The sequence below is a fragment of the Catenulispora sp. MAP12-49 genome (assembly GCF_041262705.1).
In the GTDB taxonomy this organism is placed as follows: domain Bacteria; phylum Actinomycetota; class Actinomycetes; order Streptomycetales; family Catenulisporaceae; genus Catenulispora.
On sequence record NZ_JBGCCP010000048.1, the window covers coordinates 1 to 57,285 of the forward strand.

Genomic DNA, 57,285 nt, shown 5'->3' on the forward strand with positions numbered 1-57,285 from the left:
TGACCAGAACGACAAGAGCCGTGTAACGGGAGACTGTTACGCACGGTTCTGTGGGAGCCCCGGGCTGAGACGCCCGGGGCGACCCGACTCGCGCAGGGTTGGCGGGATCCGTTGGTGGCGCGGGTCGGGGGTGGCGCTGGTTTCGCGGGGCGGTGGTGGTGTGGGCAGGTGGTCGGCTCTACTGCGACAGTCAAGATCAACTGCGACGGTCAGAGGCGACAGTCAAGGGCGCCTCCGGCGGCGCCTGCGCGGCGAGCGGCCTCGCTCCGGGGAGTGGGGGGCCGCGCTGGCTGCCGCCGGTCGATGCTTGTGGTCGCCTCTGTCCCGGATTCCCCGTCGCATCGTCGCCTAACGGAAGCAGACCGGTCCGGTGGTATCAAGCCGGATCGCCGCCGCCGTGGTTTAGCATCAGCGGCTTGACACCACCGGCCCGGCCTGCTTGGCTACGCCCGCCGACGCGACGGGGAATCCGGGACAAAACCGGTCTGTGGGAAGAGTTCCCGCGCCTTGTGCACGCACCGCTCGGCCGCCGCTGTGCCTCACCGAGTGGACCCCGTCCACACCACAGGCGGGGGTTGTCCCGGATTCCCCGTCGCTTCGGCGGTGCTTGCACAACCATCCCGGACTGGGCGGTGTCAAGCCGCTGATACTAGGCCACAGCAGCGTGTGATCCGGCTTGACACCGCCCAGGCCGGGATGGTTCCCTCCGGGCGACGAAGCGACGGGGAATCCGGGACAAAGGCGACCACAAGCAACGACCGCCGCCCGACAACGCGGCCCCCACTCCCCGGAGCGAGGCCGCTCGCCGCGCAGGCGCCGCCGGAGGCGCTCTTCAGCTCTTGACTGTGGCCTTTGACCGTCGCAGTAGAACCGACCACCTACCCACACCACCACCGCCCCGCGAAACCAACGCCACCCTCGACCCGCGCCACCAACGGATCCCGCCAACCATGCGCGAAGCCGTCAAGAAACGCCTGTGACTATCAACCCACAAACAAACCGCAACCAGCCACACCCACCCACACAAGTCAGGCGCGCCGCTTTTCGATGCCCCCCGGCCAGGCCCTACCGCATCCCGCCGGTCACCACCCGCAGCCGCCGCCGCACCGCATCCCGCGGATCCGGCTGCCGCGCCAGCAACGCCTCGGCGATCCGCTTGGCCCGCATCGCCGGCTCCGGGTCGCCCTCGCGCACCGCCGTCACGATCGCGCCGTCGACCAGCAGCATCAGCTCCGGCGCCAGTTCCTCGTGGTCCGCGCGGCCGGCGTCGGCCAGGAGCCCGTCCAAATACTCGGTGACCGCGCTCTTGTGCGCGGCGGCGACCTGGTGCGCCGCGCTGTCGCGGTCGGCGGCCTCGACCATGGTGTTGATGAAGGCGCAGCCGCGGAAGTCGTCGGCCGCGAAGCGTTCGGCCAGGGCGTCGAAGACCGCCGGCGGCCGGTCGGCCGGGGGCAGGCCGTAGGCCTCGACCGCCGTGCGCAGCCAGTCGCGCCAGCGCTCGTCCCTGCCGGACAGCACCGCGACCACGAGCTCGTCCTTGCCGGCGAAGTGCCGGTAGAAGGAGGCCCGGCCCACGCCGGAGTCCGACAGGATGCGCTCCACGCCCACCGCGCGGATGCCCTCCGCGTAGAAGAGCTCTTCCGCCGTGGCCAGCAGACGTTCCCGGGCTTTCACTGCCATGCCCCAGATGGTACCGGTCAGTGCCATCCCCACACCAGCCCTGAGCCGGGCGACGGGACCGACCGGTACCGGATCCCGGGGATCGCCTTGGACAAAAACGGTACCGGTCGGTACCGTCTTAGTCATGCCAAGGATCGCCATGGTCACGCCCGAGACGGCGGACACCGAACAGCGGGACCTGCTGGACGCCACCAGGCGCCAGCTCGGACGGGTCCCCAACCTCTACGCCACGCTGGTGCACAGCCCCGCCGCCCTGCGCGGCTACCTGGCCCTGCGCGACAGCCTGTCCGACGGCGTGCTCACCCCCCGCCAGCGCGAGCAGCTGGCCCTGCTCACCGCGCAGGAGAACGACTGCGACTACTGCGTCGCGGCCCACACCATGCGGGGCGAGCGCCTACTGAAGATGACCCCTGAGGAACTGCGCGAGACCCGCCTGGGCCGCGACGCCGACCCGCACACCGCCGCGATCCTGCGCGTCGCCGCCGAGCTCGTCGAGCAGCGCGGCCGGGTCGACGACGCCGTGCTGACTCAGGCCCGGGCCGCCGGCGTCACCGACGCCGAGCTCGCCGAGACCGTCGCGCACGTCGCCCTCAACACCCTGTCGAACCACTTCAACCACCTGGCGCGCCCGGACCTGGACTTCCCGGCCGCCCCCGCCCTGGACGGAGCCCACTGACATGGACCTCACCTGGCAGAACGCCGACCTGCTCGAACTGTGCGAGGGCTACACCGCCGACGACGCGGACGGCGTGCCGACCGCCACGCTCAAGGACATCCGGATCGCGGTCCAGGGCGGCTACCTGCACGTCGCCCACGCCGACGATCCCCGGATCCAGATCGTCTCGGCGCCGGGCGTGCGCCGCATCGTCTACACCCGGTCCTAGCCGCGCGCACAACAACAACGACAGACCCCGGCTCCCCACAAGGGGAGCCGGGGTCTGTCGTTGTCAGCAATACCGTCCTAGCCGATGGCCTTCTTCAGCGCCTCGGCCCGGTCGGTCCGCTCCCACGTGAAGTCCGGCAGGTCCCGCCCGAAGTGCCCGTACGCGGCGGTCTGCTGGTAGATCGGCCGCAGCAGGTCCAGGTCACGGATGATCGCGGCCGGGCGCAGGTCGAAGACGCTCAGCAGGGCCTGCTGGATCTTCACGTCCTCCACCACGCCGGTCCCGAAGGTCTCCACGAACAGCCCCACCGGCTCGGCCTTGCCGATCGCGTACGCGACCTGCACCTCGCAGCGCTCGGCCAAGCCCGCGGCCACCACGTTCTTGGCCACCCAGCGCATCGCGTACGCCGCCGAGCGGTCCACCTTCGACGGGTCCTTGCCGGAGAAAGCGCCGCCGCCGTGCCGGGCCATGCCGCCGTAGGTGTCGACGATGATCTTGCGGCCGGTCAGGCCGGCGTCGCCCATCGGGCCGCCGATCTCGAAGCGGCCGGTGGGGTTCACCAGCAGCCGGTAGTCGGAGGTGTCCAGCTCCAGCGCGGCGATCTCCGGGGCCACGACCTGCTCGCGGATGTCCGGGGTGAGCAGGTTGTCCAGGTCGATGTCCGAGGCGTGCTGGGTCGACAGGACCACGGTGTCCAGGCGGACCGCCTTGTGGCCGTCGTACTCGATGGTCACCTGGGTCTTGCCGTCGGGGCGCAGGTAGGGGACGGTGCCGTCCTTGCGGACCGTGGCCAGCCGGTGCGAGAGCCGGTGCGCCAGCGCGATCGGCAGCGGCATCAGCTCGGGGGTGTCGGTGCAGGCGTAGCCGAACATCAGGCCCTGGTCGCCGGCGCCCTGGCGGTCGAGTTCGTCGTTGTCGCCCTCGACGCGGGACTCGTAAGCCGTGTCCACGCCCTGGGCGATGTCCGGCGACTGCGAGCCGATGGACACCGACACGCCGCAGGAGGCGCCGTCGAAGCCCTTCTTGGACGAGTCGTACCCGATGGCCAGGATCGTGTCGCGGACCAGGCGCGCGATGTCGGCATACGCGGTGGTGGTCACCTCGCCGGCGATGTGCACCTGGCCGGTCGTGAGCAGGGTCTCCACGGCGACCCGGGACTTCGGGTCGTCCTTGAGCAGGGAATCGAGGATCGCGTCGCTGATCTGGTCGGCGATCTTGTCGGGGTGCCCCTCGGTCACCGATTCGGAGGTGAACAGGCGGCGGACGGTACCTGACATGGGTACTCCTAGGTTCGCAGCGGCTGCTGACTACAGGTCGACGCGACGCCCCGGTCCCCGAACGGCAGGCACGCGCCTGCCTGGCAGGCGCGTGCGGGGCACGAAGATCGAAACGACCGCACCCCCAGCTTAGTCGTTGGGGCTGTGCACCTTAAGTACCCGGTCCCAGATCACATCCGCGAGCCGCTCCTTCGGACCGTCCGCGACCGGCTCCTCGGAGCCGTCCGCGCCGATCACGACGGCCGCGCTGTGGTCGGCACCGAAGGTCAGGTCCATCCCGACCTCGTTGACGACCAGCAGGTCGACGCCGTACTTGGCGAGTTTGGCCCGGCCGTGCTCCAGCCAGGTCCCGTGCGCATCACCGGTCTCGGCGGCGAACCCCACCACCGTCTGCCCCGGGCGCAACCGGGAGTGACCGAGCTCACGCAGCACGTGCGGGTTCTGGACCAGCGCGATCTCAGGGGCTGAGCTGTCGTCGGCCTTCTTGATCTTCGCCGCGGCGGTCTCGGCGGGCCGGAAGTCGGCCACGGCCGCGGCCATCACCACGACATCGGCGTCGGCGGCCGCCGCGCGCACCGCATTGCGCAATTCCGAAGTCGTCGACACCCGCACCACATCGACCCCGGCGGGGTCCGGCAGCCAGGTGTTGGCGGCGACCAGCGTCACCCGGGCACCGCGCGCGGCCGCCGTACTCGCCAGCGCGTACCCCTGCTTGCCCGAGGAGCGGTTGCCGATGAAGCGCACCGGGTCGATCGGCTCGCGGGTGCCGCCGGCGGAGACCACGACGTGCAGCCCGGCCAGATCCGCCGCGGCGGTGCCCCGGGCCAGCAGCGACCGGCAGTACTCGAAGATCGCCGAGGGGTCCGGCAGCCGGCCCTTGCCGGTGTCGGCGCCGGTCAGCCGGCCGACCGCGGGCTCGATGACGTGCAGGCCCCGGCGGCGCAGGGTGGCCACGTTCTCGGCGGTGGCGGCGTTCTCCCACATCTCGGTGTGCATGGCCGGCGCGAACACCACCGGACAGGTGGCGGTGAGCAGGGTGTTGGTGAGCAGGTCGTCGGCCATGCCGTGCGCGGCCTTGGCCAGCAGGTCGGCGGTGGCCGGGGCGACGACGACCAGGTCGGCGTGCCGGCCCAGGCGCACGTGCGGAACCTCGTGCACGCGCTCCCACACCTCGGCGGCGACCGGCCGCCCCGACAGCGCGGCCCAGGTCGGCTCGCCGACGAAGTGCAGCGCGGCGGCGGTGGGGACCACGGTGACCCCGTGCCCGGACTCGGTGAACAGCCGCAGCAGCTCGCAGGCCTTGTACGCGGCGATGCCGCCGCCCACGCCGAGAACGACGTTGGGCGACGGCATCGAAGATTCTTCAGTCACGGTTCGACCCTAATGGGACCGCCGCACAGCGGCCGACCGGGGTCGGCGCCGGAATGAAGCGAACTACTGGATGACCGAACCGGGGGCGCCGGGCTCGATCTTCTCGGCGGTCAGCAGGCCGGCGTTGATCTCGCGGAGCGCGATCGACAGCGGCTTCTCGTGGACGTGGGTGTCGACGAGCGGGCCGACGTACTCCAGCAGGCCCTCGGAGAGCTGGGAGTAGTAGGCGTTGATCTGCCGAGCGCGCTTGGCCGCGTAGATCACCAGGCTGTACTTGGAGCCGGCGGCGTCGAGCAGCTCGTCGATCGGCGGGTTGATGATGCCTTCGGGCTCAGTGGCGGACACGCGTGGGAACTCCTGTCGCAGCAAGATCATTTCTGGGTCTGCACTGGGTCTGCACGACCCGGACGTACAAGGATAACAGTTCTGGCGCCCCCGACCTGCCGGTCCGGTGATTGGACCCGGCGATCAGGCCCGCGATCAGGCCGGCGATCAGGCCCGGTGGCTGGGTGATGTCCGACCAGATGGCGCCCTCGGTGAGGGTCCCGCACTTCTGGCTGATGCCCGACGGGGTGAGAACGGTCGCGGCCTTCCGGATCGCACCGCTGGATCCTGCCCGGCGTCCCAACCCTCAGTCCTGCACAGCCCCGGTCACCAGCGCCACCAGTTCGTCGGCGGCGGCTTCCACCGTCGTGTTCACGATGGTGACGTCGAACTCGCTCTCGGCGGCCAGCTCGACCCGGCCTGCCTCCAACCGCGCCTCGATCACGTCCTCCGGCTCGGTGCCGCGGCCGCGCAGGCGCTGCTCCAGGACCTCCCACGACGGCGGGGCCAGGAAGACCAGGCGGGCGGCGGGCATCGCGGCGCGGATCTGGCGGGCGCCCTGCAGCTCGATCTCCAGCAGGACCGGCTGGCCGGCGTCCAGGCGCTGGTCGACAGCGTGGCGCGGGGTGCCGTACAGGTTGCCGGCGTACTCGGCGTGCTCCAGGAACTCGCCCTTGGCGATCAGGTCCTCGAAAGCGGGCCGGTCGTAGAAGAAGTAGTGCACCCCGTCGACCTCGCCGGGCCGGGGTGAGCGGGTGGTGGCCGAGACCGACAGCCACACCTCGGGATGGACCTCGCGCACGTGCTTGGCAAGGGTTGTCTTGCCGACGCCCGACGGGCCCGAGAGCACTGTGAGCAGTGCGGGGGCAGTGTCCGATCCAGAAGCAGGGGTGTCGGAACCGTGGCCGTCCGTTCCGGCGCGATCGCTCATGGGAGAAGATCGTACCGGGCCGCAAGGCCGCGATTCCGACGGTGGTACCGCGTCGTCCTACCTCGGCGTCTCAACGAGGCGCCGGGGTATGGAAGACGTCACGCGCCGAATTCGCGCTCCAGGGAGGCGATCTGGTTGGCGCCGAGGCCGCGGATACGGCGCGTCTCGGAAATGTCGAGACGCTCCATGATCTGCTTGGCCCGGACCTTGCCGATGCCGGGCATCGATTCCAGAAGAGCCGAGACCTTCATCTTGCCGATGATCTCGTTCTTCTGGCCTTCGCGCACAACGTCGGACAGCGTCACGCCACCCGCCTTGAGACGGAGCTTCAAAGCGGCGCGCTCACGCCGCGCTTCGGCTGCCTTCTGAAGTGCGGCCGCACGCTGTTCTGGAGTGAGGGGCGGAAGAGCCACGCCTGTTCACCTCTGGACTTCGAGTACTGTCGGTGGACTTGTCCGGGTTCGACCGAGGCCTATGGCACACCTCGAACTCCCCCAAGACATACGGGAACTCACCTGGCGGACGAGTCCCGCGGATACAACTGGTGGAACGAATCCGCAGCGTACACCCGTAGTCGGGGGCAAGGAGAGGGGATCTGCGCTTCTCGTGAGCTGGACCGGTGTACATACTCTGTTAAAGAGGGGCGAACCGGGCATAATTCGAGGCGGATTGCAGGGCTCGAATCGCACCGTCATCCCCCTGATATAGCGTCAGATCCGTTTGCCCGAACCGGCATTAAGGCGCGCCGGGGTATCGGTCGCGAGCACTCGCGACCCATGACGCATCCATGCTTTGAGTAATACCGGGACAACGGTGGAACATCGCACGGAGGTTCACACGGCGCCGGAGAAAGTATCGCAGGACTGGAAGTTTCCCGTTTGGTAACCGGTGAGGAACCACTTCTGACGCTGCGCCGCCGAGCCGTGAGTCCAGGTCTCCGGCGTGACCCGTCCTTGGTACTGCGCCTGGATCCGGTCGTCGCCCACCGCGGCGGCGGCGTCCAGTCCGTCGGAGATGTCCTGTTTGGTAAGATCCTTGATCAGGGCTCTGCCGTTGGCGTCCTTCGTGGTCGTAGCGTAGTGGGCCCACAGCCCGGCGTAACAATCCGCCTGGAGTTCGACCCGCACCGCGCCGCTGTTCGCCCCCTGTTGCGAGGACTGGCTGTTGCGCAGCGCGCCGGTGAGGTTCTGGACGTGGTGCCCGTACTCGTGGGCCAGCACATAGGCCTGCGCGAAGGGTCCGCCGCGCGCGCCGAACTTGGTCCGCAGCTCCTGCCAGAAGCCCAGGTCCAGGTAGACGGTGCGGTCCGAGGGGCAGTAGAAGGGCCCGACGGCCGAGGTCGCGGTGCCGCAGCCGGTCCGGGTGGCGCCGCTGAAGATGACGGTCTGGGCCGGCGGGTACTTCTGGTTGCTGCCGGCGAAGAACCCGGTCCAGTAGTTCTGCACGGAGTTCACCACGGCCACGACCCGGCAGTCGTCGTTGATGTTGGCGTCGGCGCCGGTACGGCACTTGGCGGCCAGCGCGCCGGTGCTCACCGTGCCGGTGGCGTCCCCGTTCCCGGAGGAGGACAGGGAGTTCGACGAGGACCCGGAGCCGTCGGTGAGCGCCAGCGGCACCCCGACCACCGCGGCGATCAGCGCCAGGATCAGCCCCACCAGCCCGCCGCGACCGCCGGGCAGGCCGAAGCCGCCGGGCAGGCCGCCACGGGAGGGCCCGGAGCCGCGCTCGTCGCGGACCTGGCCGGAGTCCAGCTGGGCGTCGTCGTCGAACTGCATAGCGCAATCTTCCTGGACGAATCACCCCGACCTGGGGCGACACGCGGGAGCGCGGGGCGGCCGAGACCTCACCGACCTCTTCAAATCCGGGCCCTGACCCACTAGCCTGCGCCCGTTCCGCGAGTGTCACAGGTCACATCGAGTGTCGCAGGTCGCACGGAAGGAACCTCCATGGCACACGGGCACCTTCATCGCTCCCCCGCACCGCGCGGCGCCCGCATGTCGGTGCCGATCACACTGGCCGTGGTGCTCGTGCTGGGCGCCTCCGGCGGTGGGGCGGCGTGGTACGCCGCTGGTCACCGGCATTCCTCCGGAGACGGCGCCACGGCTCCGGTGACCTGCCCGGCGGGGCCGACGACGATCTCGGCGGCGGTCACACCGGAGCTGGCGGGCGTCCTGGCCCCGGTGCTGGCCTCGCAGCCGGTGCCGTGTGTGCGGGTGCTGATGACTTCGGCCGACTCCGGGGACATGGCGCGGTTCCTGGCCGGGAGCGCCGCGGCGCCGGCCGGGGTGCACGGGAAGCCCGACGTGTGGATCCCGGACGCCTCGCTGTGGCTGGAGCTGGCGCGGGACACCGGTGCCGGGCAGGCGCTGCTGCCGCAGAGCGGGAGTTCGGTGGCTGATTCGCCGACGGTGGTGGCGGCGCCGAAGGCGGTTGCCGGGTTGCTGAGCGGGCAGGGGACGCAGAGTTCTCCGGCGCCACAGGGGTCGTTCAGCTGGGAGCAGCTGGTGAAGATGGCGCTGGCCCAATCGCAGAGTTCTGTTTCCACCGCCGCCGCCGGCGGGCCCGTCGTGGCCATCGCCGATCCGACCCATGACGGCGCGGGGTTGTCGGCACTGATCCAGCTGAACGGGATGCTGACGCAAGCGGTGGACGATCCGCAGCTGAAGGTCGGGATCACCGGATTCGTGAAGAGCATGGCGAACAACGTCGCGGCCTCGACGGCGCAGCTGACGGGCAAGGTGTTCCCGGCCTCGGAGCAGCAGGTGTTCCAGGACAACCGCGGCAAGCCAGCGGCGCCGCTGGCCGCGCTGTACCCCTCGGACGGCGCGGCGTCGCTGGACTACCCGCTGGTGGTGCTCAACGGGCAGGACAACGCGCATGCGATCGCCTCGAACCGGTTGCTGGCGTATCTGCAGACCGCCGCGCAGGACGCGTTGCGCCAGCAGGGTTTCCGCTCGCCGGACGGCAGTCCGTCGCAGGTGCTGGCCGCGGACCCGGAGCTGCACGGCGACCGGCTGGCGGCGTCGGCATCCACACGCGCCGGTTTCGGGGCGGCGGGGCAGGCGCTGGCGCTGTGGGCGACGCTGACGCGGCAGCTGCGGATGCTGGCGGTGGTGGACGTGTCGGGGTCGATGGCGCAGCCGGTGGCCGGGACCGGGCAGACGCGGCTGCAGCTGACGGCGGCGGCGTGCGAGAAGGCGATGGCGCTGTTCGGGAGCCACGCGGCGATGGGGCTGTGGACGTTCACCACCACGCACGACGCCATCGGCTCCACGGTCATCGACCCGGTGCTGCCGATCGCCGAGCTGGGCTCGGCCGAGCCCGGCGGCGGGACGCACGGGCAGCGGATGATCGCGGCGTACGGGGCGCTGGCGGACAAGGCGGGGTCGCGCAACGGGCTGTACGACGCGCTGCTGGCGGCGTATCAGCAGGTCCAGAAGGGCTGGGACGCGACGCGGGTGAACACGGTGGTGGTGTTCACCGACGGCAAGGACGACGACCTGAACAGCATGAGTTCGGACCAGCTGATCGCGAAACTCCAGGCCGCGGTCGACCCGAACCGCCCGGTGCGGGTGTTCGTGGTCGCCCTCGGGACGAACGCGGACCTGACCCTGCTGAACAAGATCACCGCGGTCACCGGCGGCGCGGCGGTGCACTTCCAGGACATGGGCCAGATGACCGCGGCGATAGTGGGGAGCACTGACACCCGGTAGGCGGACCGCGGTGTGGGAAATCCGTGCGGGAAATCCGTGTGAGCGAATCGTGTGAGCGAATCGTGTCAACGATCTGGCGCGAACCACATGACAGACCCGAGCCGGAATCGGGAAACTGCCTCCATGGCATTTCACTGCGGAGCGCCGACCCGCGACGGAAGCGCGTGCCAACGCCACGTCCGCGAACTCGGCACCCGCTGCTCCCAGCACCGCAACCTGGGCGGCCCCGCTCTGCGCCCGCCCCGCCACGCCATGCGCATCATCGAGCTCGCCGACCCGGCCCTCATCACCGCGCAGAGCGTCTGGCCCGCCACCCGCCCCGCCGAACCGCGCGATCGGGTGACGCCGCCCCCGAGCCAGGAGTCACAGCCCGCCGAAACGGGAACCCTGGCTGACGAGGAGCCGATGTTCTACGACGCGGAACCGGAGGACACGGCCGACGACGACATGGCCGACGACATAGCCGCCGACCCGGCCGACGCCGACGCGGTGCCGACTACGCCGACGACGCCGACGACGCCGGTGTGGCTGCAGTGGGCCGCCGAGGGGCGTGAGCGGGCTGTGATGGATGCCGAGCGGGATGACGGGCCGGTGGGGCGTGCGCCGGGGCACGGGGCGATGAGCGAGCCGGCCGGCGAGGAACTGCCGGTGGCCGCCGACGATCCGGTCGCCGAGACCGAGCCGAATCATGACGCTGAGGCTGAGGCTGAGCCGGGACATCCCCGGGTCAACGGTCATGCGGTGAAGGCTGAAGAAGATCCCGAGCCGCACATCGACCAGCGCCCGATGTTGCGCAAGGAGCGCGCGCTGGATCCGGACTGGATCGGCGGCCGCCCCCTGTTCCGCGACGAGGCCCCGACCCGGCCGATGCCCCGCATCGAGTTCGAGCCCTCCGACGCCGCGCTGCCGCGCAGGACGCCGGTCAGGCCGCCGCGTATCGCGGCGGCCATGCGAAGCGTCGTGCTGAATCCACAGCCGGCGAAGCCCGCCGAGCCGGCCGCCGAGCCCGATCCTCCGACGCTGATCGACCGCATGCCGCCGATCGACCCCGACGACCTCGCCGTCCCCGACTTCCTGCGCCCCGACTTCGTCCCGACCGAGCCGGACCAGAGGCCGGAACCCCCGCCGCCGGCCAACCGCACGCCCACCAGCGGCCGCACGCCGATCACCGACTTCCTCCGGGCCCCCGGCCGCTCGCGAGGGCACAAGCCGCAGCCCGCGCCACTGACCGAAACTCCGACGGCAGGTCGATCGCTGCCCACCGATCACCGGCAGCCCACCGACAGCTCGCTGACCGCCGACCGCCCGCCGCTGCCGATCCGCCGGCGCAGTCCCAATCCGGCCGCTGCTCCGGCTCCGGCGCCCAGATCAGCCGCCGCACCCTCGCCAGTCCCAGCCCCGAAGCCGGCGCCCGAACCCGACCCGCCGACCCTCGTCGACCTGAGCCCCGTCCCGCCGCCCGAGGACATCTCCGTCCCCGACTTCATGGTCCCCGGCTTCGCCAGGCCGGCGCCGGAGCCGCCGCTGCGTACCGTCCTGTCCACCGTGCTGGGCCCCGACCTGTGGCAGCGCTGTTACACCGAGTGGGGTCCGGCGCACTGCACGGCGCTGGCGCGCATCGCGCGGGCCGTGGACGGGCTCGCGCCGTCGGCGAGTGCCGCGATGCGCTCGACGGCCGGAGCCGGGATGCGGTGGCTGGGGGTGGCGCGGGAGCGGGAGATGCTGGCCGATCTGGTGGCCGAGGCGATCTCGCATCCGGCGGGGGCGACCGCTGCCAATCAGGCCCGGACCGTGCGGTTGTACGGCGCGGCGATCTGCGTGGCGTTGAACGTGCCGTTGCGGCGCTGTGCGTGTCACCGCGATCTGGAGCGGGACGTCTCCGGGGAGCTCATCCGGCTCGGATTGGAGGAGCTGGCCGGCGAGGTGCCCTGATCCGACGCCGGTCCGACGCCGGTCCGACAGTAATCTGACGCCCCATCAGATTTCCGCTACGATGCCGCCATGCGAGGAATCCTGGGGTGGGGCGCCCACCTGCCGTACCGGCGCCTGGACCGCACCGGCATCGCGGCCGTGGCCGGCACCGGCGGCGGGACCGGCACCCGCGCCGTGGCCTGCTACGACGAGGACACGACGACCATGGGCGTGGCCGCCGCCCGCGCCGCCGTCCCGCCGACGGCCGCGGAGAGCATCAGGACCCTGTGGTTCACCACCACCGCCCCCGCCTACGAGGACCGCACCAACGCCACCGCCGTGCACGCCGCCCTGCGCCTGCCCCGCACCACTGCCGCCTACGACGCCACCGGAGCCGTCCGCTGCACCGTCGCCGCCCTCGACGCGGCGCTGACCGGCGCCGGAACCCACCTCGTCGTCGCCTCCGACCTGCGCACCGGCCGCCCCGGCAGCGCCGACGAAGCCGCCGGGGGCGACGCCGCCGCGGCCCTGCTCGTCGGCGAGGGCGACGAGGCCGCGGCACGCCCCGTGCTGGCCGAACTCCTCGCCCACACCAGCGCCAGCGAGGAGTTCCTCGACCGCTGGCGCACTCCCGGCGAACAGACCTCGAAGACCTGGGAAGACCGCTTCGGCGAGACGCACTACGTGAACCTCGCCACCGAAGCCTGGAACGCCCTACTGGCCGCCGCCGGCACCGCCGCCGCGGACATCGACATCCTCCTGATAGCCGGCACCCACGAGCGCGCCGCGAAGTCCGCCGCCAAGAAGACCGGCGTCCCCGCCGACCGCCACCACGACCCCTTCGCCAAGACCGTCGGCAACTCCGGCGCGGCCCACCCCGCCCTCCTGCTCGCCTCGGCCCTGGAGAACGCGCGGTCCGGCCAGAGGATCGCTCTGCTCGTACTGGCGGACGGCGCCGACGCCTTCCTGTGGCGCGCCACCGAAGCCCTGTCCGGCTACCGCCCCGCCCGCCCCGTCGCCGAGCAGATCGCGCGCGCCGGCAGCGTCCCCTACGGCCGCTATCTCGCCTGGCGCGGCTTCCTGCCGGTCGAGCCGCCCCGCCGCCCGGAGCCCGCGCGCACCTCCGCCTCGGCCGCCGCGCGCGCCGCCGACTGGAAGTTCGCCCTCGTCGGCTCGGCGGCCGAGGACGGCACCACGCACCTGCCGCCCTCGCCCTTCGACTCCACCCCGCACCCGGCCGCCGGGGCCGAGGGCACCATCGTCACCTTCACCGTCGACCGCCTCGCCTACTCCCCCAGCCCGCCGGTCGTCTTCGCGGTCGTCGACTTCGACGGCGGCGGGCGGCTGCCGATCGAGCTGACCGACGTGGACGCCGGCGAGGTCGCGATCGGGCTGCGCGTGGAGGCCACGTTCCGCCGCCTGAGCAGCGCCGACGGGATCCACAACTACTTCTGGAAGGCCCGCCCCGTCCGCCGCTTGGAAGAGTTGGAAGAGCCCGAACGCCTGGAAGCGCCGGAACAGGAGGGCCGCTGATGGCCTCGCACGGCATCAAGGACCGCGTCGCGATCGTCGGTATGGGCTGCACCCGCTTCGCAGAGCACTGGGACAGCGGCACCGACGAGCTCCTGCTGTCCGCGACCGGCGAGGCGTTCGCCGGCGCCGGGCTGGCCAAGGAGGAGATCGACGCCTACTGGCTGGGCACCGCGCAGTCCGGCATGAGCGGCATCACCCTGGCCCGGCCGCTGGAGCTGGACGGCAAGCCGGTGACCCGCGTCGAGAACTACTGCGCGACCGGCTCCGAGGCGCTGCGCCAGGCCGCCTATGCGGTCGCCTCCGGCGCCTACGACGTGGCGATGGCTGTCGGAGTGGAAAAGGTCAAAGACTCGGGCTACCAAGGCCTGAACGCCTTCCCGATCCCCGGCGACGGCACCGCGCGCACCGTCACCGCCGCCGCGATGTTCTCGATGGTGGTCCCCGCCTACGGCGCCAAGTACGGCGTCGCCCCACAGGAGATGCGCGAGGTCCTGGCCCGCATCGCGGCCAAGAACCACGCCAACGGCGCGCGCAACCCCAAGGCCCAGTTCCGCAAGGAATGGCAGGTCGAGCAGCTGCTGGCGATGCCGCGGGTGGCCGGCGAGCTGTCGGTCTTCGACTGCGCCGGGGTGGCCGACGGCGCGGCGGCGGCGATCGTGGTGCGCGCCGAGGACGCCCCGCGCTACACCGACAAGCCGCTCTACATCAAAGCCCTGTCACTGGTCGCGGGCAACGGCCTGCCGCTGGGCGACCCCGGCTACGACTACACGACCTTCCCCGAGATCGTCGCCGCCGCCCAGGACGCCTATCGCCAGGCCGGTGTCACGGACCCCCGCAGCGAACTGGCGATGGCCGAGGTCCACGACTGCTTCACCCCGACCGAGCTGGTCCTGATGGAGGACCTGGGCTTCTGCGAACGCGGCAAGGCCTGGCAGGACGTCCTGGCCGGGGCCTTCGACCTGGACGGCGACCTGCCGGTCAACCCCGACGGCGGCCTGAAGTCCTTCGGGCACCCGGTCGGCGCCTCCGGCCTGCGGATGATGTACGAGGCCTGGCTCCAGCTGCGCGGCGAGGCGCCGGACGATCGGCGCATCGGGACCTTCGGGCAGCGGGAGTTGGCCTTGACGCACAATCTGGGCGGATATCCCGGCGAAATGGTCGGTTTCGTGTCCATATTGGGCGCCCGAAGAGGCTGAATCAGGCGGTGCCGGCGCAGGTTCCCTGGACCGTGTCCATCCAGCCGCTGCCCGACGGGAGCGACGAGATGATGACGATGTTCGTGCATCCCGTGTACTTCGCGTTGAGAGCGGCCTTGGCGTTGATGTAGGCGAACAGCGAGTCTGTCCCCCAGGCCGTGGCCGTGGCGGTGAACGTGGCAGGTGCCGCTGCCGACGCGGTACCACTGGCCAAGCCGACCGACAGAACACCAGCAACCGCCAGAATCAGTGGGCGCATTCGCATGCCGTCTCTCCTATCGTGGACATACCGGGCAGCCTTGCGTCCGCACCCTACTCGTGCACGCACTCCACCGGTTCGTCCCTCAAATGCGACCGGTAGTACGCGATCTTCTCCCGCACCTTGCGCCGCAGCTCGATCAGCCGCGCCATCTCCGCCTCGACGTTGGCATCGTGCTCCTCCAGCAGCTCAAGGCGGTCGGCGACCGTGCCGTCGCCGTCGCGCACCAGCTCGGCGAAGGTCTGCATCTGCGCGATCGGCATCCCGGTGCCGCGCAGGCAGCGCAGCATGTCCAGCCAGCCGAGGTCGTCGTCGCTGTAACGGCGGTGGCCGCCGGCGGCACGGCGGACGGGCTCGATCAGGCCGATGCGCTCGTAGTAACGCAGCGTGTCGAGCGAGAAACCGGACATTTCGACAGTCTGCGCCGGGGAGTAGTCCATCGTGGTCATGGCGCTCATCGTAAGAGGGCTTGACCTTGAGCGCGCTCCAGATTCCACGATGGTCGGCATGGAAACCACGATCTTCGGCGGCCAGGGTGGGCCGCGAGTGAGCACGCTGGCACTGGGCACCATGATGTTCGGCACCACCATCGACGAGCCGACCTCCTTCGCGATCCTGGACCGCTTCCGCGAGGCCGGCGGGACCTTCCTGGACACCGCCGACTGCTACGCGTTCTGGGTCGAGGGCGCCACCGGCCACGAGAGCGAGCAGGTGGTGGGCCGCTGGCTGGCGGCGCGCGGCTGCCGCGACGAGATGGTGATCTCCACCAAGCTCGGCGCCCAGCCGGACCCGGCGCTGGGATCGGCGCCCTGGCCGCGCAACGCCGAGGGCCTGTCGGCCCCCGCGATCGGCAAGGCCATCGAGGGCAGCCTTGAGCGCCTGGGCACCGACCACGTCGAGGTGCTGTTCGCGCACATCGAGGACCTGTCGGTCACCTTCACCGAGACCGCCGGCGCCTTCGGGGAGCTGATCGCCCAGGGCAAGGTCGCCGTCGCCGGGGTCTCGAACCACCCGACGACCCGGGTCAAGCGGGCCCGCGCCGCCGCCGAGGGACTGGGCGTCCCCGGCTACACGGCCGTCCAGCAGCGCCACGGCTTCCTGCGCGCACTGCCCGGCGCGAGCTTCACCTCGCCGCAGGAGCCGGCCGACGACGAGCTGCTGGCCATGGTGCGCGCCGGCGACCTGTCGATGATGGCCTACTCCTCGCTCCTGGAGGGCTCCCTGGTCCGCGAAGACCGCCCGCTGCCGCCGCAGTATCAGAGCCCGGAGAACCAGCGGCGGGTCGAAGCCCTGTGGCGCGCCGCCGACGAGGCCGGGGTGAGCCGGACGCAGCTGGCGCTGGCGTGGCTGATGAAGGGCGACCCGGCGATCGTGCCGGTGTTCGGGGTGAGCTCGGTGGCGCAGTTGGAAGACGGGCTTGGGGCGGTGGAGGTGCCACGGGAGGCGGTTACGGCGCTGGCCGAGACGCTGGCCGAGGCCGCGACCGTCTGAACCCGCGGCGGCACCGGACGCTGCGGCACTATTCCCGCAACCAACTACCCCCGCGGCGGCACCGGATGCCGCGGCATCCACGGCGGCCACTGCTCGGCCGGCCGCGCGGGCGGCTCGGTCCCGGACTCCGACTCGTGCTCGGGCTCCGGTTCGCCGGCCGCGCCGAGCAGCCCGCCGCTCCCGGCATCGAGCCCGAGCAGCTTGCGCAGCTCGGCCGTCACCGGCGAGGACGTCCCGTCGAAGACCGAATACGCGTCCTGCCAAGCAGCGCGCGCGCCGGCCGTGTCCCCGAGCCGCTCGCGGATGCGGCCGACCAGTGCCAGGGCCAGGCCCCGGCCGGGGCGGTCGCCGAGTTCGGTGAGGGTCTCGGCGGCCTGGCCGGCGGCTTCCAGGGCCTCGTCGTCGACGCCCTGGTCGGCCAGGGCCTCGGCGAGCCGCAGCTGCGACCAGCCCAGGCGGCGGTGCTGGCCGATGCCGCGGTGGATGTCGGCGGCTTCGCGGTGGCAGGCCGCGGCGCGGTCGGGGCAGCCGGCCTCGCGCAGCACCATGCCGGTGGCGTGCAGGCCGTCGGCCAGGCCGCGGGCGTCGCCGTGGGCGCGGCGCAGGGCCAGGCCGCGCTCGGCGAGCTCCCGGGCCTCCTGCGGCCGCTGGACGCGGCACAGGCTCTGGGACAGGTTGAGCTGCGCCTCGGACAGCTGCTCCCAGCCGGCTCCGGTGTCCTCCAGCAGGCGCAGGGCCTCGGCGGCGGCCCGCATGGATTCCTCGTCGTGCCCGGCCCGCCAGTGGTTCGCCGACAGGACCGACAGCGCCTCGAGCAGGTAGCCGGGTTCGGACAGGCCCCGGGCCACGGCGACGGCGGCTGCGGCCTGGACGTCCGCCTCGGCCAGGTACCAGGACTGCGACAGCGAATACGCGAGCTGCGAGCGGGCGATGACCTCGGCGCGGCGGTTGCCGTCCCGGTCGGCCTCGTCGATCACGACCGCCGCCAGCCGGGCCAGGTCCTGGTCGCCGGGGCCGGACTGGCACAGGATGCCCAGCCAGTACAGGAGGTCGGCGACGGTGTCGACAGTCTCGGCCGCGACGGTACCGGTGCGAGCGCCGGTACCGGTGCCGGTGCCATTGCGAGCGCCGACGCCGGTGCCGGTGCCAGTGCCGGAATCAGGGCCCGAATGCCTGCTCAGCAGCGCCTGTGCGGCCGCCGCGCACACCGCCTCGCGCTCCCGCTCGCCCCAGGCCATGCACTCCCCGGGATCGGCCGGGGCGTCGACACCGCCCGGCGCCGATATCAGCCCCACGAGGTTGGCCGCGCAGCTGTTCACGGTGCTCGCCGCGGCGGCGGAGACGCCCAGGTAGTGCCGGATTAAGCGGTCCAGCGCCGCGCGCGGCGCGGCCGGGCCGTCGATGTCGGCCGCCAGCCGGCGCGCGAACATGCGCAGCAGCGCGTGCAGCCGGTAGCGCCCCGGGCTCGGCGACTCCACCAGGCACAGGTCGACCAGCCCCTCGGCGAGGTCCTCGGCCTCCTGCTCCGGGCAGCACAGCAGGGCCGCGACCGCCTCGACGCCGATGTCCGGGCCGTCGGGCACGGCCAGCAGCCGGAAGGCGTGCGCCTGCTCACGTCCCAGGTGCTCGTACCCGAGCCGGAACGTGGCCTCCACGGCCAGGTCGCCGGCCCGCAGCTCGTCCAGCCGCCGGGCCTCGTCGCACAGCCGGCCGGCCAGCGTCTCGGCGGTCCAGTGCGGCCGGGCCGCCAGGCGCGAGGCCAGGATCCGCACCGCCAGCGGCAGGTGGCCGCACACCGCGACCGCGCGCCGCACCGCCGCCTCCTGGCCCGCAACCCGGTCGGGACCGGCGACGGCGCTGAACAGCGCCAGCGCCTCATCGGGGTGGAAGGCTCCGAGCTCCAGCAGGCGCGCGCCGGGGACGCCGGTGAGCCGGGAACGGCTGGTCGCCAGCACCGCGCAGCCGGGGGTGCCCGGCAGCAGCGGCCGGATCTGCGCGGCGTCGCGGACGTCGTCGAGCACGATCAGCACCCGCCGCCCGGCCAGCGTGCCACGGAACAGCTCGAAGCGCTCCTGCACGGTGTCCGGCACGGCGCCCGGATCGGTCCCCAGCGCCCGCAGGAACCCGCCGAGCACGCCGCCGGGATCGGCCGGCTCGCGGTCGGTCCCGCGCAGCGCGGCGAACAGCTGGCCGTCGGGGAACCGCGCGGCGGCCAGGTGCGCGGTGTGGACCGCGAGCGTGGACTTGCCCGCGCCGCCGATGCCCGAGAGCACGGCCAGCGGCATGGCGTCGCCGGGCTGCATCAGCTCCAACAGCTGACGCGACCACAGGGCGCGGCCGGTGAAGTCGGCGACATCGGCGGGGAGCTGCGCCGGGGCGGCCGGCCCCGTCGGGCTCGGGGCGGCCAGAGCGGTGGCCGGCCCTCCGGGCATCGGCGAACCCTGCTGAACCGGCAGTCCCGCCGACCCGGCGAAGCCCGGCGAGGGCGGATCGGGGGCCACCGGACCGCCGACCGGCCGGGCATCACGACCGGCAGCCCACTCAACACCGTGCCCAGCACCACGCCCGACACCACGCCCGGCGCCGTTCACCACGTCGGCCTCAGCCGATCCGCCCGCCACCCGCCGATACAGCGCCCGCAGATCAGGCCCCGGATCGACCCCCAATTCCTCGGCGAGCGTCCGCCGCGTCTGCTCGTAGACCGCCAGCGCCTCTGCCTTGCGGCCACTGCGCGACAGCGCGACCATCTGCAGCTCGCGAAAACGCTCCCGCAGCGGGAACTCCGCCGCCAGCGCCGCCAACTCGGCCGTCACCGCGCCGTAGCGCCCGACCTCCAGGTCCAGCGCGATCCTGACCTCCAGCGCGCCCAGGCGGCGCTCGGTCCACTGCGCGCGCTGCGCCAGCGCGAACGGGCCGGTCAGTCCGGCCAGCGGCTCGCCCTGCCACAGCCGCAGCGCCTCGTGCAGCCGGCGGGCCGCGCCGATCAGGTCGCCGTCGGCCCGCAGGCCCGCCGCCGCGGCCTGGCCGGCCTCGAAGGCCAGCGCGTCCACCGCGGCCGGGGCGACGGTGAGCGCGTAGCCGCCGGCCACCGAGCTGATCGGGCCGACCGGGTGCTCCGGGTCGGACAGCGCCCGGCGCAGGCGCGAGGCGTAGGTGCGGATGGTGCTCAGCGCGCCCTTCGGGGCGTCGCCGCCCCACAGCGCGTCGATGAGCTCCTCGGCCATGGCCGCGCGGCCGGGGCGCAGCACCAGCAGGGCCAGCAGTTCGCGCTGCTGGGGCGAGCCGAGGTCCAGTTCGCCGTTCGGACCCCAGCCGCGCACCGGGCCGAGGACGCTGAACCGCCACGCGCTGTCTGCCACCCGGGCAGGATACGCGGGCCGGTGGCGAGTATTGATCTGACACGCCGTCAGATATATGTTCACCGCACTATGGACTTCGACTTCACGCCCGAGCAGCGGGCCTTCGCCGCCGACGTCGAAACCTTCCTCGACACCGAACAGACCCCCGGGGACACCAGCGTCTTCGACGTCACCCGGGAGAACATGGCCCAGATCGTCGACACCCCGCCGCGCCGCGCGTTCATGAAGAAGATGGGCGAGCGCGGCTGGCTGGGCATCACCTGGCCCAAGGAGTGGGGCGGGTCCGAGGGCGACGGGGTCTACGAGTACCTGCTGAACGAGGCGCTGGCCCGGCGCGGCGCCCCGCAGATCGGCAAGGGCGTGGGCATCATCGGCAAGACCATCCTGGCCCACGGCTCGCCGTACCTGAAGCAGGAGTTCCTGCCCAGGATCCTGCGCAACGAGGTCGAGTTCGCGGTCGGATACAGCGAGCCGGACTCCGGCTCGGACGCCGCCTCGATGAAGCTCAAGGCCGAGCGCACCACCCGCGACGGCGTCCAGGGCTGGGTCCTGAACGGCCAGAAGACCTGGACCACCTCGGCGCACTTCGCCGAGTGGTACTGGGTCGGCGCGCGCACCGATCCCGAGGCGCCCAAACACTTCGGCATCACGCTGTTCCTGGTCCCGCTGGACCACCCGGGCATCACCGTCCAGGGCATCTGGACGATGGGCGACGAGCGCACCAACTCGGTGTTCTTCGACGACGTCTTCGTCCCCGACGACCACCGCGTCGGCGAGCTGAACAAGGGCTTCCAGTACATCTCCGAGGCCCTGGACCTGGAACGCTTCACGATGTTCACCTACTCCCCCATCGCGGCGCGCTTCGAGCTGCTGGTCGACTGGCTGCGCGGCGCCGAGGTCGACGACGAGCCGGTCCGCCAGGACCCGGTCACCCGCCGCCGCGTGGCGCGCCTGGCCACCGAGGCCGAGGTGGCCCGGCTGCTGGGCCTGCGGGTCGTGGCGGCCTCGATGAAGGCCGGGGCACCGCCGACCACCGAGGCCAGCGAGTACAAGCTCTACGCGACCGAGCTGTCCCAGCGCGTCGCCGACGCCGCCATGGACCTGGCCGCCCCGGGCTCGCAGCTGCGCGTGGGCACCGAGGAGGCTCCGATGGCCGGACGCGCGGAGTCGACGTACCGGTACACGGTCCTGGACACCATCGGCGGCGGGACGTCGGAGGTGCAGAAGAACATCATCGCGCGGCGGCGCCTGGGCCTGCCGAAGAACTTCTGAGATGGCTGGACCATTGCTCGGGGGTATCAAGGTCCTGAATCTGGCCAGCGTCGGCCCGGCGGCGCGCGCCGGACGCTGGCTGGCCGACTACGGCGCCGAGATCGTGAACGTCGGCGCGGTCCCGGCTCGCGGCGCGGTGCAGATCACTCCTGTCTTCCACGCCTACAGCGGGCATCGCGGCATGCGCCGGATCCTGCTGGATCTCAAATCCGACCACGGCCGCGAGACCTTTCTGCGGATGGCCGAGCGCGCCGACGTCGTCATCGAGTCGTTCCGGCCGGGTGTGACCGACCGTCTCGGCATCGGCTACGAGGCCGTGCACGCCCACAACCCGAAGATCGTGTACTGCTCCACCACCGGCTTCGGCCAGTCCGGGCCGTCCTCCCAATGGGCCGGCCACGATCTGGACTACCTCGCCGTCGGCGGCTACCTGGCCGTGGGCGAACCCGGCGCGCGCGGCAATCCGGCACTGCCGGGCGCCACCCTGGCCGACAGCGCCGGCGGCGGAATGCACGCCGTCATCGCGATCCTCGCGGCCTTGGTCAAAGGCGACGGTGCGCATCTGGATGTCTCCGTCGCCGACGGCGTGCTCTCCCTGATGTCGCTTGCTGTCGACGAGTACCTGGCCACCGGCAGCGAACCCGGTTATCAGCACTCGATGACCACCGGCCGCTACGCCTGCTACGGCACCTATCCGGCCGGCGACGGCCGCTGGCTCGCGGTCGCGGCGATCGAGCCGAAGTTCTGGGCGAACCTGTGCCGGCTGCTGGGGCTGGACAAGTGGATCGCGCACCAGACCGACGACGCCGTGCAGGACGAGATCCGTGCCGACATCACCACCGCGCTGGCGTCCAACGACCGCGACACCTGGATCGCGGTGCTGTCCGGATCAGACACCTGCGTCGCCCCGGTCCTCACCGTCGCCGAACTGGCCGAGGATCCCCAGTACCGGGCCCGGAACGCGTTCGTCGAAGCGGTGCATCCCGAGCATGGCACGCTCCGCCAGACCGCGCCGCTGCTCGCCGGAATGCTCCGTCCCGAACTCCCCTACCACCTCCCGGCCGGAACCCACAGCCCCGAACTGCTGCTGGAGGCCGGGTTCACCGAGGCCGAGATCAAGGAACTGCTGGAGGAAGGCACCGTGGCATGACCGACGACCTCCCCGACCACTCCGACGACCTCCCCGACACGCTCCCCGACGACGTCACAGCCCTCATCGACCAGAAGGTCCACGAGCAGGCCGCCGACTTCCCCGTGGAGCGCGGCTACATCTGGACCTCCTGCGCCTCGGTCGAGAACGGCAACCCGCTCTACTGGGACGAGACCGCCGCCGCCGAGATCACCGGGGGCCCGATCGCGCCGCCGTCGATGCTGTCGACCTGGTTCCGGCCGCACCACTGGGCCCCCGGCCACGACGAGCCGCAGCTCCCGCTCCAGGTGCACTTCGACCTCAAGAAGCGGCTGGACCTGCCCGAGGCGATCATCGCGGAGTTCACCACGGTCTTCCACGAACCGGTGCGCCCCGGGGACGTCCTGACCACCTGCCAGCGCCTGCGCTCGGTGAGCGGTGTGAAGACCACGAAGCTGGGCCGGGGCCGGTTCTGGACCATCGACGTGGAGTACCGCAACGTCCGCGGCGAGCTGTGCGGCGTCGAGTCGTACACCGGCTTCGGCTACCGGCGCCAGGAGGCGAAGACCGCATGAAACCGCAGCTGACGCTGGACCAGGTGGCCGTCGGGGACGCGCTGCCGGTGCTGGCCTACCAGGTGTCCGCCACGACCGTGGTCCTGGGCGCGCTGGCGACCCGCGACTGGCGTCCGATGCACCACGACCACGCCTTCGCCGTCGGGCGCAACGGCGTCCGGGACATCTTCCTGAACACCCCGAACCAGGCCGCCTGGTTCGAGCGCTACCTCACCGACTGGACCGGCCCGCACGGCCGCCCCGGGCGCATGCGCTTCCGCATGAAGGACTCGGTGTTCCCCGGCGACACGATGACGATCAGCGGCACGGTCACCGGCGTGTCCACCGACGAGGCCGGCTGCGGCTGGATCGAGGTCGACCTGGACCTGGCGGTCGGCCAGGACACCAAGACCGGGTGCTCCGCGCGCGTCGCCGTCCCGGTCTCCCCCGACGACAACCCGTGGGCCCGGCGCGGCGAGCGCTGGCGTCCCTAGCGAGCGAGAGAAGGCCCTGATGGACCTCGACTTCAGCGACGAGCAGATCCTGCTGCGGGACACGGTGCGGGACCTGTGTGCCAAACACGTTCCGCCGACCACCGTGCGTGCCCTGGAGAACGATCCGGAGCACTACCCGGAGGACTTCTGGAAGCAGGCCGGCCAGCTCGGGCTGCACGGGATGCGGCTGCCGGAGGAGCACGGCGGCACCGACATGACGCTGCTGGACGCGGCGCTCGTCTACACCGAGTTCGGGCGCGCGCTGGTGCCCTCGCCGCACTTCGCAAGCACGGTGTTGGCCGGGCGGGTCCTGGTCGCGGCCGGGAGCGCGGAGCAGCGGCAGCGCTGGCTGCCGGGGATCGCGTCGGGCACCGGGGTGATCTCGGTGGCGTGGCTGGAGCCGGACCGGAGCTGCGGGCCGCGCGGCGTGCGGGCGCAGGCCGTCGCGGCATTGGGCGGCGGCTATCGGCTGACCGGGGTCAAGCGCCATGTTCCCTATGCGCGCAGCGCGGAGCGCGTGCTGGTGCTGGCGCGCGACGAGGCCACCGACGAGGTGCTCTTCCTTCTGGTGGATCCGGCCGCCGAGGGCGTTCGCCTGACGCAGCAACTCACGGTCGCCTCCGACACGCAGTACCGGATGGACTTCGAGGACGTGTTCGTCCCCGGAGAGTCGGTCATCCGCGGCGGCTGGGAGGTCTGGGACGCGGTCATGCACGACGCGATCGTGCTGGCGGCGGCTCAGGCATCCGGCGCGGCCCGGCGGACGCTGGAGTTCACGGTCGACTACGCGCTGACCCGGCACCAGTTCGACAAGCCGCTCGGCGCCTTCCAGGCGATCGCGCACTACCTGGCGGACGCCGTCACCACCGTCGACGGCGCCGAAACGCTGGTGTGGGAAGCCGCCTGGGCCCGCGACGCGGGACGCTCCACGGCGAAGCTCGCGCCGATGGCGAAGCTGTTCGCCGGGGACACGTTCCGGGACGTGACCGCGAAGGCGCAGCAGATCTTCGGCGGCAACGGCTTCACCGTGGAGTTCGACACGCAGCTGTACTTCCGGCGCGCTAAGCAGTGGCAGATGGCGTGGTGGGACGCGCGGTATCTGGAGGAGTTGGTCGCGGTGCAGGTGCTTGACGCCGGATGAGCACCAGCGCCACCGGGACCGCGGCCAGGCCGATGAGCCCGCAGACCCAGAAAGCCTGCTGGAAGCCGCCGGTCAGCGCATCGGCGGCGGCGTGGCCGTGCTCGAGCAGCCCTTGGGAGCGCGTGGCAGCCACCGTCGAGGCGATGGCGATCCCGATCGCACCCCCGAGCTGCTGAGAGGAGTCGATGAGCCCGGAGGCGACCCCGGCGTCGCGTTCGGTGACGCCGACCAGCGCCCCGATCGACACCGGGATGAACACCCAGGTGACCGCCCCGGTCAGGAAGAAGGGGCCGGTCAGGTCGGCCCAGAAGCTGCCGTGCGCGGACACCTGCGTCGCCCACAGGATCCCGGACGCTGTCACCGTCATCCCGATCGCCATCACCAGCCGCACGGACGCCTTGGTGACCAGGATCTGGGCCGGCCCGGCCATCACCACACCGGTCAGGCCGACGGTCAGCCAGGCCAGGCCGGTCGTCATCGCGGAGTACCGGAGCACCTGCTGCATGTAGAGCGTGCCGATGAAGATGTAGCCGTAGAAGCTGGCTCCGAGCAGGAAGCCGACGGTGTTGGAGCCGGCGAGGGTCTTCAGCCGGAACAGCCGCAGCGGCAGCAGTGGCGCCTCGGTCCTGGCCTCGACGATCACGAACGTGGCCAGCAGCACCGCCGCGATGGCGAGCAGCACCAGGGTGCGTGCGGCCGTCCACCCGACGGTCGGCGCCTGCGAGATCGCATAGACCGCGAGGACCAGGGAGCCGGTCACGGTGACGGCGCCGGGGACGTCGTAGCCGCGGCGGGCGTCCTGTACCCCCTTGCTCTCCGGCAGCACGCGCGGGGCCACCAGCAGCACTGCACCGCCGATGACGACATTCAGGTAGAAGATGTAGGGCCAGCCGGCGTACCGGGTGATGGCGCCCCCGGCCAGCACCCCGAACGTCGCCCCGCTGGCCCCGACGGCGCCCCAGATGCCCAGCGCCTTGTTGCGCTCGGGGCCCTCGGGGAACATGTTCATCACGATGGACAGCGCGGCGGGCAGCACCGCGGCGGCCCCCAAGCCCTGGACGCCACGCATGACGATCAGGAAGGTGCCGCTGGTCGCCAGCCCGCACGCGCACGAGGCCGCGGTGAACAGCGAGAGCGGCCACGAAGGTCCGGCGGCGTCCGACCAGGTCGGCGGTCCGGCCGCCGAGCAGCAGGAAGCCGCCGAAGCTGATCGCGTACGCGGTCACCACCCACTGCAGGTTCGTCTGGGCGAAGTGGAGCTTGGCGCCGATCGTCGGCAGCGCCACGTTCACGATCAGCATGTCGACCACGGTCATGAAGACCGCCACGGCCAGGAGCGCGAAGGCCCGCCATCGGTGCGGGACGCCGGGCGTCACAGCCGCTTCTTCTCTGGTGTCGTTCCAGCCTTCCACTGAGGTCATGGGTGCCTCCGGTCGTCGCGGGTGGGAGTCCTCACCCGGTGAAGCACCGGACGCCACGCGGATTCGTCGGGCGCTCAGCGATGAATCCGGCCCGTCTGCGGTGTTGCACTGGAGTAGGAGATGTTTTCCGAGCAGGCGACGAAAAAGGCGACGAAAGAACGGGGCGCACCATGACCGAGGCGACGACCCTCGCCCGGGCCCAGGCCGGAGACGGCGAGGCCTTCCGGGCCCTCGTCGATCCGCACCGCCGCGAGTTGATGGCGCACTGCTACCGGATCCTCGGGTCGGTCCAGGACGCCGAGGACGTGCTTCAGGAGGCTCTGTTGGCGGCATGGCGGGCGATCGGGCAGTTCGACGGCCGGTCGCTGCGGGCGTGGCTGTACCGGATCGCCACCAACCACTGTCTGAACTACCTGCGGGGCGAGGCGCGGCGGCCGCAGCCGGCCGGCCACCACGGGCCCCCGGGGCAGGACCGGCCCGGCGATCCGTGGTGGCTGGAGCCCTACCCCGGGGACGTGGACGATCTGACCCCCGGCCCCGAGGCCCGCTACGACGCCCGCGAGTCGATCGCGCTGTCGTTCGTCGCCGGGCTTCAGCACCTGCCGCCGCAGCAGCGTGCGGTGCTGGTGTTGCGGGACGTGCTCGGCTTCTCGGCGGCCGAGACCGCGGACATGCTGGGCACCACCGCGACCGCCGTCAACAGCGCGCTGGTCCGGGCCCGCGCCGCGCTGCCGCCGGACCGGAGTCCGCACGAGGTGCCGATCCCCACGTCGCCGGCCGAGGCGGCGGTCGTGGACCGCTTCGTGCGCGCGTTCCAGCGCTTCGACCTGCCGGAGCTGGTGAGCCTGCTGACCGACGACGCCCGGCTGACGATGCCGCCGCAGCCCATGGAGCACCGGGGCCCCGGGGCGATCGCCCGGTTCCTGGTGGAGCTCCATCAGGGGCAGGAGCTCCGGTTCCTTCCCACGCGCGCCAACGGGCAGCCCGCCATGGTGCTCTACATCCCCGATCCCCAGGCGCCGATCTGGCGGTTCTGCGGGCTCATCGTGTTCTCGCTGCGGGGCGGGCAGGTGCGGGGGCTCACCCGGTTCGCCGGACAGGCCTCGCTGACCCGGTTCGGCTTCCCGCGCACGCTGCCGCGGGGGTTCGACGCCTGAGCAGCAGGGTTGCTGCCCGCCACCCCTTGCGCGCCGCTATCCCTTCCTGGCCACCACCCCGTAAGCGATCTGCCGCTCCCGCACCGTCTTCGTCGGATTGCGCTCGGCCCGCCACGCCGCCATCGGCACCAGCCCCGGCTCGACCGGCTCCAGCTCCCCCAGCAGCTCCAGCACCTCCTCGCGGCCGCGGGCCTGGCAGGGGATCGACACCTGCCGGAACGCCGCCGACGTGGCGCGCGCCAGCTCCACCGCCAGGTCCGTGGCACCGTGCGTGAGCACCAGGCAGCTGCCGGGCGCGCAGGCGTCCATCAGCGTGCGGAGGTGCTTGGCGGGCTGCTCGTGGTCCAGGAGGAAGTGCAGCAGGCCGGTAACCACCATGGCCACCGGCTGGGTGAAGTCGATCAGCCCGGTCAGCGCCGGCTCGCGCAGCAGCGCCTCCGGCTCGCGCAGGTCCCCCTCGACGAATGCGGTCCCCGGACCGCCGTCGGTGAGCAGGACCCGTGCGTGCGCGAGCACGATCGCGTCGTTGTCGACGTAGGCCACGCGCGCCGCCGGCTCCACCGCGCGCGCGATCTGGTGCGTGGTCGGCGTGGCGGGCAGGCCGGTGCCGACGTCCACGAACTGCTTCACGCCCTCGGCCGCCAGGTGGCGGACCGCGCGGCGCAGGAAGTCGCGCTGTTCGCGGCAGGTGTCGCGTAAGTAGGGGTTGGCGCGCAGCAGGAGTTCGGCCGCGGTGCGGTCGGCGCGGAAGTGGTCCTTGCCGCCGAGCAGGAAGTCGTAGACCCGCGCGACGTGCGGGTTGTCGGCGTCCAGGGCGGCCGGGCGCCAGTGCTGCGGCGTGTCGAACAGCGGCGGCAGCGGGCCCAGTCCTGCGTGATCGGCCACGTGATCGGCCATGCACCCTCCTGGCGGGCCGGGCCCCGGTCGGTTGTCAGCGCTCGAAGTGCCCAGCTTAACCAATCTCTTTCACAGGTCCACAAGCCTTAATCCGACGATAAGATCTCTCCTGGTAAGGGGCGGACGGGGCCAGGGGCGGAGACAGCACATGTGGGAGAAGGAACGACGGTCCGTCGCGACCGTGTTCGCCACGCACGGCGCCGTGACCGGGACGTTCTCCTCACGTCTGCCATGGCTGTCCGACCACCTGCACCTGTCCGCGGGAAAACTCGGTATCGCCCTGCTCATGCCCTCCATCGGCGCCATCGCCACCATGCCCTTCGCCGGCCGAGCGGTGGCCCGCTTCGGCACCAAGGCGACCGCGCTGACGCTGATCGGCGCCTTCCTGGCCATCACGGTGGCCATCTCCTGGATGCCGAGCCTGCCGGCCCTGGCGGCCTGCATGGTCCTGTCCGGCGCCGTCGCAGGCACCTCCGACATGGCGATGAACGCCCAGGGCATCCTGGTCGAGAAGCGCCTGGGCCGCTCGATCATGTCCGGCCTGCACGGCAGCTGGAGCGCCGGCGTCCTGGTCGCCGCGATGGCCGGCTCCCTGGCCGCGCACGCGCACGTCGACGCCCGCGTGCACTTCGCCGTCGCGGCGGCGGTGCTGGCGGTGACGGTCCTGTGGGGCACGCACGGCTTCCACACCAGCTCCGCCGACGTGGGCCTGGTGGAGGAGAAGAAGGAGGACGTGCCGCTGTTCGTGATCCCCCGCGGCGTGATCCTGCTGATCGGCCTGGTCGGCTTCTGCGGCATCTACGCCGAGGTGGCCGCCCAGGACTGGTCCTCGGTCTACATGCACCGCACCCTGCACGGCGACGAAGCCGAGGCGGCCTTCACCACCGGCATGTTCGCCTTCACCATGGCCGCCGGCCGCCTGTCCGGCGACGCGGTGGTCGGCCGCCTGGGCGCGACCACCACAGTCCGCGCCTGCGGAGTGTTCGGCGCGATCGGCGGCCTCCTGGTGGTAGCGGCCCACAGCCCGATCCCGGCGATCATCGGCTTCATGCTCATCGGCGTCGGCGTCTCGGTCGTCGTCCCCCTGGCCTTCGCCGCCGCCGGCCACGCCGGCCCCAACCCCACGATGGGCGTCGCGGGCGTGGCGACCATCGCCTACGGCGCCGGCATGGCCGCCCCCGGCATGATCGGCGGCATCGCCGACCTGACCTCCCTGCGCGTGGCCTTCTGCGCCGTCACAGTGCTGGCCGGCATGGTCGCCCTCGGCGGCGGCCTGCTGGGGCGCAACGCACCCGCGGGGGTGCACGGGGTGGAGGGCGCCCGGGCGGTGGAGGCTGAGGCGCTGGCTACGGAGGGGTGAGGGGCGCGCCGTGGCTTGTGGCTGTGGTGTGGTGCTGCGGTGCGGTGCTGTTGGTGGGTGGGTTACAGGCGACAGGCGTTTCTTGACGGCTTCGCGCATGGTTTGCGGGTTCGGGGTTCGGTGGTGGCTGGTCGGTCGGTCGGCCGGGGGTTGCGGTGTTCACGGGCCCGTGGCTGGTTCAGGATCCTTCGGTGGCGGCCGGGTTGGCGGCAGGTCTAGAGCGAGAACCAAGAGCAAAGAACCAAGAGCGCTGCCAGTGAGTGAGCCGGGCCGACTACCTTGGCCAGCTAAGCTGGCTGGCTGGCTGACGTTGCCGACTGACTGACCGGCCTATTGCTGCGAACCGGCGCTTCGCCGATGCCGATGATGCCGATGCCCTCGCTCCCGGCGCCGCCATGGACGCCTCCTGAGGCCGCCCACCGAGGCCGCAAGCGTGAGGGATGCCCGAGACCGCCGGGGAATCGCTCGACCGGCGGCCGATTCCACCAACTCGCGCCCTTGTCACCCCGATCCCGCCACACCTCTGGCTGGTTTTCGGTTCGTTCCCCTCGGTCGCGTCGGCAGGGCTTGTCCTACAGTGCCGGTTCTCGGGAGTCAAGTTCGCGCTGCACGAAACCGCAGGCCACGAAGCTAACCGCAGCGCGCGGACTTTACTCCCGGGGTTCGGCGCTGTACCCCTTGGGGCTGACGACGCGACCGAGGGGAACGAACCGCCACCACCCCACAAACCACCACCGCCCAGCAACGACCCAGCCACCCGATGGAGCCGCGCCAGTTCCCCGAGGGAGCCGAGGCCCGCCGGAGGCACCGGCTCTTCACCATGCTCTTGGCCTTGCTCTTGATCTAGACCTGCCGCCCACCCGGCCGCCACCGAAGGATCCTGAACCAGCCCCGGGACCGTGAACACCGCAACCCCCGGCCGACCGACCGACCAGCCACCACCGAACCCCGAACCCGCAAACCATGCGCGAAGCCGTCAAGAAACGCCTGTCGCCTGTAACCCACCCACCAACAGCACCGCACCGCACCGCCGCACCACACCACAGACAGCTGGCGAGCGCTTGCAACGACCCCACTCAGAAGTGAGTGGCGATCCCGAAAGCCTTGCGCAGCTGAGCCATATCGTGCCGATCGCGTTCGGCCGGCTCATAGCCCTGATGGAAGTAGACCTGCTGCTCGGCCGACAGGCAGGGCACCGCAGTCCCCGCGATGACGCCGGTGACGAAACACGAAGCCGGATAGGCAAAAGGCCGGTCCGCCTCCAACGAAGCCTGCGACGCCGACCCGTCCTCGCCGAAGACCAGCGGGTGCAGATCGATCTCCCGGCCCCGTGCGTCGGCCATCACGAACCGCACCGGACGCCAATCCACCGTCTCGGCGAACCCCGCGCGCGCCAAGGCCGCCACGAGCGCGGGCTCCTGATCGAGCCGGTGCATCAGGTCCACGTCGCGGTGCGGGCGCGTCTCGTCGCCGACCAGGGCGTCGATGCCCCAGCCGCCGCCGATCCAGACGTCGGCGCCCGCCGCCCGCAGGAGGGCGACGAGCTCCAGTACGTCCTCGGCCGTCATCACCGGCGTCTCGCCCCCCGTTGAAGCAACCTCACCCCGCCTTGCAGCAACCTCACCCCGCGTTGAAGTAAGAAGCCTCGGGGTGGTGCGCCACGATCGCGTCCGTCGACTGCTCCGGGTGCAGCTGGTACTCCTCCGACAGCCGCACGTTGATCCGCTCCGGCTTCAGCAGCTCCACGATCTTCGTCCGGTCCTCCAGGTCCGGGCACGCCGGGTACCCGAACGAGTACCGGCACCCGCGGTACTCCACCTTGAACAGCCCCTCGGTCGAGTCCGGGTCCTCCGCGGCGAAGCCCAGCTCGTCGCGCACGCGCGCGTGCCAGTACTCGGCAAGGGCCTCGGCGAGCTGGACCGACAGGCCGTGGAGCTCCATGTACTCGCGGTAGGAGTTGGCCGCGAACAGCTCCGCCGTCGCCTCGGCGATGCGGGCGCCGACCGTCACCAGCTGGAACGGGGCCACGTCCACCTCGCCGGATTCCTGCGGGCGCCAGAAGTCGGACAGGCACAGGTGGCGGTCGCGGCGCTGGCGCGGGAAGGTGAAGCTGGTGCGCTGGTCGCCGCTCTCGTCGAGGATCAGCAGGCTGTCGCCCTTGCTCACCGCCGGGAAGTAGCCGTAGACCACGGCCGCGTCCAGCAGGTTCTCGGTCTGCAGGCGCTCCAGCCACATGCGCAGGCGCGGGCGGCCCTCGGTCTCGACCAGTTCCTCGTACGAGCGCCCGCCGGAGCCGCGTCCGGGCTTGAGCCCCCACTGGCCCAGGAACAGCGCGCGCTCGTCGAGGTAGGGCGCGTACTCCGCCAGCCGGATGCCCTTCACCATGCGGTCGCCCCAGAACGGCGGCGCCGGGATCGGGTTGTCCAGCGCCACGTCGGAGCGTGCCGGGATCGGCTCGTCCGGGAGCTCGCGCAGCGGCCCGGAGGCCTTCACCCGCCGGGGACGCAGCGCCGGCAGCGAGGCCCCGGGCACGCCGGCCTTCACCGCCGCGACGGCGTCCATCAGGTTCAGGCCCTCGAAGGCGTCGCGCGCGTAGCGCACCTCGCCGTCGTAGAGCTCGGCGAGGTCCTGCTCGACGTAGGCCCGGGTCAGCGCCGCGCCGCCGAGCAGCACCGGCCAGCGGCCGGCCACGCCGCGGGTGTTCATCTCCTCCAGGTTCTCCTTCATCACCACCGTGGACTTCACCAGCAGCCCCGACATGCCGATGGCGTCGGCGGTGTGCTCCTCGGCGGCGTCCAGGATCGTCTGGAGCGGCTGCTTGATGCCGAGGTTGACCACGTTGTAGCCGTTGTTGGACAAGATGATGTCGACCAGGTTCTTGCCGATGTCGTGGACGTCGCCCTTCACCGTGGCCAGCACGATCGTGCCCTTGCCGGTGGAGTCCGACTTCTCCATGTGCGGCTCCAGGTGGGCCACCGCCGCCTTCATGGTCTCCGCGCTCTGCAGCACGAACGGCAGCTGCATCTCGCCGGAGCCGAACAGCTCGCCGACCGTCTTCATGCCGTCCAGCAGCACCTCGTTGACGATCTCCAGGGCGGGGCGCTCCTCCAGCGCCGAATCCAGGTCGGCCTCCAGGCCCTTGCGCTCGCCGTCGATGATGCGGCGCTTGAGCCGCTCGTTCAGCGGCAGCGCGGCCAGCTCGTCGGCGCGGGAGGCCTTCAGCGAGGCCGCGTCCACGCCCTCGAACAGCTCCAGCAGCCGGGTCAGCGGGTCGTAGCCCTCGGCGCGCCGGTCATAGACCAGGTCCAGGGCGACCTTGCGCTGCTCCTCCGGGATGCGGGCGATCGGCAGGATCTTGGAGGCGTGCACGATCGCCGAGTCCAGGCCGGCCTCGACGCACTCGTGCAGGAACACCGAGTTCAGCACCTGGCGCGCGGCCGGGTTCAGGCCGAAGGAGATGTTCGACAGGCCCAGCGTGGTCTGCACGTCCGGGTGCCGGCGCTTGAGCTCCCGGATGCCCTCGATGGTCTCCAGGCCGTCGCGGCGCGACTCCTCCTGCCCGGTACAGATCGTGAAGGTGAGACAGTCCACGAGGATCGAGTCCTCCGGCACGCCCCAGTTCGCCGTGATGTCCTCGATCAGCCGCTCGGCGATCGCCACCTTGTGCTCGGCGGTGCGGGCCTGGCCCTGCTCGTCGATGGTCAGGGCGATGACGCCGGCGCCGTGCGAGGACACCAGCTCCATGATCCGCGCGAAGCGGGAGTCCGGGGCGTCGCCGTCCTCGTAGTTCACCGAGTTGATGACCGCGCGGCCGCCGAGGGTCTCCAGCCCGGCCTGCAACACCTGCGGCTCGGTGGAGTCCAGCACGATCGGCAGCGTGGAGGCGGTCGCGAACCGGCTGGCGACCTGCTTCATGTCCTCGACGCCGTCCCGCCCCACGTAGTCGACGCAGAGGTCGAGCATGTGCGCGCCGTCGCGGATCTGGTTGCGGGCGATCTCCACGCACGCGTCCCAGTTCTCGGCCAGCAGCGCCTCGCGGAACGCCTTGGAGCCGTTGGTGTTGGCGCGCTCGCCGATCGCCAGGTAGCTGATGTCCTGCCGGAACGGCACGTGCTGGTACAGCGAGGAGGCCCCCGGCTCGCGCTTGGGGTCGCGCTGCGGCACCTCGCGTCCGCCGAGGCTCTCGACCAGCTGGCGCAGGTGCTCCGGCGTGGTGCCGCAGCAGCCGCCGATCAGCGCGATGCCGAACTGGTCGACGAAGCGCTGGTGCCAGTCGACGAGTTCCTCGGGGCTCAGCGGGTAGTGCGCGCCGCCGGAGGTCAGCACCGGCAGGCCGGCGTTGGGCATGCAGGACAGGCCGATCGTGGAGTGCTTGGCCAGGTAGCGCAGGTGCTCGCTCATCTCGGCCGGGCCGGTGGAGCAGTTCAGGCCGATGCGCTCGATGCCCAGGGACTCCAGCGCGGTCAGCGCCGCGCCGACCTCGGTGCCCAGCAGCATCGTGCCGGTGGTCTCGAAGGCCGCCGAGGCCCACACCGGGATGTCGACCCCGGCCGCGCGCGCCGCCGCCTTGGCGCCCAGCACCGAGGCCTTGATCTGCAGCAGGTCCTGGCTGGTCTCCACCAGCAGCGCGTCGGCGCCGCCGGCGATGAGCCCGGCGGCCTCGGCCTGGTAGGCGTCGCGCAGCGTGGCGTAGCCGATCTGGCCCAGGGACGGCAGCTTGGTGCCCGGGCCGATGGAGCCGATCACCCAGCGCGGCTTGTCGGCGGTGGCGAAGCCGTCGGCGACCTCGCGGGCCAGCCGGGCCCCGGCTTCGGAGAGCTCGAAGACGCGGTCGGAGATGTCGTAGTCGCCGAGGTTGGTGTGGTTGGCGCCGAAGGTGTTGGTCTCCACGCAGTCCACGCCGGCGCGGAAGTACTCTTCGTGCACGGCCTGCACGATGTCCGGGCGGGAGATGTTGAGGATCTCGTTGCAGCCCTCGTGGCCCTGGAAGTCGTCCAGCGTCGGGTTCTGCGCCTGCAGCATGGTGCCCATGGCCCCGTCGGCCACCACCACCCTGGTCCGGAGTGCTTCACGGAGTGCGGCGATCCGGGCGTTTCCGGCGTGCGCGGAAGGGGCGGCGGTCGAGGCCATGAGGGTTCCTCCGGGGTGAGCGGCTGCTCTTACTTGACCAATCGGACACGATTCTAGTCCGCGGGGCATTCTGAGACAGGGCGTGTCCACGTGGTGGAGCGTCCCCGGTGCGGGCCTGCTCCGGCCGTGTTCCCGGGCGTGTTGTCAGGCGTGTTGTCAGGCGTGTTGTCAGGAACTGGAGGCCGGCGCCGCAGGGTGGGAGCCCGCCGCGGCGATCGCCGCCTCGACCGGCATCCGGCGGGTCGCGATCGCCCACGCCACCTCGGCCCACAGCTCCGGACGGCCGTCCAGACGCGCGGCGACCAGGCCTTCGAGCGGGAAATGGCCGGTCCGGTCCAGTTCCTGCTCGGCACGCAGCCCCTGAGCGCCGAAATCCTCGGCATCCAACAGGTCGACCCAATGCCGGCGCGGCGTCCGCCGGGCGGCCTCGACCAGCGGTTCGGCGCTGCCGGCGGCCATGGACGCGCGGACCGCGGGCAGCACTGCGTCCAGGCTCCCGGCGCGCTCCAGGTCCAGCGCCCACACCGGCTCCGGCCCGGCCGCCACGGCCAGGGCGCCGTACACGCAGGTCAGCTCGGCCGGCTCGGTGCGGCTCCGCAGGCCCGCGACCACCTGGTGCAGCAGGGCCGGGTCGTCGGTCAGCCACCAGGCCAGGTCGACGAGCCTGTCGCCGCCGGCGGCGGTCCACCGCAGCGCCTCGTCCACCCCGGCGAGCCCGGCGAACTCGCGGAACACCCGGCTCAGGACATCCGGCGGCACGATCCGCTTGAGCAGGACCTCGCGGGCGTGGCCGAGGTCCATCTGCTCCAGGACGTAGTCGGGGCACAGCACGTTCTTCAGCAGCCGGTGGTACCGGCGGACGGAGGTGTACGCCAGGTCATGGTCGACCAGCACCCGGCTCAGCGGGGCGCTGCCGAGCAGCCACTCCCCCTGGTCGTCGGCGGTCTGCGGCTGGTCCGGCGGTTCGACCAGTTCGTTCTCGACCAGCCCGTCGAGGTAGCGCGCCGCGACCGGGTGCGGGGCCAGGGCGAGCAGGATGTTCTGCGAGGCGTAGGCGGAGCGGTCCGGATGCAGGAAGCGGTGGAGACCACCGGGCGCCCGATCCGAACGCAGCAGTTCGGCGACCGAGCCGGCGAAGCTGCCGCTGAGGTCGATCACCCGCGCCCAGCGCTGGTCGTCCTCCCCCAACGCCTCGGCCAGACGGCGCGCGAGCAGAACCCTGACGTCGCCGGTCGCCCGGCGCAACCAAGGACGCGAATACTCCGCCGGGGTGCAGACCGCCAGCGCCAACGCCAGCGCCGCCGGCCGGGTGTGCTCCACGATCTGCCTGGCCGTCAGAGACCCGGCGCACAGCGCTTCCAGCGCCAGGGCCCGGATGCGGGCCACGGCGGCGCCGAGGTCGGCGCCGGTGGGGGCGTCTTCCTCGAGCATGCGGAGATAGGCGTCCAGGCCCAGGGGCCGCGGCGGCACATGCTCGGGCTGCTGGACCAGCCGCCGCGCGAGCATCCGCCGCACGGGCCCGGGCCCCCACTGCGAGATGTGTGCGACGACGGCCGGCGCCAACGGCAACTCGGCGGTCGCCACCGCCTCGGCGAGCTGATCGGCGGACAGCGCGGCCAGCGCGGGCACGACATCAGCCGGCCGCGCCGAGCCGAGCAGCCGCAGCAGCGCGACCGGACCGGGGACCGCGTCGGGCGCGGCCTCGCGCAGGCGGAGGCTTTCGGTGGGCCAGGCTGGCGAGGTCGTGGCTATGGGCACAGTGGATATGACGAGTCCGGCGGCCGGTGCTGTTGCAGTCGGCGCGGTGGATTCGGCGCTCGGCCCGGCCGGCACCGCGGGCGCGGTCGCCGCAGCCAACGCACTCGGCCCGGCTGGCGCCGCAGGCACGGCCGCCGCAGCTAGCGCACTCGGCCCGGTTGGCACCGCAGGCGCGGCCGCCGCAGCCAACGCACTCGGCCCGGCTGGCACCGTAGGCACGACCGCCGCAGCCAACGCACTCGGCCCGGTCGCCGACCCCGCCCCGTCGGCCGCCCCCGGCGCGCTCGATCCCGTCGGCACCGTCACGAACGCCTGTTCAGCCACCAGGGCATCTTGCCCTGTCCGCGCGCGGTTGAGTACCGCCGGGGTCGCCCGCCGGTGCTATTGGTTGAGAATCGTGCTGATCATCTTCAGCCACCGGGTGTAAAACCAGCTGATCAGCGTGTTGGGAGTGAGCAGCCCGGCACCCGGCCGGTACTTGTCAGTCACCTCCGATCCGGCCACCATCTGCGTCAGCCGCGCGCCCTTGAGGCGCGAGCGTTCGTACTCGGCCAGGCCCGCCGGCAGGTCGCCCTCCTTCAGACGCAGCCCGCGCGCCAGGGCCCAGCCGTCCTCCAGGGCCTGGTTCGCGCCCTGAGCCACCGTCGGGGGCATCGTGTGCGCGGCGTCGCCGAGCAGGACCACGCGTCCGCGGCTCCAGCCGCGGGTCACCTTCTGCCGCCGGTGCGCGAAGAACTCGATCTGGGAGTCGTCGGCGGCGGCCAGGGTCTCGGCCACCGGGGAGGCCCAGTGGCCGAAGCGCTCCTTCAGCATGGCCGTGACCGAGGGCGGCTGCGGGTCCTCGGCGTTCCACGGCCGGTCGAACCACCACTGCAGCAAGCCGTTGCCGGCCGGCATCAGGCCGCAGAATCCCTCGCGGCCGACGATCATCAGGCCGCGCCGGGAATGCGTGGTCTCCACGTCGACCGGCGTCAGCCCCTGCCAGGTCGCCCAGCCCGCGGGCCGGGTCGGGTCCGCGCCGTACACCAGGTCGCGCACCACGGAGCGCGAGCCGTCCGCGCCGATCACCAGGTCCGCCGACGCCGCCGTGCCGTCGGCGAAGCGCACCTCGGCCGAGCCGGGATCCTGGTCGATCGAGACCGCGCGGCGCCCGAAGTGCAGCGTGCCCTCCGGGAGGCCGTCGGCCAGGCGCCGGATGAGGTCGCGGCGCGGCGTCGAGCGGTGCGGGTAGCCGTAGCGCGCCGCCGCCCGCGTGCAGTCGATGTCCATCAGCATCCGGGCGTCGCTGCCGCGCAGCATCGCCAGATAGTCGATCGGCGCGCCGAGGTCGTCGTACGGCACGCCGAGCGCGTGCAGCACCGCCGTGCCATTGCTCCACAGTGTCAGTGCCGAGCCCGACGTACGCAGCGCCTCGGCCCGTTCGTAGCACGCCACCTCGTGTCCGTCCGCGATCAGTGCCCGGGTCGCGGCCAGACCGCCGATCCCGGCTCCGATGACCACCACACGCATGGTTCCCCTCCTGTCGTCCCGCCTGTCCCGCCTCACGATCAATACCACCACAACGATAGTACTATCCCGGCTCCGGTATCATCTCGGGGTGATGGCTCCCCCTCCGAACCTGGCCCGGCGCCGCGCCCTGACCGACGGCGCGCTGCGCGTGCTGGCCGCCACCGGCCTGCACGGCTTCAGCCACCGCGCCGTGGACACCGCCGCCGACCTGCCCGCCGGCACCGCCGCCAACTACTTCGGCAGCCGCGACGCGCTGCTGGCGGCCGCCGCCGAGCGCGTGCTGGAACTGCACGAGGAGGACATGGCGGCCGCCCACGGCCTGGTCGTCGGCCCGGTCGACCGCGAGGGCCTGATCGGCCTGCTGGCGATGTCGCTGGAGATGTCGGCCAAGCTGCACCGCGACCGCTACCTGGCGGTCTACGAGCTCACCCTGGAATCCACACGCCGCCCGGCCTTGCGGGCGACGTTCGACGCCATCCGGGACGCGGCGATCGAGTTCACCTGCGAGCAGCACCGGGCCCTGGGCCTGGCCACCTCGCGCCAGGACGTGGAGACCCTGATCACGCTGTACGGCGGCGCGCTGTTCACCCTGATCACCGGCCAGGCCGGCGAGCACGGCAAGGACGGCGAGCCCGACACCGCGACCTGCGCCGCGCTGGCCCGCACGATGGTCGCGGGCATCTCGTCGTAGAACAGCGGGCATCTCGTCGTAGAACATGTGAGAGCCGGCGCGGCTGGATGGTGTGTGCGTGGCTTGGGGTGGCTGGTGCGGTTTTGGTGGTGATTTTAGAGGCTTTTTACGGCTTCGCGCATAGTTTGCGGGATCCGCTGGTGGCGCAGTTCAGGTAAGCGTCGCGGGTCGCACTGGCGGCCGGCGGTCGGCGTGTTCACGACCGCGCACAGGTCCGAGTCACTGCGCACACGTCATTGCTGGCGGGTGTCTGCCGCGTTTGGTGTGCACCTAAAGTCAAGAGCAGGTGCCTCCGGCGGGCGCTCTACAGCGGGGGGCGCCCCCTGCGGACCTGCTTGATGCCGGCGGCCCGCGACTGTTCGGCTTTGTCTTCGTGCGTGGGCGCGCTGCGCTTGTTGGTGGCGGTGCTGCTTGTGGTCGCCATGTTCCGGGTCCCCCGCCGCGTCGACGCCTAAAAGGAAGCAGGCCGGTCCGGTGGTATCAAGTCGGATCACACACTGCTGTGGTCCGGTTTCGTCCGACTTGACACCACCGGACCGGCCAGCTTGGCTACGCCCGCCGACGCGGCGGGGGACCCGGAACAAAGAGCCCTCTATGGTGTGCGGGATCCACGTGTCACACGGTGGTCGGCCGCGACTGGCCTACGTGCGTGAGCACGGTGTGACACGTGGATCCCGCATCCCATACAGGTGGGGTTGTCTCGGTTCCCTCGTCGCTGTCGGCGGGCTCTGCCAACCATCCCAGTAGCGACCAACACTCGGACCGCCGCCCACGCGGGGTGTTGATGATCCCTCAGAGTCTGGAGTGCCCGCCGGAGGCGCCTGCCTTTGATCTTCGGTGCCCACCAAACGCGGCCGGCAGCCGCCAGACCAAACGTGTGCGCAATGACTCGGACCGGTGCGCGGTCGTGAACGGGCGAGCCGCCGGCCGCCAACGTGAAACGAGCGCCTCAACCGAACTGCGCCACCAGCGGATCCCGTAAACCATGCGCGAAGCCGTAAAAACCTTGACTGTCAACCCACGAACAAACCGCACCCGCCAAGCACCCCGAAGCGCCAAAAGCGCCCGCCGCGAAGGGATCGTGGCGGGCGCAGTCGGCGGACCGGTGGCTGTCGACGACCGGTCGGTCCGTCAGTGGTGCGTCGCTATCGGATTCCGCTGCCGGATGCGGCCCATTCCCAACCGTTCCCGCGGCATGTCCCGATGGCGGCCTTGCTGAAGGACATACTACTTCCGGCGCGCGTTGCCTCCACCGCCGGGGACCATCGCGAAGGAGCCGTTGTTCAGCGCCGTGGGCCCGTAGCCGCCGCTGGTCAGCGCCTGCGGGTTCGAGGCGTCGAAGGGCTGGCCGTCGACGGTCACGTTGCTGAAGTCCTGCTCGGAGAACGACGGGTAGCTCGACGTCGGCGACTCGATGACCGCCTCGGCGCTGGCGTCCTGGCCGTTGTACTGCTGCTGGGTGCTCTCGGTCCAGCCGGCGGTGTTGTCGGTCAGGGTGACGGTGTAGTTGCCGGTGCCGTCGTCGGAGACGCTGCCGGTGAAGGAGTCGCCGGCCGAGACCGGGTCGTTCCAGTACACCGGCTGCGCCGGGTACATCTCGTACCAGGCCGAGTAGACCGGGCTGCCGGAGGAGCAGTCGGTCTGCACGCCGGTCTGCTCCACGCTCTCCGAGCCGTAGCCGTCGATGCCGACCCACGGCGCGTACAGGTCGTTGCTGGTGTTGCAGGTGACCTGCGGCTCGGTCCAGGATCCGGAGATGCTGGTGAAGTTGCCGGTGGCGACGTAGCCGCCCCAGTTGCTGTCCTGGAAGTTCTTCACGCTCCGGTGGTGGTGCCCGAAGGACACCGGCGTCCGGCTGTGCGCGGCCGCCGCGGGCGCGCCGGTGACGCCCGCGCCGGCGGTGAGGGCCGCGCAGGCCAATGCCGCGGCGGCCAGGCGGGCGCGCCGGGGAGCGAGGAAGGTGGGGGTGTGCATGGTGGGGATCTCCAGTTCCGAGTGATGGACGGGGACTGATTCGTCAGTCTCGGAACCGAACGGCCGGTTGGGAACGCGTCGCGGCGGGCCGATGGCGGCCATGGCCGGTCGCGGCCTAACCCCCGGACCCCGGGGATTTGTGTCAAGGCACGGTAAAACCCCAGATGGAAACCCCTCACCGTGATGCGGCGTCAGTCCAAGCGTCAGTCCAAGCGTCAGTCCAACAGCCCCAGCTGCGCGGCCTTCGCCCCGGCCGCGAACCGGCTGCGCACCCCGAGCGCCTCCAGCGTCTGGGCCACCAGCCGGCGCAGCGTGCGCTCCGAACACCCCAGCTGGCGCGCTATGGCCTCGTCCTTGGCCCCGGTCGCCAGCGCCCGCAGCAGCCTGACGTGCACCGCCGTCAGCTCCTCGTCCCGATCGCCGCCCGCGCCGACGAACGTCGCGTACTTCTCCGCGCCGACCCACAGGTGGTCGAACGCCGCCAGCAGACAGCGGCCGACCACGTCGCTGCGGATCACCACGTCGCACGGCGGCTCCCCGTCCGGGCCGGGGGTGACCACCACCGAGCCGTCGAGCACCAGCAGCCGCAGCGGGATCGCGTCGGCGACGCGCACCTGCCCGCCGCCCTTCTCCAGGGCGCTGAGATAGGCCGCGGCGCCGGGCCGCCGGGCGGCGGTCCTGGACACCAGCATCCGGAACCCCACGCCGCGCTTGAGCAGGCCCAGGTCCACCTTCAGGCTCTCGCGCAGCACGTCGTTCGGGGCCAGCGCGGGATGCATCGCCACCGCGTCGCGGCGGTTGAGCAGCGCGCGGTCGTCCAGCCAGCGCCGCAGCGCCGCGCGGTCGGTGAAGCGCAGGACGTCCACCCGCTCGGACTCGAACCCGGTGGGCGCCCCGGACGGCCGTTCGCGGTGAACACAGACCAGGTCGGCCAGGTCCGAGACGGTGGAGCGCCAGCGCTCGACCTCCTCGGCCATCCGCCCCAGCCCGCCGCTGGCCTGGGCCAGCACGTCCAGCACCGCCTGCTCCGGCAGCGCGACCCCGCCGCCGTCGGGGGCCAGCAGCCGGCGCTCGCCCAGCCACTCCATGCCGGCGCGCGCCTGGTCCTCGGGAACGTCGAGCCCGAAGGCGACGGCGGCGACGGGATCGGCTGCGAGATCGGCTATCGGACCGGCCACGGGATCGGCCGCCGGTTCGGCCGCGGCGGGCCGTCCCCGGGCCAGCAGCCGGTAGGCACGGTGCGCGGTGGTAGCCGGGTCGGGAGGGCGAAATCCACGTCCTGACACGATCCTCACCGTAGTCCGGCATGAGCGAGGCGTAAAGGTTGCGCGACTACGTAAGTAATCCGGCGCGATGTAAAGCATGCTTGACACTCCCGCGATGTAAAGCGTACTTTCCATCCATGCGGAACGACATGCGGGCACTGCGACAGGCCAAGGGCCTGTCGCAGCAGGACCTGGGGCAGGCGCTCGGGGTCTCGCGGCAGACGGTCAACGCGATCGAGCAGAACCGCTACGACCCCTCGCTCCCCCTGGCGATCCGCATCGCGAGGTATTTCGGCACAACGGTGGAGGGGATGTTCCATGTCGACGGATGCTGACACGGACGCCGGCGGGGGCCGGGAAGAGAACTGCGGCCGGGGCCGCAAGAGCCGGGGCGGACCGTGGACGGTGCCGGTGACGGCGGCCGTGCTGGGCGGGGCGTACCTGGCGATCTACCTGGGCCACCACGACGTGGCGATGGCCGTCTCGGGCCTGGTGATCATGCTCGGCTACGCGGCGGTCCTGGTCCTGGGCTCGCGCCGCTCGGAGGCGGTGGCCCTGCTGCGCGGGGAGAGCGGGGACGAGCGGCGGCGGTCGATCGAGCAGCGCGCGGCGGCGCTGACCATGTACGTGATGACCCTGGTGCTGGTCGTCGGCGGTCTGATCGCGCTGATCCGCGGCAAGGACACGTCGACGTGGACGACGTTGTGCGCGGTGCTGGGCGGCACGTACCTGCTGTCCACGTTCGTCCTGACCCGGCGCGGCTGAACACGGCTGACCACAGCTGACCGCGGCTGAGCACGAAGGCGCCGTGGCGCGGAACACACCATTCCACGCCACGGCGCCGGTTGGATCAAACAATCGTCATCAGTACCGAATCAGCACCGGAACCAACACCGGATCAGTACCAGGCGACGACCGTCACCTCCGAGCTCGGCACCCACGCCTCCCGGTGGTTGTAGTCGATGCCGAACCACAGGTTCTGCGTGCCGTCCTCGAACACCGACTTCGGAGCGGCCCACTCCGAGCCGCTCGGCGCCGACCCGATGATGTCCGCCGAGCTCGTGGTCGGCCGGCCGTAGATGCCGATCGTCGCGTTCTTCGTCGTCGGCTTCAGGCTCACCACGTAGGAGTGCACCGGGACCGCGGAGCCGGCCGGGACCGCCAGCCACGCCTTCTTGGCGTCGGCGTAGTAGCTCGGCGTGGAGTTGGACAGCTGGTCGTTCTCGCCGTACCAGATCTCGTACATGGTCATCCCGGTCCCGGCCTGGTCGGGCTGGGAGGCCAGGGAGTAGTACGGCATCTGGGTCTCGACGTTGGTGGTCTCGTCCGTGGGATCGGAGCCCGGTGCGCCCGGGATGACCGCGTCCTTCGTACTGGGACCGGTGTAGAGGGTGAAGAAGCTGTTGTTCGCTGTCGTCTCGGTCCCGTTCGCGCCCAGCGGCTTCTGGTCGCTGCTGGGGTTGACCCGGAACAGGCCGGCGGCCGGGGTGTTGCCGGTGGGGTAGGCGACGCCCAGGGAGTGGATCAGGCCGAAGTAGTAGTCCCACAGCCAGTACTTGCCCGGGTCGACGTGGTTCGGCGAGGTGCCGGTGGTCGGCGAGGGCGTGGTGCCGTGCGAGTTGATGTGGGCGTGGTCCAGCGGGATGTTGTACTTGTTCAGCAGGTACGCGGTGAGCTTGGCCGAGGCCAGGTACTCGGTGGCGTTGTACCACTGGTAGCCGGTCGCGTCGATGCCCGCGTGCTCGATGCCGACGGCGTGCTCGTTGTACCAGAAGTTCCCCGCGTGGTAGGCGATGTCCTTCTCTCTGAGCGTCTGGTAGACCGTGCCGTCGCTGTCGATGACGTAGTGCACGCTGACACCGCTGTTGATGTCCTGGAACGTGCTGATCGCGTCGGCCGCGGTGCCCTCGATGTCGTGGATGGTCACGTCGTACAGGGCGTAGCTGGTCGGCCGGTTCGAGCTCTGGTACGTGCACGCCCCGCTGACGACGTTGCAGTCATAGCTCGTCGGCACCACACAGTCGATCGCCGAGGGGTAGTCGACGTTACTGTCCTGCGCGCAGCCGCTCGGCAGCGCGGCCGGGGCCAGCGGCACCGAGCCGAGCGTGGACTTGTCGGGCGTGACCGCCTGCGGCGCCAGGGTGACCTGCGAGCCGTCGTCGGCCGTGCCGCTGAAGCCGCCCTGGATCAGCTGGTACGCGGCGTCGGCGTACATCCCGGCGACCGAGCGCGAGGAGGCGTGGCTGTAGGCGGCGATCGGCGCGTACCAGCCGGCCAGCGTGGCCGGCAGCTTCGGCGCGAGCACGAGCGCCTCGGCGCGCAGCACCGCCGCGCCGCCGCGGATGTTGGCCGCGGTGTCGTGCTGCAAGGCGGACACGCTCAGCCCGGTCAGCTTCGCGGCCTGGTCGAGGGTGTCGGCCTTGTCGTTCTTCACCAGGTTCATACAGCCGTAGCCGCCGTCGACGCTGGCCTGGCCGCCGTGGGCGCCGAGCCGGCCCTCCAGGTAGCACACCGATTCCAGCACCTGCTGCGGCACGCCGTACGTGTGCGAGGCGCTGGCGAACGCCGCCGTGACGCTGCCGGATTGCGTGCCGGCCTGGGCCGGAGCACCGCTGAGGCCGTAGGTGAGCAGTGCGGCCGCGGCCAGCAGCACGCCGGCCAGGCGCCTGCGGGGTCTGCGCGTATCCCGTCTCAACATCTGTCGCTATCACCGTCCGGTTGTGGGGTCCCGTGTATCAGAGTCCGGATCGACTCCCGGGGACATGGTGCGACCGGCGCCGCCGTTTGTCACGTGAAATCAACAAGAAACCAAGATGATTCTTGACGGGTGCTGCGGTGACTGCCACACTCCCGGTTCGGGGAGCCCACCGCGGAGCATCCGAAAGGCAGCCATGCACACCTCGCGCGCCGCCAAAGCCTTGACCTGCACGGCAGTCCTGATCGCGGCCTGCGCGGCCGGGACCGCGACGGGCACGACGGCCCGCGCGGCGACCGCGGCCGCCGGTTCCACCAGAGCCGCCGCCTCGACCAGCACCGCCGCCGCCGAGCGCGTCAACTTCCGCAAGTGGACCACCCAGGCCGACTTCCAGTCCGGCACCTCGGCGGGCGTCACCGCACTGGCCGGCGACCGGCAGGGCATCGCGATCTCAAGTACCGTCGGCTCGCTCCGGTATAAGGACGCGTATCTGCACACCACCAAAACCTACGCCTACAGCACCTGGACTTCGCCGACCTACACGCCGGGATTCGGCGCCACCGAGCTGGTCTCCTCCTGGGACGCGCAGACCCCGGCCGGCACCTGGCTGAAGGTCGAACTGAACGCCACCATGGAGGACGGCCACCAGACCGGCTGGCTGGACATGGGCAACTGGGCCTCCGGCGACACCGACATCGCCCGCACCTCGCTGAGCCCCTCGGCCGGCGTCTACGGCGCAGTGGACACCGACACCTTCAACGCCGCCGCCGGCCACACACTCCAGAGCTACCAGCTGCGGGCCACCCTGTACCGACTGCCGACCGGCACCGCCTCCCCCCGGCTGTGGCAGCTCGGCGCCTTCGCCTCGGCGGTCCCGGCCCGCACCGGCGTGACCCCCAGCCCGCTGGGCGGCGCCGAGGGTACGGACCTGGCAGCCCCGCAGTACTCCCAGCAGATCCACGTCGGCCAGTACAACCAGTACGGCGGCGGCGGAGACGCCTGGTGCAGCCCGACCTCCAGCGAGATGATCACCGAGTTCTGGGGCGGCGGCCCGAGCGCCGCCGACATGTCGTGGGTGGACCCCTCCTACGCCGACCCCAGCGTGGACTACGCCGCGCGCTCGACGTACGACTACGCCTACCAGGGCACCGGCAACTGGCCCTTCAACGCCGCCTACGCCGCGCACTACGGCCTGGACGCCGAAGTGGTCCAACTCCCCTCGGTCGACGACCTGGAAACCCTGGTCAAGGCCGGCATCCCGGTGGCGATCTCAGTGGCCTTCGACAACGGCGAACTCACCGGCTCCGGCTACGGCACCGCCGGACACCTGATGGTGGTCGCCGGGTTCACGGCGACCGGCGACTTCATCGTCGACGACCCGTTCTCGCCCTCGGACGCCGCCGTGCACCACGTCTACCAGCGCAGCCAGCTGGAGAACATCTGGCTCCGCACATACTGGACCCGCTCGGACGGCACGACCGGTTCGGGCTCCGGCGGCGTGGCGTACCTGTACAAGCCGCACGACACGGCGCTGCCGCCGGTCGCGGATCCGACCAATCCGACGTGGTGAACCGCGGGCAACCCTCACCCCGCGAACGCAAGGCCCCGGCGAACCGCAGTCGCCGGGGCCTTGGTGTGCCCGACAATCCGCGGTGTCTGTCACCCGCCTTGTTGGAAACCCCCTTGAAACCCACCCTGCTCAAAACCTTGAGCGTCAGTCCAACTCCGACCCGCTGGGCGCGACTATGACCCGCGTCCCGCTCTGCTCCAGCGCCCGCACCGCCTCCGGGTCCGCGCCCGAATCGGTGACGATCGCCGTGACCGCCGACAGCGGGCACACCCGCCCGACCGCGACCCGGCCGAGCTTGGCGCCGTCGGCGAGGACGTACACCGACTGGGCCTGGCCCAGAATCGCCTGTCGGACCGGGATCTCCTCCAGCTGGTCGCTGGTCACGCCGGCCTTCAGATGCACGCCGGAGGCCGCGATGAACGCCCGGTCGGCGAAGAAGCGCTCGAAGAACTTCTCCGACCCCGGCCCCACGCAGGAAAGGTCGCCGCGCCGCACCTGCCCGCCGGCGAGGTGCACCTCGACGCCCTCGCGGCCGGCGAGTTCCGCGGCGGTGGGCAGGGCCACGCACAGTGCGCGGCCGCTGAAGGTGGCCGGGAGGGCGCGCGCCGTCTCGGCGACCGTGGTGCCCAGGTCGAAGACCAGGGTCTCGCCGGGCTCGACCAGGGCCGCGGCGGCCGCGGCGATGGCGCGCTTGGGGTCAAGGCGGGCGATGGCGCGCTCGTCGGCGCCGGGTTCCCAGCCTCGGGACTCCTGGGCGACGGCGCCGCCGTAGACGCGGCGCAGGATGCCGCGCTCCTCCAGGACCTGCAGGTCGCGGCGGATGGTCTCGCCGGAGACCCCGTAACGCGCAGCCAGGTCCTCGACCCGGACCCGGGTGTCGCGGCGCAGCTGTGCGGCGATGCGCAGGCGGCGCTCCTCGGGGAGGACCGCGTCGAGCAGTTCTTCCTTCATCGGTCGGGACTCCACAGCTGGCCGGGGCGGACGCGCGCGGTCGCACGCTGCCCTCAGCGTAGTGGGGTTCACGTCGGCTGGTGGGCCGAGATCCCCCATCAGCTGCGGAATATGTGGTTTCTTGGTCGAACAATGCGTGGACTCTTGACGACTCCTCAAGGAATTGCCACACTCGGCGCCACGGTGTCGCTGTTTGAGGCGTGAGACCACAACACCGCAAGGCACCACCCACACCGCTTGTGAGGACGCCATGCCCATCCCCCTCCCCCGACGACGCGCGTTCGCCCTGGCGGCGGCCCTGGCCGGGGCGGCGGTGCTGAGCGCTCCGGCCGCGGCCGCCTCCGGGCCGGCCCACGCGCGCAGCACCCATAGTCAGACCATTGGTCAGACCTCGTACGCTCAGGCGGCGCCGGCCTCGGCGACCGGCAGCGGCAAGACCCTGACGGTCGCGACCACCGGCAGCATCGACTCGCTGTCGCCGTTCCTGGCCCAGCGGGCGCTGCCCACCCAGATCCACCGCCTGATGTACGACTTCCTCACGAACTACGACGCCACCGACGACCACGCGATCGGCGCGCTGGCTGCTTCCTGGACCACCTCGCCCGACAAGCTGACCTGGACCTTCACCATCCGTGACGCGATGTTGTGGTCCGACGGCCAGCCCGTCACCGCCGACGACGTGGCCTGGACCTACAACCTGATGATGACCAACGCGGACGCGGCCAGCGCGAACGGGAACTTCGTCGCCAACTTCGCCAAGGTGACCTCGGCCGGGAACCAGCTGGTCATCACCTTGAAGCAGCCGCAGTCCACGATGCTGGCGCTGGACATACCGATAGTGCCCAAGCACGTCTGGGCCTCGCACGTCGCCGACATCGGCAAGTTCAACAACGACACCCAGTTCCCGATCGTCGGCGACGGGCCCTTCATCCTCACCGGATACCAGAAGGACCAGTACCTCACCCTGGACGCCAACCCGAACTACTGGCGCGGCAAGCCGGCCTTCGACCACCTGGTGTTCAAGTTCTACAAGGACGCCGACGCCGAGGTGGAGGCCCTGAAGAAGGGCGAGGTCGACTTCGTCAGCGGCCTGACCCCGGCGCAGTACGACGCCCTGAAGGGGCAGTCGGGCATCGTCACCAACAACGCCCAGGGCAAGCGGTTCTACGCGCTGGCCGTCAACCCCGGCGCGACCACCACCGGCGGGCAGGCGTTCGGCGACGGCAACCCGGCGCTGCAGAACCAGCAGTTCCGGCAGGCCCTGATGTACGCGATCGACACCAAGACGCTGGTCGCCAAGACCCTCGGCGGCTACGGCACGGTCGGCAGCGGCTACATCGCCCCGATCTTCGCCGCCTACCACTGGGCCCCCGACCCCTCCAGCGCCTACACCTACAACCCGGACAAGGCGAACCAGATGCTGGACGCGGCCGGGTACAAGAAGGGCTCCGACGGGATGCGCACCACCCCCGACGGCAAGCCGCTGTCGCTGCGCATCATGGGTGAGAGCAACCGGTCCGACGACACCCAGAACGCCGCCTACATCGCCGACTGGCTCAAGGCCGTCGGGATCGCCACCAGCACCCAGATCGTGGACCAGGGCAAGCTCGCCGACACCGAGACCGCCGGCACCTTCGACCTGGCCTTCGACAGCTGGGGCGAGAACCCGGACCCGGACTACGTGCTGTCGATCCAGAAGTGCGACGGCCGGCCCACCGCCGCGGGCAAGTCCTTCGCCGGCGACGACTTCATCTGCGACAAGAACTACGACGCCCTGTACCAGAAGCAGATCACCGAGTACGACCCGGCGACCCGGGCCGACGACGTCAAGCAGATGGAGCAGGCGCTCTACAGCGACGCCTACATCAACGTCCTGTACTACGGGAACGTGCTGGAGGCCTACCGGTCCGACGTGATCGGCTCCATGGACAAGCAGCCGCAGCCCAACGGCCTGTACTGGGGCCAGGACGGCTACTGGGCCTTCTGGTCCGCCAAGCCCGCGTCCGCGGCGGCCGCGTCCTCCTCGTCGAGCTCGAACACCGGCCTGATCGCCGGCATCGTGATCGCGGTGGTGGTCGTGGTCGGCGGCGGCGGCCTGGTCCTGATGCGCCGGCGCCGCGGCGCGACCGCCGAGGAGCGTGAGTAACGCCCGTGTCGGCCACCGTCTCCGCTCTGCCGGACCCCGCGACCGCGCCCCCTCCCCCCGGGGCCGTCGCGGCGGTCCGGCGGCGCGGGCCCGTCATCCCCCTGCGCTACGTCGTCGGCCGTGTCGTCGGCGCCCTGGTGAGCATGATCGCCGTGGTGTTCACCAGCTTCTTCCTGTTCCGCATCGTGCCCGGCGACCCGGTCCGGGCCATGACCCGGGGGCACCCGATCGGCGCCGCCCAGTTGGCCACGCTGCGCCACCAGTTCGGCATCGACAAACCGCTGATCTCGCAGTTCGGGGACTACGCCTCCCGCGTCGCCCGGGGCGACCTGGGCACGTCCTACCAGTACAAGACCTCCGTCGCCGGCCTGATCGGCAGCCACGTGTGGGCCACGGTCTACCTGGTCGGCACCGCGACGCTGATCGCGGCGTTCCTGGGCCTGCGGATCGGGGTGCGCACGGCGTGGAAGCACGGCAGCCGCTCCGACCGCGCGCACACCAGCGTCGCGCTGGTGCTGTGGTCGATGCCGACCTTCTGGCTCGGGCTGATCCTGATCGTGGTGTTCGGCGTCGGCGTCGGGCCGATCCCGGGGCTGTTCCCGACCGGCGGGATGAGCTCGCCGGACGTGCACGGCCTGTTCCCCTCGATCTGGGACCACCTGCGGCACCTGGTCCTGCCGTGCCTGACGCTGGTCGCGGTGGTCTACGCGCAGTACCTGCTGACCATGCGCGCCACGCTGCTGGAGGAGATCGGCGCCGACTACCTCACCACGGCGCGCGCCAAGGGCCTGCGCGAGGACGACGTGCGGCGCAAGCACGCCGTGCCGAACGCGATGCTGCCCGCCGTCACGCTGGTGTTCCTGAACCTGGGCACCGCGGTGTCCGGCTCGATCCTGACCGAGACCATCTTCTCCTGGCCGGGCCTGGGCTCGCTGTTCTACGAGGCACTGAGCGTGCCGGACCTGCCGCTGCTGGAAGGGCTGTTCGTCTTCTTCTCGGTGGCGGTGATCGTCATGAACCTGCTGGCCGAACTGCTCTACCCGATCCTGGACCCAAGGGTGAGAACCGCGTGATCGCCGACTTCCGCCGCCAGCGGTCCGGGCTGGCAGGGCTGGCCCTCCTGCTGCTGACCGCCCTGGTGGCCCTGGCAGCCCCCTTGTTCATCACCGCCAAGGACATGTCGGCGGTGTTCGCGCCCGGCACGCCACGGCAGGCCCCCTCCGGCCAGTACCTGCTCGGCACCGACGCCTATGGCCGCTCCATGGTGGACGTGACCATCTGGGGCGCCCGGATCTCGCTGACCGTGGGCCTGCTGGCCACGGCCCTGGCGGTGGGGATCGGGGCGCTGGTCGGCATCACCGCCGGACACTTCGGCGGCTGGCTCGACACGGTGCTGATCCGGATCACCGACTGGTTCGTGGTGCTGCCGGTACTGGTGCTGGCCACCGCGCTGGCCTCGGTGCTGACCCCGGGGGTGAGCACGGTGGTGGTGGCGATCGGGGTGACCGCGTGGCCGACCACGGCGCGGGTGGTGCGGGCGCAGACGCTGTCGGTGGAGTCGCGGCCCTACATCGAGCGGGCCAAGGCCCTGGGCGGCGGACACCTGCACGTGATGCGCCGGCACATCCTGCCCAACGTCATGCCCCTGATGCTGGCGCAGGCCACTCTGACGGTGTCCTCGGCGATCCTCACCGAGGCGACGCTGGCGTTCCTGGGCATGAGCGACCCGACGAAGGTGTCCTGGGGCACCACGCTGCAGCTGGCCCGCCAGGTCGGCGCGATCAGCGCCAACGACTGGTGGATCCTGCTGCCGCCGGGCGCCGCGATCGTCGCGGTGTCGCTGGCCTTCACCCTCGTCGGCCGGGCACTGGAGCAGGTGCTGAACCCGCGGCTTCAGGAGCGCACATGACAGAGACCGAACAGACCGATCAGAGCCGGCAGAACAAGCCGAGCAAGCCGGGCGAGTTGAGTGAGCCGAGCAAGCTGAGCGAACAGAGCGCCGCGCCCGAGAACGACAACGAGGCGGCGCGCGCCGACGTGCTGCGCTTGGAAGACCTGCACGTCTCCTACAAGACGGCGGCCGGGCCCGTGCCCGCGGTGCGCGGCGTGGACCTCGCGCTGCCCGCCGGCGGCCGCCTGGGCCTGGCCGGGGAGTCCGGCTGCGGCAAGTCGACGCTGGCCGGCGCGGTCCTGCGGCTGCTGCCCAAGTCGGCGGAGGTGCGCGGCCGGATCCTGCTGGACGGCGAGGACGTCCAGGCCATGACCTGGGGCCGGCTGCGCGCGGTGCGCTGGGCCGAGGCCTCGATCGTGTTCCAGGGCGCGATGCACTCGCTGAACCCGGTGCGCCGGGTCGGCGACCAGATCGCCGAGCCGATCCTGTTGCACGACAAGACGGTCGGCCGCGCGGCCGCCGACCGCCGGGTGGCGACCCTGCTGGACCAGGTCGGCCTGGTCGCGGCGCGCGCGTCGGCCTATCCGCACGAGCTGTCCGGCGGCCAGCGGCAGCGCGTGATGATCGCGATGGCGCTGGCCTGCTCGCCGCGCCTGATCGTGGCCGACGAGCCGACCACGGCGCTGGACGTGATGATCCAGGCGCAGATCCTGCGCCTGATCGGCGAACTGGTCGCCGAGCACGGCATCAGCCTGCTGATGATCAGCCACGACCTGGCGGTCCTGGCAGAGCACTGCGACCGGCTGGCGGTGATGTACGCCGGCCGCATCGCCGAGCAGGGCCCGGCGGGCCAAGTGTTCACCGACGCCCGGCACCCCTACGGCCGCGCCCTGGCCGACGCCTTCCCGCGCATAGGCGACCCGGCCAGCCGCCGCGGCCCGCGCGGCCTGCCCGGCGACCCGCCGGACCCGGCGCGCCTGCCGCAGGGCTGCACGTTCGCACCGCGCTGCCCGATCGCCGCCGAGGAGTGCCTGAGCGCCGAGCCGCCGCTGATCGCGGCCGGGGACGGCCGGCTGGCGGCGTGCGTGCGGATGGATGTCGCGCGGGAGGGGTTGTGAGCCCGGAGGTGGAGATGGAAGACACGGCGGCGGACAGGGCCGCGGCGCCCGAGCGCGGCGTGCCCCGACAGGAGCCCGCGGCCGGGCAGGCGGCACCTGTATCTGTACCTGTACCTGTACCCGTATCTGTATCAGGGCTCGAAGAGGGCGTGGTACCGGTGCTGTCGGTGCGCGACCTGTTCGTCGCCTTCCGATCCCGCCACGGCCGAGGCCAGGCCCGCGCCGTCGACGGCGTCGATCTGGACATCGCCCCCGGCGAGATCGTCGCGCTGGTCGGGGAATCCGGCTGCGGCAAGTCCACCCTGGCGCGGGCGCTGACCGGTCTGGTCGTGCCGACCGCGGGCCGGGTGCTGCACGACGGCACACCGGTGTCGTACAAGTCGCGCGCGTTGAAGGCTTATCGGCGCGGCGTGCAGCTGGTTCTGCAAGACCCGACCGGCGCGCTCAACCCGCGCCGCACGGTCTACGAAGCGGTCGCCGAAGGCCTGCGCATCCACGGGAAATCGGCCCTCGGCGGCTTCCCCGACGAGAAGGCGAAGGTCGCCGACGCCCTGGCGCGCGCCGGCCTGCGCCCGCCGGAGCGCTTCTTCGACCTGCGTCCGCACCAGCTCTCCGGCGGCCAGCGGCAGCGCGTGGTGATCGCCGGGGCCCTGGTGCTGGATCCGCAGGTCCTGGTCGCCGACGAGCCGGTCGCCTCGCTGGACGCCTCGGTGCGCGGGGAGATCCTGAAGCTGATGCTGGACCTGCGCGCCGGCACCGGGCTGTCCGCGCTGGTCGTCACCCACGACCTGGGCCTGGCGTGGAACATCGCCGACCGGGTCGCGGTGATGTACCTGGGGCGGATCGTGGAGACCGGCACGGTCGAGGAGGTCCTCACCGCGCCGCAGCACCCGTACACCAAGGCCCTGCTGTCGGTGGTCGCCGAGTCCGGCGAGGATCCGGTGATCCTGACCGGCGAGACCCCGGACTCCGCCGCCATCCCGGCCGGCTGCCGCTTCCATCCGCGCTGCCCGCTGGTCGCCTCGGGCCAGGCCGAACAGCTCGGCATCGCGGCCCGGTGCCGGACCGAGGACCCCAAGCCGCTGCCCGCCTCGGGCCGGCACGCCGCCTGCCACGCCGCGGACCTGCTCGGCGTGGCCGCACCAGAGGTACCAGACACGCCAGACGCACCACAGAACGCTCCCACCCCCTCCGATGTCGAAGGAGCCCAATGAGACGCCCCCAAAGACGCCCCCGCAGGCGCAGAGCCCTGATACCAGTGGTCGCCTCCGCGCTGATCGCGGCGACCGCGGCGTTCGTGCCGGCCGCGCACAGCGCCGCGGCCACCGGCACCCCGGCCGGTCCCTCCACCCCGGCCGACCCCGGCTCGCGCCAGGCCGCCTTCGCGGCGGCCTCGGCGGAGTTCGGGGTGCCGCTGCCGGTCCTGATGTCCGTGTCGTACAACGAGTCGCTGTGGGAGGCGCACGGCGGCAAGCCGAGCTTCTCGGCCGGCTACGGCCCGATGAACCTCACGAACCTGACCCAGGCCGAACTCAACTCGGCGGGCTTCACCAGCACCTTCCGCACCCCGGACCTGCTCAACGCGCCGGCTCTGCACACCGCCGCCAAGGCCGCCGCCCTGGCCGGGATCGACCTGGCCACGGCCGAGACCAACGACGTGCAGAACATCCGCGCCGGCGCCGCGCTGCTGGCGTCGTACGAGAAGCAGTTCGACCACGGCGTACTGCCTCCGGCCATGAACCTGAACGCCTGGACCGTCGGCGTGGCCCGCTATGCCGAGGCCTCGGAGACCAAGGTCGCGCAGGTCTTCGCCGACGACGTGTTCACCACCATCCGCACCGGCCAGTCCGCGACCACGCAGGACGGCCAGACCCTGTCGCTGGCCTCGCAGCCGTGGGCCCACGACGACCCGGCCGCGGCCAAGAAGCTGGGCCTGGTCAGCGTGGTCCCGCCGGCCGACCCGGTGCACGACCCGTCGCTGCTGACCGCCCCGGAGTGCCCGGCGGACCTGGACTGCAGCTACTCCCCCGACGGCTTCTTCCAGCTCGACCCCAACGACAAGTCGAACTACGGCGGGCACGACCCGGCGAACCGTCCGGCGACCACGGACATCCGCTACATCACGCTGCACGACAACGAGGAGACCAACGACGGGACGCTGTGGCTGTTCCACGACCCCTCGTACCAGGCCTCGGCGAACTACGAGGTGCGCTCCGAGGACGGCCACGTCACCCAGATGATGCCGGACGAGGACATCGCCTGGGACAGCGCGAACGAGTCCTTCTACCAGCACTCGATCGGCATCGAGCAAGAAGGCTACGCGCTGGACGGGGCCACCTGGTACAGCGAGCAGATGTACCACTCGACGGCCACGCTGGTGCGCTACCTGGCGGCGAAGTACGACATCCCGCTGGACCGGCAGCACATCCTGGGGCACGACAACATCCCCGGCAGCAGCGACAGCCGGATCGCCTCGCAGCACTGGGACCCGGGACCGTACTGGAACTGGTCGCACTTCATGGACCTGCTCGGCCAGCCGATCCACGCCGACGCCCCGCCGACGTCCAACGTCGTGGCGATCAACCCGGTGTTCCAGCTCAACCAGCAGGTGGTCTCCGGCTGTCAGAACATCCAGGACCTGACACCCTACCCGGGGCCGTACCACGGCGCGGAATGGCCGAACCTGAACGGGCCCTGCCCAGCGAGCTACTACATCAACATGCCCAAGCAGCCGACGAACTTCGTGTGGTTGCGCACGGCACCCAGTGACAGCGCACCGCTGCTTTCGGACCCGTATCTGCACTCCGACGGCTCGGCCGGCACCACCGAGGCCGAGGACTGGGGCGACCAGGCCAGCACCGGGCAGGAGTTCGTGGTGGCCGACCGGGCGCCCGGAGGCTGGATCGCGATCTGGTTCGCCGGCCAGAAGGCCTGGTTCCACAACGACTTCGGGCCGCTGACCGCCGCGCCGGTCAAGGCGCTGACGGTGGTGCCGAAGGCGGGCAAGACCAGCGTGCCGATCTACACCGAGTCCTTCCCGGAGGCCTCGGCGTACCCGGCGGCGTTCACGTCCTGGTACGGCGGCATCCCGCGCTCGCAGCGGATCGCCTCGAAGTACACGCTGACGCCGGGGCAGGCCTACGTGACCGACGGGAAGCCGCTGCAGAGCGACTGGTTCAACGCCTTCAACATCGACGGGTCGGCGTTCATGGACCAGACCGACTTCAAGGGCACGACGCAGTACTACCTGATCACGTACAACCACCGGATGGCGTTCGTGAACGCCGCCGATGTGGATGTGGTGCCCTCGACGTCCTGAGGACGCCGGTTGTCCGGCTTGTTCGGCTTGTTCGGCTTGTTCGGCTTGTTCGGCGGGTGGGGTCGCGACGCGCGGCCCCACCCGCTCAGCGCTGCCCGTAACCGGTCCCGGACCTGGCCGAAGCCGTTCTCAGGCCCCGGTTCGCATGCCAGACTGTGTCAGGCACCGACCCCACAGGACTTCACGTCCACGCCAGGAGGACCCATGCCGTCCGCTTCCGCCGCCGCCCCGGCATCGCCCCCGCCGATCCGGCAGGGCACCCGCACCGGCGTCGTCCTGGGCGTGGAGGCCGGATCGACACTGGTGGAGGCGGTGGTCGCCAGCGTCGAGGGCGAGGTGATCGGCCGCGGCCGCTCAGCCCTGGCGAACCCGACGGCACTGCCCATCGCGGACGTCGTGGCGCACCTGAGCGACGCGGTCACCCAGGCCCTGGGCACCGTGGCACCGGCCTCGGTGGCCGGCGTCGTGGTGGGCGCGGCGGGCATCCTGCGCTACTCCCGGGGCCCCAGCGCCGAGGCCCTGGCCAAGACCTGGGTGGACGCCGGCCTGACCTGCCCGGTCTCCGTGGTCGCCGACCCCGTGACCGCCTTCGCCGCCGGCACGCCCCGCCGCAGCGGCTCGGTCCTGATCGCCGGCGTCGGCTCGATAGCCGCCCGCGTCGAGGGCGAGGAGGTCACCGCCCGCATCGACGGCAACGGCTGGCTCGTCGGCGACGACGGCTCCGGCTTCTGGATCGGCCGCCAGGCGGTCCGCGCCGTCTTCGCAGCCCTCGACGGCCGCGGCGAGCAGACCCTCCTGGCCCCGGCGGTCCTGGCCACGGTCACCGGCGACGACGTGGTCCCGCAGTCCACCGAGGACCAGATCGCCGCCCTGCGCGACGCGGTCTACGACGGCCCCCCGATCGCCCTGGCGGCCCTGGCCCCGCTGGTGTCGGCGGCGGCGACGGCCGGAGACCGGGTGGCCCAGCGCATCGTGGACCGCGCGGTCAGCCTGCTGATGTCCACCGCCACCGCCCTGACCGGAGACAACCCCGACGAACCCCTGGTCCTGGCCGGCTCCCTGCTCACCGCGCCCGGCCCGATCGGCGCCGAAGTCCAGCGCCGCCTGGCCGAGCACCACGGCGGAACCCCCCTGATCGCCGCTCCGGGCGCGGTGGGCGCCGCGTGGCTCGCGGCGCGGGTGCTGGAGCCGGGGATCGATGCCGGGGTGCATGCGCGGCTGGCCGGTCGGGCGGGGACGGGCGCGGAGTAGGGCGGCTGCACGAGTTACGGGTGGCGGCGTTGGCCGCCGCCCGGTTGTCGGCATGCCTTCTGCCGCGATCCACTATTTCGCCGCACCCTGTGCTGATGCGCTAAAGCCTCCCGGATGAGGGCGCACCCAACCCCACACCATCGCAGCGCCTTACGCCAAGCGCCCTGACCTGGCCCTGGCCCGCCGCCATTTGTTCGGCGCGCGCCATCGTGGGCCAAGAATCCACATCAACCCAGACGCCTGGATCCGCACCGTCCGAACCCGGGCCCACCGTCCGCCACCGGCCCCTCACCTGCCCTCCACCAGGCCCACAGCCGCCCGACCGGGAGCGTCCCAGATCCCGGGGCGGGCGTCAAGGGTCTGCGATGGCGTTGAGTTGTGGTGCCTGCTCTGGCAAGATCCCACATGACGCCACAGGGGTGTGCCCGGTGGCCGGTGGCGGGCGATCGGGAGGTGGCGGCATCCATGGCGGACCCGTGCGTGGTGGGGCTCGACGTCGGGGGGTCGCATTCGCGGGCCGTGCTGGCCACCGTCGACGGGCGCACGCTGGGGACCGGGCATGCCGGCGGCGGGAATCCGACCGTGCTGGGGGCCGCGGCGGCCGTGGCGAACATCGTGGCGGCGCTGGGGGCCGCGCTCGGGGACGTGCCCGGCGACCGGGTC

Annotated in this window: 47 protein-coding genes and 1 pseudogene (1 of these 48 only partly in view); 27 read left to right on the top strand and 21 right to left on the bottom strand. The window is 71.5% G+C overall.

Features of this window, described 5'->3' with window-relative positions:
* Positions 1-1,065: 1,065 nt before the first annotated feature.
* Entirely contained in the window at positions 1,066-1,680 is a 615-nt protein-coding gene (locus tag ABIA35_RS44535) for a TetR/AcrR family transcriptional regulator (RefSeq protein WP_370347515.1), read from the bottom strand.
* Positions 1,681-1,804: 124 nt separating this feature from the next.
* Between ABIA35_RS44535 and ABIA35_RS44540 the strand changes: the two genes are divergently transcribed.
* Both ABIA35_RS44540 and ABIA35_RS44545 read left to right on the top strand, forming a co-directional pair.
* Positions 1,805-2,356 carry a carboxymuconolactone decarboxylase family protein gene (locus ABIA35_RS44540; RefSeq protein ID WP_370362010.1) on the top strand — a complete coding sequence of 184 codons (552 nt, stop codon included), beginning with the start codon at positions 1,805-1,807 and terminating at the stop codon, positions 2,354-2,356.
* Between the two features lies 1 nt (position 2,357).
* Positions 2,358-2,564 carry a hypothetical protein gene (locus ABIA35_RS44545; RefSeq protein WP_370362011.1) on the top strand — a complete coding sequence of 69 codons (207 nt, stop codon included), beginning with the start codon at positions 2,358-2,360 and terminating at the stop codon, positions 2,562-2,564.
* A gap of 77 nt (positions 2,565-2,641) precedes the next feature.
* Here the strand turns inward: ABIA35_RS44545 and metK are convergent, their stop codons facing one another.
* The 6 genes from metK to ABIA35_RS44575 form a co-directional block, all read right to left on the bottom strand.
* Positions 2,642-3,841, bottom strand: a complete 1,200-nt coding sequence (gene metK, locus ABIA35_RS44550) for a methionine adenosyltransferase (protein ID WP_370347521.1) — start codon at positions 3,839-3,841, stop codon at positions 2,642-2,644.
* A 129-nt stretch (positions 3,842-3,970) separates the two neighbouring features.
* On the bottom strand, positions 3,971-5,194 hold the full coding sequence (gene coaBC / locus ABIA35_RS44555; protein ID WP_370347563.1) for a bifunctional phosphopantothenoylcysteine decarboxylase/phosphopantothenate--cysteine ligase CoaBC: 1,224 nt from the start codon (positions 5,192-5,194) through the stop codon (positions 3,971-3,973).
* An 81-nt stretch (positions 5,195-5,275) separates the two neighbouring features.
* Entirely contained in the window at positions 5,276-5,557 is a 282-nt protein-coding gene (rpoZ, locus tag ABIA35_RS44560) for a DNA-directed RNA polymerase subunit omega (RefSeq protein ID WP_370347523.1), read from the bottom strand.
* 286 nt (positions 5,558-5,843) lie between these two features.
* Positions 5,844-6,467, bottom strand: a complete 624-nt coding sequence (gmk, locus tag ABIA35_RS44565; protein WP_370347525.1) for a guanylate kinase — start codon at positions 6,465-6,467, stop codon at positions 5,844-5,846.
* Positions 6,468-6,565: 98 nt separating this feature from the next.
* Positions 6,566-6,880 (bottom strand): integration host factor, actinobacterial type, encoded by a 315-nt coding sequence (gene mihF / locus ABIA35_RS44570; protein WP_015793934.1) that lies wholly within the window; start codon positions 6,878-6,880, stop codon positions 6,566-6,568.
* A 420-nt stretch (positions 6,881-7,300) separates the two neighbouring features.
* Positions 7,301-8,242: a neutral zinc metallopeptidase gene (locus ABIA35_RS44575; protein ID WP_370362012.1), complete on the bottom strand. Its 942-nt coding sequence runs from the start codon at positions 8,240-8,242 to the stop codon at positions 7,301-7,303.
* 171 nt (positions 8,243-8,413) lie between these two features.
* Here ABIA35_RS44575 and ABIA35_RS44580 point away from each other — a divergent pair, with 171 nt between their 5' ends.
* From ABIA35_RS44580 to ABIA35_RS44595, 4 genes are all read left to right on the top strand, one after another.
* Positions 8,414-10,180: a VWA domain-containing protein gene (locus ABIA35_RS44580; RefSeq protein WP_370362013.1), complete on the top strand. Its 1,767-nt coding sequence runs from the start codon at positions 8,414-8,416 to the stop codon at positions 10,178-10,180.
* A 123-nt stretch (positions 10,181-10,303) separates the two neighbouring features.
* Positions 10,304-12,112: a hypothetical protein gene (locus tag ABIA35_RS44585; RefSeq protein WP_370362014.1), complete on the top strand. Its 1,809-nt coding sequence runs from the start codon at positions 10,304-10,306 to the stop codon at positions 12,110-12,112.
* 69 nt (positions 12,113-12,181) lie between these two features.
* Positions 12,182-13,624 carry an OB-fold domain-containing protein gene (locus tag ABIA35_RS44590; protein WP_370362015.1) on the top strand — a complete coding sequence of 481 codons (1,443 nt, stop codon included), beginning with the start codon at positions 12,182-12,184 and terminating at the stop codon, positions 13,622-13,624.
* On the top strand, positions 13,624-14,820 hold the full coding sequence (locus ABIA35_RS44595; protein ID WP_370347535.1) for an acetyl-CoA acetyltransferase: 1,197 nt from the start codon (positions 13,624-13,626) through the stop codon (positions 14,818-14,820). The genes ABIA35_RS44590 and ABIA35_RS44595 overlap by 1 nt, the downstream gene beginning before the upstream one ends.
* A gap of 1 nt (position 14,821) precedes the next feature.
* Here ABIA35_RS44595 and ABIA35_RS44600 read toward each other — a convergent pair whose 3' ends face one another.
* Positions 14,822-15,085: a hypothetical protein gene (locus tag ABIA35_RS44600; RefSeq protein ID WP_370362016.1), complete on the bottom strand. Its 264-nt coding sequence runs from the start codon at positions 15,083-15,085 to the stop codon at positions 14,822-14,824.
* A 47-nt stretch (positions 15,086-15,132) separates the two neighbouring features.
* A complete protein-coding gene (locus ABIA35_RS44605) occupies positions 15,133-15,528 on the bottom strand; it encodes a MerR family transcriptional regulator (RefSeq protein ID WP_370347539.1) in 396 nt (131 codons plus the stop codon).
* Positions 15,529-15,586: 58 nt separating this feature from the next.
* Between ABIA35_RS44605 and ABIA35_RS44610 the strand changes: the two genes are divergently transcribed.
* Complete coding sequence (locus tag ABIA35_RS44610; protein ID WP_370362017.1) at positions 15,587-16,570, top strand: aldo/keto reductase; 984 nt, start codon at positions 15,587-15,589, stop codon at positions 16,568-16,570.
* 44 nt (positions 16,571-16,614) lie between these two features.
* Here ABIA35_RS44610 and ABIA35_RS44615 read toward each other — a convergent pair whose 3' ends face one another.
* Positions 16,615-19,929, bottom strand: coding sequence for a BTAD domain-containing putative transcriptional regulator (locus ABIA35_RS44615; protein ID WP_370362018.1), 3,315 nt, complete (start codon positions 19,927-19,929; stop codon positions 16,615-16,617).
* Between the two features lie 69 nt (positions 19,930-19,998).
* Here ABIA35_RS44615 and ABIA35_RS44620 point away from each other — a divergent pair, with 69 nt between their 5' ends.
* Genes ABIA35_RS44620 through ABIA35_RS44640 form a run of 5 tightly spaced genes read left to right on the top strand, consistent with a single transcriptional unit; the run spans position 19,999 to position 24,519 of the window.
* Positions 19,999-21,201, top strand: a complete 1,203-nt coding sequence (locus ABIA35_RS44620; protein WP_370347546.1) for an acyl-CoA dehydrogenase family protein — start codon at positions 19,999-20,001, stop codon at positions 21,199-21,201.
* Position 21,202: 1 nt separating this feature from the next.
* Positions 21,203-22,351: a CaiB/BaiF CoA transferase family protein gene (locus ABIA35_RS44625; protein ID WP_370362019.1), complete on the top strand. Its 1,149-nt coding sequence runs from the start codon at positions 21,203-21,205 to the stop codon at positions 22,349-22,351.
* Positions 22,348-22,905 carry a MaoC family dehydratase N-terminal domain-containing protein gene (locus ABIA35_RS44630; RefSeq protein WP_370347550.1) on the top strand — a complete coding sequence of 186 codons (558 nt, stop codon included), beginning with the start codon at positions 22,348-22,350 and terminating at the stop codon, positions 22,903-22,905. The genes ABIA35_RS44625 and ABIA35_RS44630 overlap by 4 nt, the downstream gene beginning before the upstream one ends.
* Complete coding sequence (locus ABIA35_RS44635) at positions 22,902-23,378, top strand: hypothetical protein (RefSeq protein ID WP_370347551.1); 477 nt, start codon at positions 22,902-22,904, stop codon at positions 23,376-23,378. Before ABIA35_RS44630 ends, ABIA35_RS44635 begins: the two co-directional genes overlap by 4 nt.
* A gap of 19 nt (positions 23,379-23,397) precedes the next feature.
* Complete coding sequence (locus ABIA35_RS44640; protein ID WP_370362020.1) at positions 23,398-24,519, top strand: acyl-CoA dehydrogenase family protein; 1,122 nt, start codon at positions 23,398-23,400, stop codon at positions 24,517-24,519.
* On the opposite strand, the gene ABIA35_RS44645 is transcribed toward ABIA35_RS44640, so the two are convergent.
* Both ABIA35_RS44645 and ABIA35_RS44650 read right to left on the bottom strand, forming a co-directional pair.
* A complete protein-coding gene (locus ABIA35_RS44645) occupies positions 24,440-25,588 on the bottom strand; it encodes an MFS transporter (RefSeq protein WP_370362021.1) in 1,149 nt (382 codons plus the stop codon). The genes ABIA35_RS44640 and ABIA35_RS44645 overlap by 80 nt on opposite strands.
* Before the next feature lie 118 nt (positions 25,589-25,706).
* A pseudogene (locus tag ABIA35_RS44650) lies at positions 25,707-25,940 on the bottom strand (MFS transporter); the annotation flags it as partial.
* A gap of 170 nt (positions 25,941-26,110) precedes the next feature.
* On the opposite strand from ABIA35_RS44650, the gene ABIA35_RS44655 reads away from it, so the two are divergent.
* Positions 26,111-27,097, top strand: coding sequence for an RNA polymerase subunit sigma-70 (locus ABIA35_RS44655; RefSeq protein WP_370362022.1), 987 nt, complete (start codon positions 26,111-26,113; stop codon positions 27,095-27,097).
* A 36-nt stretch (positions 27,098-27,133) separates the two neighbouring features.
* On the opposite strand, the gene ABIA35_RS44660 is transcribed toward ABIA35_RS44655, so the two are convergent.
* Positions 27,134-27,994, bottom strand: coding sequence for an SAM-dependent methyltransferase (locus ABIA35_RS44660; RefSeq protein ID WP_370362023.1), 861 nt, complete (start codon positions 27,992-27,994; stop codon positions 27,134-27,136).
* A gap of 148 nt (positions 27,995-28,142) precedes the next feature.
* On the opposite strand from ABIA35_RS44660, the gene ABIA35_RS44665 reads away from it, so the two are divergent.
* Complete coding sequence (locus ABIA35_RS44665) at positions 28,143-29,354, top strand: MFS transporter (RefSeq protein ID WP_370347561.1); 1,212 nt, start codon at positions 28,143-28,145, stop codon at positions 29,352-29,354.
* A gap of 1,076 nt (positions 29,355-30,430) precedes the next feature.
* Here the strand turns inward: ABIA35_RS44665 and ABIA35_RS44670 are convergent.
* The 3 genes from ABIA35_RS44670 to ABIA35_RS44680 form a co-directional block, all read right to left on the bottom strand.
* Positions 30,431-30,922, bottom strand: a complete 492-nt coding sequence (locus tag ABIA35_RS44670; protein ID WP_370362024.1) for a nucleotidyltransferase domain-containing protein — start codon at positions 30,920-30,922, stop codon at positions 30,431-30,433.
* 52 nt (positions 30,923-30,974) lie between these two features.
* Positions 30,975-34,484 carry a methionine synthase gene (gene metH / locus ABIA35_RS44675; RefSeq protein ID WP_370362025.1) on the bottom strand — a complete coding sequence of 1,170 codons (3,510 nt, stop codon included), beginning with the start codon at positions 34,482-34,484 and terminating at the stop codon, positions 30,975-30,977.
* Between the two features lie 168 nt (positions 34,485-34,652).
* Entirely contained in the window at positions 34,653-36,242 is a 1,590-nt protein-coding gene (locus ABIA35_RS44680) for a hypothetical protein (protein ID WP_370362026.1), read from the bottom strand.
* On the opposite strand from ABIA35_RS44680, the gene ABIA35_RS44685 reads away from it, so the two are divergent.
* Complete coding sequence (locus ABIA35_RS44685; RefSeq protein ID WP_370362027.1) at positions 36,235-36,669, top strand: hypothetical protein; 435 nt, start codon at positions 36,235-36,237, stop codon at positions 36,667-36,669. The genes ABIA35_RS44680 and ABIA35_RS44685 overlap by 8 nt on opposite strands.
* On the opposite strand, the gene ABIA35_RS44690 is transcribed toward ABIA35_RS44685, so the two are convergent.
* Positions 36,624-37,751 (bottom strand): FAD-dependent oxidoreductase, encoded by a 1,128-nt coding sequence (locus ABIA35_RS44690; RefSeq protein WP_370362028.1) that lies wholly within the window; start codon positions 37,749-37,751, stop codon positions 36,624-36,626. The genes ABIA35_RS44685 and ABIA35_RS44690 overlap by 46 nt on opposite strands.
* Positions 37,752-37,842: 91 nt before the next feature.
* On the opposite strand from ABIA35_RS44690, the gene ABIA35_RS44695 reads away from it, so the two are divergent.
* Complete coding sequence (locus ABIA35_RS44695; protein ID WP_370362042.1) at positions 37,843-38,442, top strand: TetR/AcrR family transcriptional regulator; 600 nt, start codon at positions 37,843-37,845, stop codon at positions 38,440-38,442.
* Positions 38,443-39,669: 1,227 nt separating this feature from the next.
* Here ABIA35_RS44695 and ABIA35_RS44700 read toward each other — a convergent pair.
* Positions 39,670-40,416 (bottom strand): G1 family glutamic endopeptidase, encoded by a 747-nt coding sequence (locus ABIA35_RS44700; protein ID WP_370362029.1) that lies wholly within the window; start codon positions 40,414-40,416, stop codon positions 39,670-39,672.
* Positions 40,417-40,631: 215 nt separating this feature from the next.
* On the bottom strand, positions 40,632-41,702 hold the full coding sequence (locus ABIA35_RS44705) for a helix-turn-helix domain-containing protein (protein WP_370362030.1): 1,071 nt from the start codon (positions 41,700-41,702) through the stop codon (positions 40,632-40,634).
* A 116-nt stretch (positions 41,703-41,818) separates the two neighbouring features.
* On the opposite strand from ABIA35_RS44705, the gene ABIA35_RS44710 reads away from it, so the two are divergent.
* Both ABIA35_RS44710 and ABIA35_RS44715 read left to right on the top strand, forming a co-directional pair.
* A complete protein-coding gene (locus ABIA35_RS44710; RefSeq protein ID WP_370362031.1) occupies positions 41,819-42,016 on the top strand; it encodes a helix-turn-helix transcriptional regulator in 198 nt (65 codons plus the stop codon).
* Positions 42,000-42,446, top strand: coding sequence for a DUF2178 domain-containing protein (locus ABIA35_RS44715; RefSeq protein ID WP_370347376.1), 447 nt, complete (start codon positions 42,000-42,002; stop codon positions 42,444-42,446). Before ABIA35_RS44710 ends, ABIA35_RS44715 begins: the two co-directional genes overlap by 17 nt.
* Positions 42,447-42,579: 133 nt before the next feature.
* On the opposite strand, the gene ABIA35_RS44720 is transcribed toward ABIA35_RS44715, so the two are convergent.
* The gene (locus tag ABIA35_RS44720) at positions 42,580-44,379 is read right to left on the bottom strand and encodes an N-acetylmuramoyl-L-alanine amidase (RefSeq protein WP_370362032.1); all 1,800 of its coding nucleotides are present in this window, start codon (positions 44,377-44,379) and stop codon (positions 42,580-42,582) included.
* Between the two features lie 193 nt (positions 44,380-44,572).
* Between ABIA35_RS44720 and ABIA35_RS44725 the strand changes: the two genes are divergently transcribed.
* Positions 44,573-45,946, top strand: a complete 1,374-nt coding sequence (locus ABIA35_RS44725; protein WP_370362033.1) for a C39 family peptidase — start codon at positions 44,573-44,575, stop codon at positions 45,944-45,946.
* A gap of 144 nt (positions 45,947-46,090) precedes the next feature.
* On the opposite strand, the gene ABIA35_RS44730 is transcribed toward ABIA35_RS44725, so the two are convergent.
* Positions 46,091-46,897 carry a DeoR/GlpR family DNA-binding transcription regulator gene (locus tag ABIA35_RS44730; protein WP_370347382.1) on the bottom strand — a complete coding sequence of 269 codons (807 nt, stop codon included), beginning with the start codon at positions 46,895-46,897 and terminating at the stop codon, positions 46,091-46,093.
* Positions 46,898-47,147: 250 nt separating this feature from the next.
* Here ABIA35_RS44730 and ABIA35_RS44735 point away from each other — a divergent pair, with 250 nt between their 5' ends.
* From ABIA35_RS44735 to ABIA35_RS44770, 8 genes are all read left to right on the top strand, one after another.
* The gene (locus ABIA35_RS44735; protein WP_370347384.1) at positions 47,148-49,043 is read left to right on the top strand and encodes an ABC transporter substrate-binding protein; all 1,896 of its coding nucleotides are present in this window, start codon (positions 47,148-47,150) and stop codon (positions 49,041-49,043) included.
* A gap of 5 nt (positions 49,044-49,048) precedes the next feature.
* Positions 49,049-50,116: an ABC transporter permease gene (locus tag ABIA35_RS44740; RefSeq protein WP_370362034.1), complete on the top strand. Its 1,068-nt coding sequence runs from the start codon at positions 49,049-49,051 to the stop codon at positions 50,114-50,116.
* A complete protein-coding gene (locus ABIA35_RS44745) occupies positions 50,113-50,952 on the top strand; it encodes an ABC transporter permease (RefSeq protein WP_370347387.1) in 840 nt (279 codons plus the stop codon). The genes ABIA35_RS44740 and ABIA35_RS44745 overlap by 4 nt, the downstream gene beginning before the upstream one ends.
* Complete coding sequence (locus tag ABIA35_RS44750) at positions 50,949-52,052, top strand: ABC transporter ATP-binding protein (protein WP_370347389.1); 1,104 nt, start codon at positions 50,949-50,951, stop codon at positions 52,050-52,052. The genes ABIA35_RS44745 and ABIA35_RS44750 overlap by 4 nt, the downstream gene beginning before the upstream one ends.
* Positions 52,053-52,066: 14 nt before the next feature.
* The gene (locus tag ABIA35_RS44755) at positions 52,067-53,266 is read left to right on the top strand and encodes an ABC transporter ATP-binding protein (protein ID WP_370362035.1); all 1,200 of its coding nucleotides are present in this window, start codon (positions 52,067-52,069) and stop codon (positions 53,264-53,266) included.
* Positions 53,263-55,371, top strand: coding sequence for an N-acetylmuramoyl-L-alanine amidase (locus ABIA35_RS44760; RefSeq protein ID WP_370362036.1), 2,109 nt, complete (start codon positions 53,263-53,265; stop codon positions 55,369-55,371). The genes ABIA35_RS44755 and ABIA35_RS44760 overlap by 4 nt, the downstream gene beginning before the upstream one ends.
* Positions 55,372-55,575: 204 nt before the next feature.
* Entirely contained in the window at positions 55,576-56,622 is a 1,047-nt protein-coding gene (locus tag ABIA35_RS44765; RefSeq protein WP_370362037.1) for an N-acetylglucosamine kinase, read from the top strand.
* A 465-nt stretch (positions 56,623-57,087) separates the two neighbouring features.
* Positions 57,088-57,285, top strand: the beginning of a protein-coding gene (locus ABIA35_RS44770; RefSeq protein WP_370362038.1) for an N-acetylglucosamine kinase. The gene runs 1,008 nt beyond the window's last position; only the first 198 of its 1,206 coding nucleotides appear in the window; it begins with the start codon at positions 57,088-57,090; its stop codon lies beyond the right edge, outside the window.

Bases quoted from the DNA above. Each gene is read 5' to 3' on its own strand.
- ABIA35_RS44620 (WP_370347546.1), top strand. From the start codon at position 19,999: ATGGACTTCGACTTCACGCCCGAGCAGCGGGCCTTCGCCGCCGACGTC.
- gmk (WP_370347525.1), bottom strand. From the start codon at position 6,467: ATGAGCGATCGCGCCGGAACGGACGGCCACGGTTCCGACACCCCTGCT.
- ABIA35_RS44595 (WP_370347535.1), top strand. From the start codon at position 13,624: ATGGCCTCGCACGGCATCAAGGACCGCGTCGCGATCGTCGGTATGGGC.
- ABIA35_RS44715 (WP_370347376.1), top strand. From the start codon at position 42,000: ATGTCGACGGATGCTGACACGGACGCCGGCGGGGGCCGGGAAGAGAAC.
- ABIA35_RS44750 (WP_370347389.1), top strand. From the start codon at position 50,949: ATGACAGAGACCGAACAGACCGATCAGAGCCGGCAGAACAAGCCGAGC.
- ABIA35_RS44690 (WP_370362028.1), bottom strand. From the start codon at position 37,751: ATGCGTGTGGTGGTCATCGGAGCCGGGATCGGCGGTCTGGCCGCGACC.
- ABIA35_RS44670 (WP_370362024.1), bottom strand. From the start codon at position 30,922: ATGACGGCCGAGGACGTACTGGAGCTCGTCGCCCTCCTGCGGGCGGCG.
- ABIA35_RS44610 (WP_370362017.1), top strand. From the start codon at position 15,587: ATGGAAACCACGATCTTCGGCGGCCAGGGTGGGCCGCGAGTGAGCACG.
- ABIA35_RS44640 (WP_370362020.1), top strand. From the start codon at position 23,398: ATGGACCTCGACTTCAGCGACGAGCAGATCCTGCTGCGGGACACGGTG.
- ABIA35_RS44730 (WP_370347382.1), bottom strand. From the start codon at position 46,897: ATGAAGGAAGAACTGCTCGACGCGGTCCTCCCCGAGGAGCGCCGCCTG.
- ABIA35_RS44605 (WP_370347539.1), bottom strand. From the start codon at position 15,528: ATGACCACGATGGACTACTCCCCGGCGCAGACTGTCGAAATGTCCGGT.
- ABIA35_RS44710 (WP_370362031.1), top strand. From the start codon at position 41,819: ATGCGGAACGACATGCGGGCACTGCGACAGGCCAAGGGCCTGTCGCAG.
- ABIA35_RS44630 (WP_370347550.1), top strand. From the start codon at position 22,348: ATGACCGACGACCTCCCCGACCACTCCGACGACCTCCCCGACACGCTC.
- ABIA35_RS44685 (WP_370362027.1), top strand. From the start codon at position 36,235: ATGGGCACAGTGGATATGACGAGTCCGGCGGCCGGTGCTGTTGCAGTC.
- ABIA35_RS44700 (WP_370362029.1), bottom strand. From the start codon at position 40,416: ATGCACACCCCCACCTTCCTCGCTCCCCGGCGCGCCCGCCTGGCCGCC.
- ABIA35_RS44580 (WP_370362013.1), top strand. From the start codon at position 8,414: ATGGCACACGGGCACCTTCATCGCTCCCCCGCACCGCGCGGCGCCCGC.
- coaBC (WP_370347563.1), bottom strand. From the start codon at position 5,194: ATGCCGTCGCCCAACGTCGTTCTCGGCGTGGGCGGCGGCATCGCCGCG.
- ABIA35_RS44590 (WP_370362015.1), top strand. From the start codon at position 12,182: ATGCGAGGAATCCTGGGGTGGGGCGCCCACCTGCCGTACCGGCGCCTG.
- ABIA35_RS44660 (WP_370362023.1), bottom strand. From the start codon at position 27,994: ATGGCCGATCACGTGGCCGATCACGCAGGACTGGGCCCGCTGCCGCCG.
- ABIA35_RS44735 (WP_370347384.1), top strand. From the start codon at position 47,148: ATGCCCATCCCCCTCCCCCGACGACGCGCGTTCGCCCTGGCGGCGGCC.
- ABIA35_RS44540 (WP_370362010.1), top strand. From the start codon at position 1,805: ATGCCAAGGATCGCCATGGTCACGCCCGAGACGGCGGACACCGAACAG.
- ABIA35_RS44535 (WP_370347515.1), bottom strand. From the start codon at position 1,680: ATGGCAGTGAAAGCCCGGGAACGTCTGCTGGCCACGGCGGAAGAGCTC.
- ABIA35_RS44665 (WP_370347561.1), top strand. From the start codon at position 28,143: ATGTGGGAGAAGGAACGACGGTCCGTCGCGACCGTGTTCGCCACGCAC.
- ABIA35_RS44720 (WP_370362032.1), bottom strand. From the start codon at position 44,379: ATGTTGAGACGGGATACGCGCAGACCCCGCAGGCGCCTGGCCGGCGTG.
- metH (WP_370362025.1), bottom strand. From the start codon at position 34,484: ATGGCCTCGACCGCCGCCCCTTCCGCGCACGCCGGAAACGCCCGGATC.
- ABIA35_RS44655 (WP_370362022.1), top strand. From the start codon at position 26,111: ATGACCGAGGCGACGACCCTCGCCCGGGCCCAGGCCGGAGACGGCGAG.
- ABIA35_RS44725 (WP_370362033.1), top strand. From the start codon at position 44,573: ATGCACACCTCGCGCGCCGCCAAAGCCTTGACCTGCACGGCAGTCCTG.
- ABIA35_RS44755 (WP_370362035.1), top strand. From the start codon at position 52,067: ATGGAAGACACGGCGGCGGACAGGGCCGCGGCGCCCGAGCGCGGCGTG.
- ABIA35_RS44635 (WP_370347551.1), top strand. From the start codon at position 22,902: ATGAAACCGCAGCTGACGCTGGACCAGGTGGCCGTCGGGGACGCGCTG.
- ABIA35_RS44760 (WP_370362036.1), top strand. From the start codon at position 53,263: ATGAGACGCCCCCAAAGACGCCCCCGCAGGCGCAGAGCCCTGATACCA.
- ABIA35_RS44625 (WP_370362019.1), top strand. From the start codon at position 21,203: ATGGCTGGACCATTGCTCGGGGGTATCAAGGTCCTGAATCTGGCCAGC.
- ABIA35_RS44600 (WP_370362016.1), bottom strand. From the start codon at position 15,085: ATGCGAATGCGCCCACTGATTCTGGCGGTTGCTGGTGTTCTGTCGGTC.
- ABIA35_RS44545 (WP_370362011.1), top strand. From the start codon at position 2,358: ATGGACCTCACCTGGCAGAACGCCGACCTGCTCGAACTGTGCGAGGGC.
- ABIA35_RS44695 (WP_370362042.1), top strand. From the start codon at position 37,843: ATGGCTCCCCCTCCGAACCTGGCCCGGCGCCGCGCCCTGACCGACGGC.
- ABIA35_RS44765 (WP_370362037.1), top strand. From the start codon at position 55,576: ATGCCGTCCGCTTCCGCCGCCGCCCCGGCATCGCCCCCGCCGATCCGG.
- ABIA35_RS44645 (WP_370362021.1), bottom strand. From the start codon at position 25,588: ATGCGTGGCGTCCAGGGCTTGGGGGCCGCCGCGGTGCTGCCCGCCGCG.
- metK (WP_370347521.1), bottom strand. From the start codon at position 3,841: ATGTCAGGTACCGTCCGCCGCCTGTTCACCTCCGAATCGGTGACCGAG.
- ABIA35_RS44585 (WP_370362014.1), top strand. From the start codon at position 10,304: ATGGCATTTCACTGCGGAGCGCCGACCCGCGACGGAAGCGCGTGCCAA.
- ABIA35_RS44575 (WP_370362012.1), bottom strand. From the start codon at position 8,242: ATGCAGTTCGACGACGACGCCCAGCTGGACTCCGGCCAGGTCCGCGAC.